Origin of the sequence: Thermococcus sp., assembly GCF_027011145.1 — an archaeon.
GTDB lineage: Archaea > Methanobacteriota_B > Thermococci > Thermococcales > Thermococcaceae > Thermococcus.
This window is the reverse complement of record NZ_JALVAO010000068.1, coordinates 56,037-109,110: the sequence shown is the minus strand read 5'-3', so window position 1 is coordinate 109,110 and position 53,074 is coordinate 56,037. Positions and strand designations below refer to the sequence as shown.

Genomic DNA, 53,074 nt, shown 5'->3' with positions numbered 1-53,074 from the left:
GCTCAGAAAGTTCGCTATTTCATTCTCCCTGTATTCGTCGGCCTCTTTGATGGCCCTGTTGACCGTGTGAATGCTCAGCCTGTCGCTTAAAGCCGAAATCGCCTGGTCGGGCAGGTTGTGGGCTTCATCAAAGACGATTATCAAGTCGGAATAATCAACGCCGAGCGAGCTTATTAGGCTCTCCCTTATGCTCGGACTTATCGCGTAGAGGTAGCTCGCAACTATGACGTCCGCTTTCTCGGCTATCCTCTTGGTCAAATCGTAGGGGCAGAGCTCGAGCGTTTCGGCGTAGCTTAAAATCTCCGATGGATGGGATGGACTCTCGAGGAAGAAGTTGACGAGCTCGTTGAACTCGGCTTTTTTCCTCTTCTCGTTTTCGTAGAACTCGCACTTGCCGAGCTTTTTCAGATTCTTACAGACTATCATGGCGGTGTATGCGTCGTTCGTGAACCTGGTTAGGTAGTTGTGAAGGCAGAGCTCTTTCCTGCTCCTCAGCTCGATGCCAGAGACCTTTGCCTTCCGGTTTATCGCCTTGAGCTCCTCTATAACCCTGTCCATCTGCCTGTGGGTCCTCGCCAGATAGAGAACTTTCAACCCGAGCTCCTTGGCAACGGGGAGAACTCCTGCCAGAACACTTACGGTCTTCCCAAAACCCGTTGGAGCCTCGATTATCGCATTCTCTCCCCTCTCGGCGGTCTCGCGGACGAGCTCTATGAATTCAGCCTGATTCGGTCTGAGTGATTCGTAGGGAAAATAACTGAGGTCAGGTTCCTGCATGGGAAGGGTTTTTAACGGCTCGTTTTTAACCTTTCCCGTGGTGAAGATGGGAGATAAAGAGAAGAAGTTGATTGAATACGGCGTCGAGGCCCTCATAATAGCGTGGCTCGGCTACCTGTTCCTTTACCAGAACTATCTCCTCCACAAGTGGCACCGCGGACTTCCACTGCCGAGCAGGGTTCCGTTCGTTCTCGGGGGAGTGGCGATGGGCTTGGCGTTTTTCATCTACGAGGCATGGAAGTTTGAGAAGAAAGTTTCAAAGAACAACCCTGAGGAGGTACTCCCCCCCGAGCTCGAGGCCTGAGAAATCTTCCTCGCTAACATCGAGCAACGGCTTGTTAACTTCGATAATGGCACTTCCCCCTGAGCTCTCATGTTCAATACTCTTAACGAGGTCACCTCCAACAGTTATCTTGAACTCTTCACTCTCTCCTCTCCCATGAAGAGAAAATGTTCCGCTTGTGATAAAGCGAAGATACCTTAGCAAATGCGGAATGTCCTCAGATGACATGTCCCTTATGTAAAATTCTCCTTTTCCAGTTGGCAGGATTTTTCCGACGATTCTCCGATAGCTTTCAGAGAAACGACAGACGGAAAGACCAAATCCCTTTGCAAGTATCTCTAATTTTCGACTGAGAAAGCGCTCGACCAAATCAGCAGAGGCCCGAGAAATGAGCTTGTCTCCGCTAACAGAAAAAGATAGTATCAAAAGACCCTTGGGGCCTTTCATGATGTATGTGGCCGTTGAATCTGCAAAGGCTATGTTCATTTTCCCTAGAAACTCAAATTTAAGCAGTTTTCTCTTGAGACGTATTTCAACATCAAACGGTTCCACCCCTGAGACCTCGGCTTCAAAGGGCAGAGACCTGAAGAGCTCCTTTGGTTTAGAGGTTACCCACTTCACGGCTTCCCAGTCTCCTGAAAAGGGCATTTCTGAAATTCTTGATTCCATCGCTGGACACCCTTGTCCTATACTGAAAAAAAGTTTGGGAGGAGCTTTATAAATTTAAGGGGATTAAAGCTTGAGCTCCGGAATCTCCTCGATGACCTTGGTCGTCAGCTTGACTGCCGCATCAACGTCGCGCTCGTCCACAACTTCGGTGTTGGAGTGTATGTAACGCGCCGGAATGCTTATGCCACCGCTCGGGACGCCGGTCTTGTTGAGGTGTATTGCCCCAGCGTCGGTTCCTCCTCCAGTGAGGATGTCCCACTGGTAGGGTATCTCGTATTTTTTGGCCAGCTCCTCCATCCAGCGAACTATCGTCGGGTGGCAGATGACGGAGCGGTCCATTATCTTGATTGCAACTCCCTTTCCGAGCTGGGTTATCTGCTTGTGTTCTGGCGTTCCCGGAACGTCGGCCGCGATGGTCACATCCAGGGCAAAGCCGTAGTCAGGGTCTATGCCGAAGGCCGAAACCTTGGCACCGCGAAGGCCAACCTCCTCCTGAACCGTTGCCACGAAGTAAACGTCCGCATCGGTCTCGCTCAACTGTCTTGCACTCTCAACCAAGGTGTAAACCGCTATCCTGTCGTCGAAGGCTATGCTAACCAGGCGGTGCTTGCCGAGCCTCTCCAGCCTTCCGTCCCAGGTAATTACCGTGCCTATCTTGACGCCCATCTCCTCAGCTTCCTCCTTGCTCTCGGCACCGATGTCAATGAACACTTGGTCCCACGTTGGGGCCTTGTTCCTCTGCTCCGGCTTCTGGATGTGTGGTGGAACTGAACCGCCAACGCCGTAGATGAACTCGTTCGGGCCAACCCAGACCTTGAAGCGCTGGGCTATTAGAGTTCTTGGGTCAACACCGCCGACAGGAGCTACCCGGAGGAATCCGTTCTTCTCGATGTGCGTCACCATGAGGCCTATCTGGTCCATATGACCGGCGAGCATTACCTTTGGCCTCTTGCCCTCCTTGTGGGCTATAACGTTCCCGAGCTTGTCAACCCTAATCTCGTCGACGTAGGGTTTGAAGGCCTCGATTACAACGTCCCTGACACCGAGGAATTCAAACCCAGAAACTCCCGGAGCTTCAACAATCTTCTTCAGCAGTTCAAAGTCCACCATGAACACCACCGTTTAGATAGTCATCGTAATGTGCTTTTAAGGGTTTAGGTGTGAGAGGAGTTCCTCAACGGTTATGCAGTCATCACACTTCCGCCGAAAGCCCCTAGCTATTATGAGAAACCTTTTCTCCCCTCTCCAGGGGACAAGGTTAGCCTTGGCGATTAGTTTGCCAATCTCCCTCGGACCGTCCACTGAAGTTCCCCACTTTGTCTCTATGAAAATTGCCTCCTCCTTTTTATTAACCGCAACGAGGTCAATCTCGTATCCCCTACCCCACTGGGGTCCAAGTTCATCAAAGGTGAATATTTTTCCGTTCAGGTCCCATAGAACGTCAGCAACAACCCTCTCGAATGCCCTTCCGAGAAAAGTATTGAGGTTTTCCCCAAGAAAGCGTCTAAAGGAATCAACGTCGCCTGCTTCAATGTTCCTAAGTTGGGGTTCAATCATGCTGAACCAGAAGTTTAGGAAGTTGTCTCTTATCACATACCTCGAGCGCCTGCCACCAAGCACCGGAACTTCCCTGGCAACGATGCCGTAATAATCTATAAGGGAATCAAGGTACTTAGATAGGCTTCCTGGCTTCATTCCAAGGAGGTTTGCAATCTCCACGAGCCTGTTCTTTCCGCTCGCTATTGCTCTGAGGATTGAGTAGTAGGTCTTGTAAGCCCGTCCAAACTCGTCGATTAGGAGACCTTCCCCCTCCGAGACCAGGAACGTGGAATACCTGACAGCCTCGACAAGAAGCTCACGAAGAGTTTTCTTTTCGAGGAGTTCAACGAGTTCGTAGTATTTGGGAACTCCTCCAAAAACCGCGTAAAAGGCCATTTTTTCCCCGGAATCTCTGATGCCTAAGTCGTTTAGCATCTCAAAGACATGGCGTGGTCGAAGTGGTTTAAGCTCCATAAAAACAGTACTCCTGCCGTAGAGGGGCGCTTTCCTCGATGCGAAGAGGCGCTTCATCATACCGATGTAGGAACCGGAGATTACGAGCAACAAGGGCTTGGACTCGTTGCGGTCTATGAACCTCTGAAGCTCGAAGGCCATGGAGGGATTCACCCGCAGGACGTTTTGAAACTCGTCGAAGAAGACTGCTCTCACGTCGAGGCGCTCAAGGTATCTCAGGAACTCACCAAAGTTATCAAACTTTGGGGAGTAGCCCATTAAGCGCTCAACTTCCCTTGCAAAGTCCTCCATGAGGAGCTTCTCACCCTTAACGCCTACAAACAGGTCCAGAAAACCAATGCCCTCCCTCCTGAAGAATTCCCTGACGAGTCTCGTCTTACCTACCCTTCTCCGTCCAGTAATAACGACAACAACAAGCCTGGAATCCGAGAGTTTAAGGGCTCTCTTCAATGTCTCCATCTCGTCCTTCCTGTCGTAGAACTTCATTATTATCCACCATCTGGATTATCCAGTTTCTGGATAAAAATGTGATGGTTAAAGTTTATATCTCTAGCCTCCTAAGGGGCATCATGAGAGATGTTTTGCTAAAACTAAACGTCATCCCCTGCACTTTCATTGAGAGGCTCAACCGCTTTGTGGCCCTTGTTGAAGTGCAAGGAGAACTCAAGAAAGCCCTCGTCACAAACACCGGTCGCCTGGAGGAGTTCATGGTTCCGGGAAGAAGGGCATTCTGCCTGCCAAAGAGCGGTGGAAAGACGGACTTCGTTCTGCTGGCCTTTGAAGACTTAGGGGGAAAGGGAGCGGTAATAGACACGAAGACGCAAGCTAAGGCCTTCGAGAAGGCCGTGGAACTGAACCTGATTCCATGGTTAAGGGACTGCGTGATAAAGAGGAAAGAAGTTCGAGTCGGCAACTCAAGGCTCGACTACCTCTTTGCCTGTCCCGGCGGAGAGCTCTACGGTGAAATGAAGAGCGCCGTGTTGAGGGGAGGTGAAAGGGGAGAATACGCCATGTATCCTGACTGTCCCTCCCTGAGGGGGCAGAGGCACATACGTGAGCTCATGGAACTTGCCCGCTCCGGCAAAAAGGCCATAATATTCTTCATCGGAGCAATGCCAGGTGTCGAGAAGTTCAGGCCCTACGAGAAAGGGGACCCCATTATAGCAAAACTCCTGAGAGAGGCCGTTAGGGAGGGAGTTAGGATTGAGGGCCTCTCCATCTCGCTGTCTCCATCCGGAGAGGTTATCCTCGAGAGACCCTCCCTGAAGGTTGAACTATGAGAACGGTTTTAAACCGGGGAGAGAATTATTGACGGTGGTGAGCATGGCAATAGTGGACGTTAGGATTCTCGTTGAAGGAGCGAGCGACGTTGAAGTCGTCAGCAAGGCACTTCAGGGGCTCGCTCTGGGGAGTGAATACAACATAACGATTTCAGCCATAATCCCTACTACCAACGTGGAGATAGCAAAAAGCGCCGCGGCAGGTGCCGATTTGCTCATAATAGCCACCGACGCGGACAGGGTTGGAAGAGAACTTGCCGAGAGGCTCTTCAACGAGCTCGGCGAAATGGTCGGCCACATCGAGAGAATGAAACTCCCCCTGGGGCACGACTTAGAGCACGTTGACGTTGAACTCGTTAGGAAGGAGCTCAAGAACACCCTCGTAAGGGCGGGGCTGAAGAGCCTTCAGGTTCTTCCCGAGTACATGGAGCTGAGGAAACAGCTTCTTGATATCAAGGGCAAGTACGACCAGCTGGCAAGCGACTACGAGAGTCTCTACAAGGAGCACGAAGAGCTCCAGAAGAAGTACGAGGAGTTGCATGCTGAGTACGTAAGGCTTAGGAACGAGAACGAAGGCCTTAGAGAGCTCCTCGACAAGAAGAGCAGGCCCGTTAAGATTGAAGAGGCCTGGACGAACCTGTTCCCGGCAGAACCCGTCCCGGACGAGAAGATTTTTGCTATAGCCGTCGAGAAACTTGGGCTGGCTGGAAAGGTCATAGTCGGACAGGGCTACGTCTTTGCAGAGGACAGAGAGCTCGTCGAGGAGCTGATGAAAACCGTCTATCTGAGCCTTGCCATAAAGGAGGGCCTTGAAGGAAAAGCTAATGAAGCGGAAACTGGGGAAGAGCAGGAAGACAAAAAGATCGAGCCCACGGAGAAACCCGGGGAAGAACTCGAAATCATTGAGGCCGAGCTCAAGCCGCACGAACTGCTTTAAGGTCTGAGCTATGGACGAAGTCATAGAGGAGTTCGAGACATACCTCGACCTCGAGGGAAAGAGTCCCAACACAATCAGGATGTATTCCTACTACGTTAGACGATACCTTGAGTGGGGCGGGACAATAAACGCTCGCTCCGCCCTGCGTTTTTTGGCCAGACTCAGGAGGGAAGGCTACTCCAACAGAAGCCTTAACCTCGTTGTTCAGGCCTTGCGCGCCTACTTCCGCTTTGAGGGTTACGACGAGGAAGCCGAGAAGCTGAGGCCACCGAAGGTTCCAAGGAGTCTGCCGAAGGCTTTAACCCGGGAGGAGGTCAAGAGGCTCCTCTCGGTAATTCCACCGACAAGGAAGAGGGACAGGCTGATAGTTCTCCTGCTCTACGGGGCCGGTTTGCGCGTCAGCGAGCTCTGCAACCTGAAGAAGGGCGATGTGGACATAGAGAGGAACCTCTTGGTTGTCCGCGGTGGTAAGGGGGCCAAAGACAGGGTCGTCCCGATTCCGGCTTTTCTGAGCGATGCCATAAGGGAATACCTTGAAAGCAGGGAAGACGAAAGCGAGTACCTCCTCGTTGAGGAGAGGAGACGGAAGAAGGACAGGCTCTCACCCAAGACCGTCTGGTACCTCCTGAAGAAATACGGGAATCGGGCAGGGGTTGAGGTTACCCCCCACAGGCTCCGCCACAGCTTTGCAACCCACATGCTCGAAAGGGGCGTTGATATCAGGGCCATTCAGGAGTTTTTAGGTCATTCAAACCTCTCAACGACGCAAATTTACACGAAGGTCACCGTTGAGCACCTGAAAAAAGCCCAGGAAAAGGCAAAGCTGATTGAGGGACTCCTTGAGTGATATTAACTGCCCGATGGTTGACTAGAGTGCCCCCTTTCTCCTCAAGAGGGCAAGATAGCTTGTGAAGGCTCCGGTTGAGATTGTATCGCCGAGCCCGACGGTTGAAACCGGGTTCTTCACGAGCCTCGTCGGGATTATCACTATCTTGTACTCCTTCGTTCTTAGCCGTCTTTTGGCCTCTTCAAACCTGAGCTTAACGTATTCCCCGCGCTCGTTGTAGGGAACGCCTAGTCCCCTTTCAAAGTTCTCTGGCGATTTTATGTCGCCGAGCGAAGCCCTTGCCGCAGCCAAAGTCGTTGCCAGCTCAAGGCTCTTCCTAAGCTCCTCCTCACTCAAGGGATTGTCGGCGTGGGTTATGTACATCAGGTAGTAAATCGTGTGGATTTGCAGGACTTCGAGGTTCATCTCGTCTATGAGGATTTTCCCGCCCAGAACAGTGTCCTCGATTCGGTTGTAGGTAAATATCCTTTCAGCCAGCTTCGAATAGCCGAGGGCACTCAGGACGTAGGCAATCTCGGCTTCGTCCATCCCGACACTGTCAACGAGGGGAAAGAGGTTGTAAATGACCTTTTTCCTCAGCTCGCGGTTCTGGATTGATGCGAACTCAAGGTGAACCTTCAGGTCCTTTTCTCTCTTAAGGAGGAGTATGTCCTTCTTTGCTTCCCTCAGGTAATAGTTGGCGTCCTTTCCGTCGGAGTAGCGCAGTCTTATCCCCTGATAGCCGGAGAGGATTGCACCGTCCGTCTGGAGTCCGATTTCGGGGAGAAAAGGCTTTAGCTCGGGCCTCGTGTAAATCCTTATGCTCTCAAATCTGGCCGAGACTATGAAGCGACCAGAATAGGGAACGGTTATAGTCTCGTTTCCAAGCCTGAAAGTCGTTCCGGCGCGGAACTCAAAGATACGGTTCACCTTTATCGGGTCGTTCTCCCGGTAGGCTTCCATCGGATGCTTGAGGGCCAGTTTCCCGTTTTCAACGACTGGGTAGAACAGGTTTGGCTTCCTCACGAACATCTCCGCCTGTCTCTTTGCAAGGTGTGGGGTGTAAACGATGACCTTTCTGAAGTCGAGGTTTGCCAAGAGGTTCGCTATTATTCCAGCCTGTCCACCGATTCTCTCGACGTCATAATTAAAGCGGGAGTCAAACCATCCCTGGAGCTCCTCGTTTACGAGGGGAACTTCCATAGGTTTACCTGTCTTGAGGGCATGGACGAGTCTTGCAACGAAGTCTATGGGCTCTTCAATCTGCCTTGGGAATTCCTCCATTTTTCTTTTCACTGCCTCGGCCCCAAACTCATCTATAAGCCTCTGAATCATTTCCCCGTTGAGGTATACTATCGCATCAACGTTCGCATTGTAAGCGGTGAACATCGATAGCTTTCTCGCCTCATTGAGGAGCTCCATCATTTGTATCACCTTCAGTGAGTAATCAATAGGAATTTTCAGTATGCTTCTTAAAAGGATTTCGTTTTGAAATATAAGGCAGAAAAAGCCTTAAAATTCAACAAAAAGCTTCCCGAGGCTTGGAATCCTGTCCATGACGTCCATTTCCCTCAGCGCGAGCCAGAGGGAAGCTTGATTGCTCGTGACAACCGGAACCCCGAGGTCCCTTTCGAGCGTTTCAATTATCTCGAAGGTTCTCCAGTTGGTGCAACTTATGAATATCGCCTCTACTTCATCGGTAAAGCTCGCCTTGGCGAGTCTGTAAGCCGTGTAGGGTTCGAGCTTGCCAATCTCAAGGTTGTCCTCAATGCCGAGCCCTCTGATGTCCAGAACGGTGAACTCGTTCGCCTCAAGGAACTCCTTCTCTCGCTGGTTAATCTCGTCGGTGTAGGGCGTTATCACGAGGATTTCCCTGACGTCGAGCATTTTGAGGGCCTCTATTACGGCCGTGCTCGTGCTCACAACCGGGACGTTCACCTCGTCTTCGATTTCCATCTCAAGCTTTTTCTCGTAGTCCTTTCCTCCGATGAAGGAACCGCTGGTGCATCCGTAGAGAATCAGCTCAACCCCGGCATCTCTAAGGAGCTTGGCGCTCTCAACGGCCAAAGTGTTCATCCTTACGAGCTCCTCTTCGTTGACGTTTCTGAGGGGAATCCTCGCCGTGTGGAGCGAAACGCCCTCCGGGAGGTAATCGTGAAGCTCCATCTCCATAGTGGTGTTCGATGATGGGACTATAAGGCCGAGCCTTCCTCTCCATCCGTACATGCTTTTCACCGAAGGGAAATTCTCGGCTTTTCTATTAAACCTTTGGTTTTGAAAAGGGATTAATAAACGAATCTCCAATGAGGAGAGGTGGGAACATGGAACTGGAGGAGGCTATAAGGAGAAGAACCTCCGTTAGATACTTCTCCGAGAAACCTGTTGCGGAGGAAGATATTAAGGAGCTCATCAAAAGTGCAATTCGGGCCCCAACGGCGAGCGGACTTGAAAACTGGATTTTTGTTGTGTTTAGAAACAAGGAAGCAAGAGAAAAGCTCTATGAGCTCATTGCTGAGGGTATGGAGGTCTACTATCAGGCTGTCAAACTACCCGAGGAAAAGATAGCAAAGCTCAGGAAGAGAATACACGAAGAGGGCATGTTCAGGGCACCGGTTTACATTGCGGTGTTCATAGATAAGCGCGTCCGGTTTCTTCCAGGAAAAGAGTTCGACGAGGTGGAGTTCATCTGGAGTGTTGAGAGTGCTGCTATGGCAATCCAGAACCTCATGCTCAAGGCAGTTGAGCTCGGCCTTGGCACAGTCTACGTCGGAGTTACGAACTTCAGGGGGATAGAGGAGAGGGTAAGGGAACTGGCCGGGTTGGATGAGAACTACTACCTCGTTGGCGTCATTCCCGTTGGCTATCCCAAGAACGAACCGAAGCCGAGGAAAAGAAAGAAGGGTATTGAAGATGTAACAAAGTTCATCTAAACTTTTTTATCTTAATCACCCAAGCAAAGACGATAGCCATGATAGAGTTCGTAATCCTGCTCGGCGTCATCGGTGGATGGCTCGTCATGACCTCGACGCTCTTCCTTATGCTGGCCTTTGGCAAAATGTGGGGGTTAGTGGGCGTTCTGTTCCTTGTCAGTTTCATAGTAATGAACCAGAACTGGAAGGTCCGCTACATGAGAACCATCGTTGACGCCACGCCGAGGGCAAAGGAACTCGCCAGGCACATCTTTGAGATGAACGAGCTCATTTTGCTTTCGTCATACATCATGTCCCTTGTCCTATACACGGTCATCCAGAAGTACGTTGAGATAGTCGTCAAGTTTCCCCATCCACTCGGACCGGTGGGTTGAGCCATGAACGTTGTCATCGTTAGGTACGGTGAGATAGGAACGAAGTCGAGGCAGACGAGGAGATGGTTTGAGAACATCCTCATGAACAACATACGCGAAGCGTTGGTAAGCGAGGGGATTGAATTCAAAAAAGTTGAGGCCAAGCACGGTCGCGTTTTAGTAAGGACGAACAGGGCCAAGGAGGCTGTAGACGTCCTCACGCGCGTTTTCGGAATAGTTTCCCTCTCCCCTGCCATGGAAGTTGAAGCAAACATGGAAAAAATCAACAAGACAGCCCTAAAGCTCTTCAGGAGGAAGAAGCGCGAGCTGAACCTTGAGAGGCCCCGTTTCCGCGTTACCGCGAGGAGAATAACCAAGGAATTTCCGCTGAAAAGTCCGGAGATTCAGGCGAAGGTTGGGGAGTACATTCTTGAAAACGAGGAGAGCGAGGTCAATCTTCATAACTACGACATAGAGGTCGGCGTTGAGCTGATGGAGGGCAAAGCGTACGTCTTCGTTGACAAAATCAGGGCATGGGGCGGTCTGCCTATAGGGACGCAAGGAAAGGTCGTGGCTTTACTCAGCGGTGGCATAGACTCACCGGTCGCGGCTTTCCTCATGATGAAGCGTGGCGTCGAGGTGATTCCAGTCCACATCTACATGGGGGAGAAAACCCTCGAAAAGGTCAGGAAGATATGGAACCAGCTCAAGAAGTACCACTACGGTGGAAAGGCCGAGCTGATAGTCGTAAAGCCACAGGAACGCGAAAAAATCGTTCGGAAGCTTAAGGAGATGAAGAAGGACAAATACACCTGTGTGATGTGCAAGTTCATGATGGTCAAACACGCCGACAGAATAGCCAAGGAATTCGGTGCTAAGGGCATCGTCATGGGCGATTCCCTCGGGCAGGTGGCAAGCCAAACGCTCGAGAACATGTACATCGTCAGTCAGGCGAGCGATTTGCCGATTTACAGGCCCCTTATAGGCATGGACAAGGAGGAGATAGTGAGCATAGCAAAGAAAATCGGCACCTTTGAGCTCTCAACACTGCCGGAAGATGAAATACCCTTCATTCCAAAGCACCCGATAATAAGGGGTTCCTGGGAGGAGTTCCGGAAGATTTATAGGGAAATCTTTGGGGAAGAGCCGAAAAAGAGGGAGTGCTAGACATCTAACAAAAAGCATATTTAGAATTACATTCAATAAGAGAGATAGGTGAGCAAACATGTCAGAGACAAAAGTCGTTCAGACAGAGGTTGAGATGGATGTCTACAAAACCCTAAAGGCAGTGGCTAGCATTGAAAAAAAGTCCCTTAAAGAAGTCCTCAGAGAAATACTCCGGGACTATGCAGAAAAAAAGAAGAAAAAACTTCTTGAAGAAGTTGAAAACGACCCTATATGGGAGGCAGTTGGGCTCCTCGACATAGCTGATGAAAATGCCAGTGAGAGGGACGACTGGGGTGTCCCAGAATGGCAAAGCGAGTGAGCGAAAAAATATACATGGACACAAGTGCTTTGATTGCATTTTTTAATCCCAAGGACAAGAATCATAAGGTCGCCAAATCTTTCTTCAAGGAAATGGCCCTCGAAGGGAACTGGTTCATCATTGGGAGACCGGTGCTTTTGGAATTCCTCAGCGGTGCTTCAAAGAGAGTTGGAAAAAGAAAAGCTATCGTGATGAAAGAGAAACTCTTAACGAGCAAATTTGTAGAGATAGTGAAGGAAAGCGACGATGACTGGAACACCGCATGGGAATGTTTTGAAAAGTATCAAGACAAAAACGGTATTGATATGTTCGACTGTTTGAGTTTCTCAATTATGAAGCGGCTTGGAATCAAAAAAGTCTTTACCTTCGACAGGGACTTTGCAATTGCAGGGTTTATAATGCTACCCCCAGCTGAGGGATTAAAATGACCCTTACACGCCTCGCATCATACATAGCGCTATCGATGCCCGTTATTTTCCTTATTGGCCTAGTTCTGGTTATCCACTTCAATCCCTGGTTCTCCTTCACTGACAACGCGCTGAGCGACATGGGCTCCCTCAAAAACCCGAACCGCTGGTTCTTCAACGGTTTCCTCATGTTCTTTGCGACGATAGCCATGATACCATCTCTGGTTGCCTTCAGGAACGGGCTTTCCTACCTCATGCCCCTTGCGATGGTCTTTCTATTCCTCGTTGGCGTCTTTCCCAAGGAGCTTCCTTATCACGCTCCATCGGCGGTCCTCTTTTACGTTCTGGCTCTAACGGACATAGCGATAATCGGAATAAAGCTCGGAAGAACCAGTCCACTCAACTACCTCTGGACGGCCGGTTCGGTCGTTGTGTTCACAACGATGCTCTACCTGATTAAGGCCAGAGTGTTCAAGGGGCTGGCAATCCCTGAGCTTATAGGAGCGTTTTTTATCCTTGCCTGGTTCGTCTATCTTGGTCTTCTCCTTAAAGGTTTGAAACCCTGAGTTGAAGAAAACCTCATAAAAACCATTTCCAATTTTTTCGCATGAAAGCCGTTGCATTACTCAGCTCGGGCATAGATTCACCTGTCGCGGTTTATCTTATGCTCAGGAAGGGAATTGATGTTATCCCGGTTCATTTCAGGCAGGACTCCGCCAAGGAGGAGAAGGTCCTTGAGCTGTGGGAGATTCTCAGGAAGTATGGAAACCTCGGCGAACCAATCATAGTGGATTTCGCGGAGGAGCACGTTCCGGCCTTTAAGAGGCTGAAAGAGCTGGGAAAAGAGCGGTGGACGTGCGTGCTCTGCAAATGGCTGATGATTAGAAGAGCCTGCAGGATTGGACATGGGGTCGGTGCCAGGGCTATAATCACCGGCGATTCCCTCGGGCAGGTTGCATCTCAAACCCTTGACAACCTCCTGATAATTAGCTCCGCAAGCGATTTACCCCTCCTAAGGCCCCTTATAGGCATGGATAAGGAGGAGATAGTGAGCATAGCAAAGAAAATCGGCACCTTCGAGGTAAGCTCCCGCAAAGAGCCTCCCTGTCCCTTCACCCCGAAATACCCGATAGTCAGGGGCTCCCCCAAAGAGTTCATGAAAATCCTTCGGCAGGTTATTTAGAAAGACCGGCATTTGAGTACACATTTTTGCCCATAACCGAACGTTTTAGGAATGTTTTTAAGGCCTTCACCAAAAGCACGACCGGTGAAGGCAATGAACGTGTTCGAGAACAGCCTTGAGATGTTTGAGAAGTACAAGCCGACGCCCCTCCTCAGGCTGAAAACGAGGGGGGAATGTCTTTTGCCAAGCTGGAGTTCTTTAACCCCTTCAGCAGGAGCATAAAGGACAGAACCGCCTATAGACTACTTTTCTCGGCCCTTGAAAGTGAAAGCTTTGAGAGCGTTTTTGAAGCGAGTTCGGGCAACACGGCAATTGCACTGGCCTCACTGGGCAACGTTCTCGGGATAAGGTTCAGGGCATACCTGCCGAAGCCAACTCCAAAGGCAACCAGGGTCCTCCTCAGCGTTCTCGGAGCCGAGGTCGTTCTAACGGACTTTGAAACGATAAGTCAGGAGATGGTTGAGTTCGTCAAGGAGGAAGCCAGAAAAAGCGGAGCCATCAATCTGAACCAGTACGAGAACGAAAACAACTTCCTGGCCCACAGGGAAACTGGAAAGGAGATAGCGGGACAACTTGAAAGCGTGGGGAAGAGGCCGGAGCTTTTGATAGCAGGAATTGGAACCTCGGGCCACGTGGCAGGGATTGGAAGCTATCTCAAGGAGCGCTATGGAACAGAAGTCATCGGCGTTGTTCCGGCCAGAGGAGAGAAAATCCCCGGGATAAAGAGGCCTGAGACAGGGTAGAAGTGGATAAAATACGTCGATGAAATCGTCGAGGTAACGCTTGAAGAAGCTATAAAAGGCGTCAGGGAGGTGGCGAGGCTCAACGGAATCCTAGTCGGCCTGAGCTCCGGGGCAGTTTACTGGGCAATGAAGGAGTTAACGCCAGAAGAAACCACCGTGCTGATTTTCCCTGACGACGGCTTCAAGTACGTTGAGTTTTTTGAGGGACCAGAAGGCCTTTAAAGTCTCTTCCCAACTTTTTCCATGCTCAACCTCAAACCGCCGAAGCTCGCCACGTATCTGCTCACAATAAACGGGATACTCCTCCTTGGCTACGCCTACTATTGGGGTTCACTCATTTACCTCTTTTTCGGCCTGCTGAACCTCATTCTGGCCTACGGCGTTGGAGTTGAAAACAGAACCGCAATAAAGGTCGCCCTTATCTACATCGCGATTAACCTCTTTATCGCAATCTTCTACCTAATCTCGGGGAACATCTACTCTGCCGTCGACGTAATTATAAGCTTCTTCATAATGCACGACATTCTAAGCTACATCGAGATGGTTTATAAGCAGGAAAAAGAGGCAGAGGAAAGGGAAAAAGCGGAGGGCGATTAGGCGCACCTCTCCCTGTATTCGGAACTTATCTCCGGCTTCTCTTCTTTCGGCTCCTTGAGTATAATTCTTGCGTCAACTATAACAGCACCCTTACCCTTCTCGTAGACAAAGACGGGGTTGAGGTCCATTTCCTTAATGTAGTCCCTGAGCTCGTCAACGAGCTGGCTGACCTTGAGGAGGAGGTCGACTATGGCATCAATGTCAGCTGGTTCTTCACCGCGCGCTCCCGCTAAAATCGGGTAGCTCTTTATCTCGGTTATCATCTTCCTTGCATCGCGCTCCGTTATGGGTATTATCCTGAAGGTAACGTCCTTGAGAACCTCCACGAAGATTCCACCGAGGCCGAACATTATCGCATGACCGAACTGCGGGTCTTCGGTAACGCCGATGATTACCTCCCTGCCCGGTCTCAGCATCGGGGCAACCAGAACGCCGAGGATTTCTGCATCAGGGCGATATCTGCGCGCGTTCTCGTGTATTTCCTCCCATTTCTGCTTGAGCTCCTCGGGGGTTTTTATGTTCAGCATGACAACCTTCGCGTCGCTCTTGTGGAGTATCTGGGGTGACATGAGTTTCAGGGCAACGGGGTAGCCTATCTCCTCCGCGTACTTGAGGGCCTCATCGAGGGTCTTGGCAAGCTTCTCCTCAGGCACGGGGAGGCCGTAAGCTTTTAAAACCTGCTTGGCCTCGTACTCAACCATAGCGGTCCTGCCCTGGGACAGTACGGACTCAATAACTTTGAGCGCCTCCTCCTTCATAATACCACCACCCGCTTCAGTCTCCTTTAACTTTTTTCAGATACTGAGCATACCTGACGAGACCGGCTAGGGCGCGAACGCCCCTTTCGGGGGTCGGATAAACGGGAACGCCCCTCTCCTCAAGCATTCTCGCGTAGCGGTCGGTCTTCCTTCCACCCATGGCAACGGCCACAATCGGCTTGTCGCTCTTCTTCTGGTAGTCGGCTATTATCTCTATGACCTTCTCCTCCTCAAGGAGGGGCACCTGGAAGAGGACAATAACCACTATCGCATCGACGTTCGGGTCCTTTGTGAATGCCTCGAGGGCTATTCTATAGCGCTCGGCGTCGGTGTCTCCTACAACATCCGTCGGGTTGCCGACAACGGCATGTGGCGGGAACCTCTCCCTGAGGAACTTCTTGGTTTCCTCGCTCAGCTCGGCCATCTTGAGACCGAATTTGGCAACGGCATCGCTCGCCATGACTCCAGCGCCACCGCCGTCGGTGATTATGCCTATCCTGTCTCCCTTCGGGAGCTTGTGAACGAGTTCCGCAAAGGCCTTGGCCAGGTCGAACATGTGCTCGAAGTCTTCGGCCCTGATTATTCCGGTCTGCTTGAAGACCGCGTCGTAAATTGCGTCCGCTCCCGCTAATGAGCCGGTGTGGCTTGACGCAGCTTTAGCACCGTATTCAGTTCTTCCGCTCTTCAAAGCGATGACAGGCTTGACTTTTGTTATTCTCTTAGCGCTCTCCATGAACTTCCTTCCGTCCTTAACGCCCTCGATGTAGAAGGTGACGACCTTTATCTCATCGTCGTGGATGAAGTAGTCCATCAAATCGGCATCGTCAACGTCGAGCTTGTTGCCGTAGCTGACCATCTTGCCGATTCCTATGCCCGCTCCAGCGGCCCAGTCGAGCATCGCAGCGGCAAAGGCACCGCTCTGGCTGACGAAGGCAATCGGCCCGCTCTTGGGCCTGTCCATCTTCTCCTCAGGCAGGAAGACGGTGTCAACGCCCGTATCTGGAACGTAAACGCCGACACAGTTGGGGCCAATTATCCTGATGCCGTGGGCCTTCGCTATTTCGTAGATTTCGCGTTCGAGCTTCTTGCCCTCCTCGCCGAGCTCTCCAAAACCACCGGTGATGATTATGACGGCTTTAATGCCCTTCTTGGCTATCTGTCTCATGGTGTCCGGAACGAAGGGAGCGGGAATCGAGATTACAGCCAAATCAGTGTCATCGGGGAGCTCTTCAACACTGTGATAGACCTTGTAGCCATCAATCTCGTCGAGCTTGGGGTTCACGGGATAGATGTTTCCCTTGAAAATCCCGCGCTCCTTGTTGGATTTAAAGTTCTCAAAGATGACGTTTCCCACTTTTCCCTTTTTGTTGGTTGCACCGATGATAGCGACCGCCTTCGGATCGAAGAAGGGCCTGAGCTCCTCAACTATCTTCTCCGCCATGCGCTTCCCCCCAGAAGTTCTCCGGGAGTTTTTTCGGTGGGCATGTATAAAAGGGTTGCGTTTTGTAAAAGTGAACCTCAATGAACTTCAAAGCTCATCAATGGCCCTTAAAAAGCCCAGACTCACCCGGGCGTCCTCAATGCCTGTAACCTCGAGGGCCCACGTGAAATCCCTCAGCCAGGGCAAAACTTTCTTCCACGGAATCGTTCCATTTCCAAGAGGCAGGTGCTCGTCGCTCTCACCGGAGTTGTCGTGGAGATGTACGTGGACAATTCTTTTCCCGAGCAGTTCCAAGAACCTCTCAAAGGGAAAACCGACGGTGTTGAGATGTCCTATGTCAAAAGTAACGCCCAAGTCAGTTTCCTCCAAAAGCTCTGCCAGTCTCTCCGGCATCTGAGCATCGAGGATTGGAAAGCTCGGCATGTTCTCAACCCCTACTGGAACCCCGAACTCGCTTGAATACCTCTCAAGCTCGCGGAGGGAGCTTTTATGAACCCTGTTGTAGTCTCCGTGGAACCTTCTGCTCGCGGGAGAGCAGTGGCCGGGGTGAACCGTAACCACGAGGGCATTTAGGTTGGAGGCAACGTCGAGGGTTTCCCTGAGGACTTCGAGGGAAGCTCGCCTTATTTTTTCGTTGAGAGAGCCCACGTTAACGTCGCTGAAGGGCGCGTGGACGGTAACTCCTATGTCAAAGCTCCCGAGAACGTCGGCGTAGGTCTTCCACGTTTCCCTTGTGAGGAAGTTGGGCCACTCACTCACCAGCTCAACGAAGTCGAAGCCGAGTTCCTCCACCCGTTCCAGCCAGTCCTCGAACTCCCTAAGAGTTCTACCCCTGTAAGACGTCATCGAAAGCCCAATCATGCTCCCACCATCATCTTAGCTATCAACACGACGTATATCGTGCCGAAAATGTCGCTGTTGTTCGCTATCAGCGGAATCGCGACGCTGTCGGGGTCAATGTTGTGCTGGAAGAGAACGTAGGAGATTGAGTAGGCGTAGAGCATTATAAAGAGTGCCATGAACGGATACGTTAAGGCGAGTTCAAAAGCGAACCTTGGCTCTTCCCTCAGGAGGAGGTAGGCGATTGCAAGGCTAAAGAGGTTTATGAAGAGCCCGATTATTGGGGTTGTGAGGAGCAGTGCAAAAATTTCCTCAAACGGTTCCCTCGAAAGGTATCCTCTAATTTCTCCAAGGTTGAGCTTCGTCGAGGTCTTCGCGGCTATGATTGAGCCGTAGTTTCCAAAGGAGCTGAGTATGGAGGGATAAGCGAAGCCAAGGATTACGCTCGAAGCTATCAGTCCGCTGAAGCGCTCTAAGGTGAAGCCGGAAACCAGGCTCAACATCGCTAAGGCCGTTACCGTCGTGAAGAGTTGCTTATACTCCTTGAACTTCGAGGGACCGACGCGTGAAAATGCCAAAAGGAAAAACAGCATGAGAACGGAAAAGCCGTTCAAAGCCCAGAACTCCATCGAGTTTCTCTCAAGGAGGAGAATGAACCCTACGAGGGTTGGAATAGTGAGGAGGTCACCCATCGAAGCGACCAACGGCGCTGCAAGGCTGTCCGGGTCAACGTCGCGCCTGAAAGCGAGTATCGTTATTCCAGCGGTGAAGTAGCCGAGGATTAGCGAAACAAGTATCGTCGAGCCTATTACTATGAAGAGAATCTCGATGGCGTGATAACGAACGCCCCTGATTACACCAATCGCCCATAGGAGCGTTACCGGAATAAGGGAGAGGAGCATCGCTATGACGACGTTTTCGAGAACCTTCCTGTCTTTAACGGAGGGCTTCAGCTCACCGAGGTAAAGCATCGTGGAAAAGCGCGAAGCCATCGAGCTGAAGACGTTACCCCTAAGGCCCATCATTCCCGGCAGGATAACGAGCAGTCCCGGGTAATCGCGCCTTATTCTGTCGAGGTACTTTCCGAGGAATGTCCCACCGAAGAAACCTATGACTAACGAGACTATCAGCGAAGGCAGGGACACCTTGAAAGCGCTTTGAACTTTGTCACCAAACGACATCTAAGAGAGCTTGAGGGGAAGAATTTAAACGTTTGGCCGAAAAGTTAAATAGGCGTTCACCCAAGTTAAGCCCGGTGACGAGGGAGTGGAAGAATGGGACGAGGTTGAAGTTCCAAAGAACGTCAAGGATATTTTTGTTGAGATGAAGAATACCGCTGAGCTCATGATTGATTTGGCCTACTCGGCGGTTCTCTTCAGGGAAAAGGAGATGGCCGAGGAAGTCTTGGAGCTTGAGGAATACTTGGACATACTCAACTACAACCTCACAGTCAGGGCAGTTTTGGCAGCGAGGAACATGAAGGAGGCGGAACAGATAACTTCAATCCTCCAGATGGCAAGGTCGATAGACGACATCTCCAACGCCGCTGGTGATTTGGCAAAGATGGTTCTTGAGGAAAAGCTTCACCCCCTGATTACGGAGGTAATCCTTGAGAGCGAGGAAACGATAGGCAAAATCGTCGTCTCCCCGGAGTCAATCCTCGTGGGCAAGACCCTTGAGGAGCTCGACCTGGCAACGAACACAGGAGTCAGAATAATAGCAATAAGGCGCGGAAAGCGCTGGATTTTCGACCCGGACGAGGACACGAAGATATTCCCCAACGACATCCTCATCGGCAGGGGAACGAGAACGGCCCTTGATTACCTGAAGGAGATAGCGAGGGGGAACATCAAGGTGATGCCCAATGAGTGAAGTTGAGGAGATTAGGAACTGCCTCGTCGAGATGAAGGATTTGTCGGCGTTGATGATTGACCTGGCCTTCTCATCGGTCATGTACAACAGCGAGGACATAGCGGAGGAAGTATATCTACTTGAGGAGAAGATGGACGACCTGACTTTGAAGGTCAAGAAGCTAACCCTCCGCCTCGCAAAGAAGGAGGAAGACCCCGAAAGCTTGTTGAGCATCATAGATTTGGCGGACATCAACGAGCGCATAAGTGACGCAGCCTACGGCATAGCCGACATAATACTCCGCGACATCGAGCCCCACCCAATAATCCAGAAGATAATGGAGGACACAGAAGAGGAGCTCGGCAGGGTCACCGTTAGGCCCGGCTCGGTTCTCATCGGGAAGACACTGGAACAGCTTAAACTACCAAGCAAGATTGGAACGAGGATTCTGGCCATAAAGCGCGGTGAGAGGTACATATACAACCCCGGAAGGAAGGACACCATCGAAGAAGGCGACGTTCTAATAGCGGTGAGCTCCGACATGGACAAGCTCAGGAAGCTGGCAGGGGAAGAAGTGGAGGAAGAGGAGTAACTACTTTAGATGCAAAACCTTTTTATTCTTTGAAGTTGTTTTAATTACATGCCCACGGAGGGGAGAAAAGCATTTATCATTGTTATTGCGGTTGTAACTATAACAGCCTACTCTCTCTCGCTGATTCATGAAAACCCATTTGTTACGAGTTCTTTCACTCAAAATGTGACTTTAAAGCCCGTTCTCTTTGAAATTAATGGAAATGTTCTTTCCTCCGTCCTTGGAAACTGGACCCTCATTGGAACAATGCAGAGGGAATACAGCGGAAGATACATTGAAGTGTCCACCACTCTTGAGTCAAAGGCTATTAAAACGGTCGATGGCAGGGAGGTTCTTGTTGATGGCCTCCTCGGAGTCAAAGTCCGTTCAAAATCCAGGTCAGTGGAAGTAACGAGGGTCACCGTCGACATGCTGGCCGGAAAAAACATCTGGCTTGGCGATTTTCTTCCCGATGAGTATACCGGCTTTGTATATTTCAAAGCTACTGAGGGTCCCTATGCAGTGAAACCTTCCTGCCCCGGCACTGACCCCAACAAAGAGGCCTGCATGGAGGCAATTCTTCAAAGGTACAACTGGGGCGGAAAACTTGTCTTCTACACCTGGCCCGACTTCAACGTTGATGGTAACCCTCCCCACTACTCAGGTAATGTGACGTTCCGCGTGATAATCGAGTACCTCGTCAGAAAAGGCACCTTCACGGCCGAAAAAATGAAAACAACAGTTAAGGTTCCAGTCGAGCTGAGATTCCGCGGAATGAACTCCGACCGGTAGCTACTTTATATCTTCATCTTTTACCAGCCCCTTAGCGTAGGGACAGAGTTCCCTGAGGGGACATTCATTGCACTTCGGTTTTATCGGCTTGCACACAGTTCTACCGTGGTCAACCATCGCGTGGTTCACGTAAATCCACTTGTCCTTTGGAACCAGCTCCTTTAGATACTCCTCAACCTTCTCCGGCGGAACCCTCGGCGGGGCCAGGCCAAGGCGCTTGCTTATCCTGTTGACGTGGGTGTCAACAGGTATGGCCTGCTTCCCAAAGCCATACGCCAGAACGATGTTGGCGCACTTCCTCCCTATGCCCGGCAACTTCATGAGCTCGTGTATGTCGTCGGGCACCTTTCCCTTGTACTTCTCGAGGATTATCCGGGAAGCTTTGACAATCCACTCACCCTTGGTCTTCCATAGGCCAACGCCCTGTTTTCTCAGGAATTCCTGCATCTCCTCTACCGGCGTTGAGGCTATCGTCTCGATGTCACGGTATTTTTTGAAGAGTTCCTCCCAGACCCGGTAGGTAACCTCATCCCTCATCCGCTGGGAAATTATGCAGTGGATTAAAGTCCTGTAAGGGTCTCCTATGAGAAGTTTCTCCCTCGGATAGGTTTTCATGAGGAGTTCAACTATTTTCCCGGCGCGTTTCTTTTTCTCCTCCCAGCTTTCGTCGAAGGTAAAGGCGCTAAGGTCTAATGATTTTGATTCCCGAGCCATGGATTACCACCACCGAATCTTCGGTTACCCTAATTCCTTTAAGGGGCTTGAATTCCTCGCTATAAACCTTTTGTCCGTCCTTTGAGAGGACAACAACCTCGTTTCCGAGGACCACAACAAAACCCTTCCCGAAGGTTATAACGTCTTCAACTTCCTTCTCGAACTCCACGTTAACCACATCAAGGTCCCTCGTCGAGAATTCTATCCTCGTGGAATTCGTAACCCTGAGTGGGGACGGCTCGGCAAGTAAAACCTTGAACCTTAGGGGCTCCCCAATAATCTCAACAACGACTTCCTCACCGGTTTTCACTTCTTTCCCAAGGAGCTTGCTCTTTATTACCTCGGTGAAGTCGGGTGTTAGCTCTGCCTCAAAGAGTGGCTTGAGAACGAGCCTCATGATATCACCCGGTAAACACTTATCCGTTCAGAAGAAAAAGCTTAGTGCCAAAAATCTTTTAAACGATATGTCGTTCGATATATAAGGTGATCCTATGGAGAAGCCCTACGTCAAGGGAGCCCTCAAACTCATAATCCTCGACCTGCTGAAGAATCCAAACCACGGCTACGGCATAATGGCGGAAGTCGAGAGACTGTACGGGGTCAAGCTGAGCGCCGGAACTGTTTACCCAATTCTCTCATCACTGAAGAGAAGCGGTCTCATTAAGGTGGTGGAAACCGGCGAGAGGGACAGAAAGACATACCAAATAACCGAGAGGGGTATCGAGTATCTGAAGAAAAACGAGAAGGAACTTGAGGACATAAAAAGGAAGCTCCTCGCGTACAAGGCATTTCTGGAACTCGGGGGAGAAGAACTCAAGGAGGCTTTCAAGGAGCTGTTCAAGAACATCAACAGCCTGAACGAAGCCCAGAGGAAAGAGCTGGAAAGCACGTTCCGTGAGTGTGCCCGCAAAATAAAACTCCTTCTTCTCGGTGAGAGGGTATGAGCGTCCCCGACTGGAAGGAGTACTACGAGAAGATGAAAGAAACGGCCCCTCTGGTGATACACTACCCGATATGCGGCGGCGGTGATGAGTGCATCTACGTTTGTCCATTCAGCGACAAAATCTGGGAAGTAGTGCCGATGAAGGTGAGCCTCTTTGGGGTCAGGTACAAAGTTCGCCTCAGGCCCTTCATGGCGCACCCCGAAAACTGCAGAAAGTGCTACATCTGCGTCCAGGCATGTCCCACCGGGGCCCTTAGACCCGTTGAGAACCCCGTTAAGCACCCGGCCATAACCCTAATCTACAACACGCTAAAACTTCCCTTCAAGAAGAGGTACGGCCTGAAGTTCGTGTTCAGAAAGGAGCACGGCGAGAGGTTCAAGCGCAACAACTGGCCCGAGAAATACGGGGTGGTCTGATGGACGCAATAATAGTTGAGAATCTCGTCAAGCGCTACGGGGACTTTGAAGCCGTTCGGGGAGTGAGCTTCCGGGTCAAGAAGGGAGAAGTCTTCGCGTTCCTCGGGCCGAACGGTGCCGGAAAAACAACGACGGTTCACGTCCTGACAACCCTATTAAGGCCTACCTCCGGGAAAGCGGTCGTTGCCGGCCACGACGTTGTTGAAGAACCTGAGGAAGTCAGAAAGAGAATAGGAATCGTGTTCCAGGAGCCAAGCGTTGACAGGGAACTAACGGCGTGGGAGAACCTTCTCATTCACGGCATGATATACGGTCTAAGCAGGGAGGAGATAAGGGACAGGGGCAGGGAACTCCTCCAGTTTGTTGAGCTCTGGGAGTTCAGAGATAGACCCCTTAAGTTCTTTTCTGGGGGAATGCAGAGGCGCTTTGAGATAGCGCGCTCCCTTCTCCACGAGCCGGAGGTTCTTTTCCTCGACGAGCCGACGATAGGCCTCGACCCCCAGACGAGAGCGCACATCTGGGACTATATACGGACCATGAAGCGGGAAAAGGGGGTCACGATATTTCTGACGACGCATTACATGGACGAGGCGGAACTGCTTGCAGACAGAATAGCGATAATAGACAGGGGAAGGATAATTGCGGAGGGCACTGCCGAGGAGCTGAAGCGCCTCGTGGGAAACGATGTGATTTATCTGAGGTTCGAGGAAAGGGCCAAATGCATTGAGGCCGAATTCGTGAAGGGTTGCAGGGTTCTCCCGGACGGAAGGGTCCGTCTCGATGTGGACAACGCCGCAGAGGCTTTACCCAAGCTCTTCGAGGTATCTAAGGAGATGAACCTCAAGATAACCGAGGTAACCTACCACAGGCCCACACTCAATGACGTTTTCCTGCACCTGACCGGGAGGGAAATCAGGGATGGGGAGGAAAATCCCCTCAAAGGTATCATGAGGAGATGGGGGCGTCTGAGGTGAGGAGGGTCTTTCTCACAATGGTATACCGCGAGCTGAAGAGGTTCTCCCGCTCCCGGGCAAGGGTCATTGGGAGTGTAATCAACCCTCTAATCTGGCTGATTTTCTTCGGCAAGGGCTGGTCTGGGGTCTTCAACAACCCCCTGGCAACTCAGCTCTTCGGTGGCGTTGACTACATGACCTACCTCGTGCCGGGGATTATAGCGATGACGGTCTTCAACATGAGCTTTATGCAGGGGATAACCTTAATCTGGGATAAGCAGTTCGGTTTCCTCAAGGAGATTCTCGTCGCTCCAGCGAGCAGGACGGAGGCAATAGCGGGGAGGATAACTGGAGGGGCGATTGTCGCAATGCTCCAAGGGGTCATAATCCTTACCCTGAGCTTCGCCCTTGCAAAGCTAAAGCTCACCGGGATTTTACCCTCGCTGGGACTGGGCTTTCTCCTGGGTATTGCCACCGCAGGCATGGGAGTGGCCATAGCCCTCAGGATGAACAGTATGGAGGGCTTCCAGATGGTCATAATGATGCTCATGCTCCCAATGACGTTCCTCAGCGGTGCCTTCTATCCGGTTAGCACAATGCCCAATTGGATGCAGTGGCTGGCGAAGTTCAACCCCCTGACGTATGCGGTGGACGGAACGCGATATTATCTGGCCGGTGTTGAGCCAACATTCGGCATGGCAACCGACTGGCTGGTTTTGGGAGCTCTCGCGCTGGTCTTCTCAGGAATGGCAGCACTCGGATTCAGGAGGGCCACCCTCGACTGAGGAAACGTTTATTTCTTTTTGAAAATCTCGTAGCTTACTCTAAAGGCTTCAAGCACAGGAAGCTTTTCTCCAGCGAAGAAACTCAGCATTGCCCCTCCCCCGGTGGAGATATGGCTTATGCCCGTTATGTTGTACCGGTAAATGCTCGCTATCGAGTGACCACCACCAACTACGCTGAAGGCTTCGCTCTCGCTTATGGCCCTGAAGACGCCAACCGTTCCCACTGCAAACTCCTCCCTTTCAAAGACACCCATCGGGCCGTTGGCGACGATTATCTTCGCTTTCATGAGAATTTCGCGGTATTTCTCAACGGTTCGGGAGCCTATGTCGAGGATTGGATAATGATCAAAGAGCCACTTCTCGTCACTGAGGAGGTCAACCTCAACGCGCTCTCCATTTCTATCGATTGCAAAATCCACGGGTGTTCTCACGTAGGGGTAGAACTCATCAAGGATTCTCTCTGCCCAGTCAACAAGCTCCAGAAGGCCTCTCTTTTCCATGAACTCAAGGTTTGCATCGCCGAGGTTGAAGCCCTTTGCAAGCGTAAAGACGTGACCAACGAGACCGCCGGTGAGAATCATGTCGGCCTTTTCATTTCTCAGGACGTTCTCGGCAACGCGAAGGGAATCATCGACCTTGGCACCGCCGAGCACGTAAACCCTTGGCTTTTCATCGCTCTCGTATGCCCTGCTGAGTGCGTTAATTTCCTTCTCCATGAGATGGCCCATAACCATTGGTTTTAGCCTCGCGAAGCCAACGAGCGATGGCTGGCTCCTGTGAGCCGTTGCAAAGGCGTCGTTGACGACGTAGTCTATGAGCGGGGCGAGCTTCCTAACAAAAAACGTTTTCTCGCAATCCTCAATGGGCTTGTAAAAAACTTCCTCTGCTGAGAAGCGAAGGTTTTCAAGCATCAGAACCTCGCCGGGCTTCAACGACCTTATTCTATCCCTTGCGAGCTTTCCGAAGATGTCCTCGACGTACTCAATCTCCTGGCCGAGGAGCTCCGACAGTATTTCCGCGTGTTGCTCCGTCGTTATGTAGTCGCCCTTGTAGGGCCTGCTCTGGTGGGTTCCGATTACGACCTTAGCACCGTCTTCAACGAGGTGCTTTACCGTCGGTAGAACAGCCCTAAAGCGCGCGTCGCTCGTAATCTTACCGTTCTCAACTGGAGAGTTCAAATCAACCCTGAGAAACACGGTCTTGTTGTGAAAGTTGAAGTCCGTGAGCCTGAACATTGTATCACCGGGAAAGTGTTAAATATTAGCATTAATAAAGCTTGTTTGGACACTATCGGTGGATCCTAGGGCGAAGTACCTTATTATAGGGATTCGTATTTCCCCGGAAGGTGAAGAACATGAACTGGACGGCCCAACTCGTGAGAAAGCTCCCACGTGAGAAGCTCATTGAATATATCATTGAAGTTCTAAGCAGAATGGGCTTCAAAAACTACGAGCGGGTCAGCGATAGAAATAGATGGGGCATTGATATAGTTGCAATAAGAGAGGACCCCATCGCTGGAATGGAGAAGCTGATAATAAAAGTCCACTCAGATTCTCTTGCTTCATCAAAGGACATAAACGTCTTCGGCGATCTCCTCGACAAATATAAGGCCGACAGGGGAATAATAATCGCGCCAATAGGCTTCACAAAGGACGCGAGAAGTACCGTTGCCAAGGAATACCGCGGAAGGATAGTGATGTGGGACGCCGACAAGCTTGCCGTTACCTTCTCCAACTACGGCATAGAGGCCCCTAAGATTGAGGAGGCTGAAAAGAAGGAAGAAGAAAAGAGCCCCCTCGAGGAGTTTGAACTGGATGCACCCCTTCTCTACGAGTTCTCTCCTGATGAAATAACCAACCTCATAGCGAAGAAGGCCAGTGCTGAATATCCAGTCAAGCCCTCTGAAATCCGGATAAAATCAATGAAGGTCATTCTCACGAGTGCGTACATCCTCTCGTGGAGCGTTGATGAGAGGAACGAGCGCGACAAGGCCGTTGTGTTCTCAAAGGAGAAGGTTATCCCCAAGGCCCTCTCGAGTGGGCTGGCAACCCCGGTTAAAAAGGCCCTTCTCAACGACACATCAAAAATAAAGGCCACGGAGAGGGAGATAATAAACCCCATAAGCCCCAGCGAATCCGTGGTAATCCTGAAGGAAAGGCTGGCGAAAGAACTCGGCGTTACGGAAGGCCAGGTCAGGATACAGGACAGAAAAAAGGTCTACGTTCCGGAAAGCGTTGAGGTCGAGCTCCAAATCGGCGAAAACGAGGGGAAAGCCAGGGTCAATCCCGTAACTGGCGAAGTTGAATTCGAAATGGAGCCCCTCCCTGAGGAGCACTTTGAGGAAACCGTCAGGGAACTCGTGAAAAAACGCACGGGGGAAGAACCTGTCGAAATAGAGCTCACCAAGGAAGGCTGGAAGGTAAAAGTGACCGGCAAAACGGAACGTTTTGTCTTTGAGTTCAAGTTCAACGCCTACACTGGAAAACCCCTAGTAGCTGAGACCCTTCTAACCGACGAGGCCCTGAAGGAGCTCCTGTCGAAAGAATACCCCGATGGCGAAATCCTGAGTCTTGAAAAGGGCAAGAAGATTGCAGTGGCTGACATAAAACTGAGGGACGGCATAGTGGTCGTTGAGGTGAACCTTGAGAATGGAACCCTGAAGGAAGTCAGGAAACTCCCCTCACCGGAAGAAGCCCTGGAGAACGCAAGAAAAATCATAGAGGAGAACTTCCCGCTGAGGAACCTCTGGCTAACCGAATGCCGGGTGATTGAACACAAGTTTCTCGAGCTCGAGCTTGAAGGCGAAGGTGGAAGGGCCGTTGTCAAGGTGGACGGGGCAACGAGGGATGTCCTGGACTACGTCGTCGAGATAAGCCCTGAAAAGGCCAGGGAAATCGTGAAGGAAAAATATCCCGATTTTGAAGTGAAAGAATTGGAGGAGGAAGAGGCCTCCTACGTCGTTACCGCCGAGAACGAGAGGCACCTCGTGAAGGTCAGGGTCAGCAAGGACGGAAAGCTCGTTGAGGAAATCGACAGAGCACTGCGTGAGAACGTTGCCAGGGACATAGCCCTTGAGAAAATAAAGGAAATAGACGAGACGGCCGAGTTAAAGTCCCTGAGACTTGAGAAGGACTGGATTGCCGAGTTCCAGGGTGGAACGAAGGTGGGGACGCTGGTTCTTGACAGGAAGACAGGAGAAGTTAAGGAAACGGACGTTCGTTTCACCGAGGTTGCCCTTGAGAACAGATTCCACGAGCACGTAAGGAAGATTTACGGCGAAACCGAGCTGAGAACTGAGAGGCTAACCCACTACAAGGAGCAGAACTATGTTCACATAAAGGTCGCAGGGAGGGAGCACTTCTACTATGCCAGAATCGACACGAGAACAGGGAAGATAATAAGCGAGGACAGAGCCCCAATGAAGGGCCTGACTGCGAAACTCAAACAGCTCCAGCTGGAGAGCAAGTACAAGTGACTACGTCATTAGCATGTTCTCTATCATCTTTATTGCTTCCACTATCTTCTTCTCGGGTTTGTCCTCGTTGCGCGGTATCTCGAGGTTTATTACCAGCCTCTCCTCCTTTCCGTCGTCGAAGTCGTAAATTTCGAGCTCTTCAACCTCCACGTCCTCAAAGATGCTCTCGAGTTCCGGGCTGAGGATTTTGCCCTCATTACCGTAGACCTCTACGCGGACCACTTCATCGGTGGTTGAAGCGACGACGACTATCTCGTAGGGGCCGACCTTCTTGACGAAGCGGAGGACGCTTCCGTAGCCTTCAACGGCCTCCTTGAAGCCGAGCTGGAGCATGGTCGAGCGTATCGCCTCGGTTTTGCTCCTAATCCTGTTCAGAATCCTCTCGCGGAGCTTGTAACTCTCTTCGAGGGCCTTCTTTATACCCTCTCCGGCTTTCTCAACGGGCCCCTCCCATATACCGATGACCTTTATACCAGATGAGGTCGGCTTGAGCTCTATCTTAAGGGAATCAACGTCAAAGTCTCTCAAATCCTCAATCTTAAGCTCGCCGAGGGTGAGTATGTCGAACTCAATCCTCACGACGTTGCCAAAGGCTTTACCCTTGAACTTCACCCTCCCATCACCAAAGGACGCTCAGGCCAACGGTTTAAAAACCCTTCTATTCTTCTGGATATCCAGCTAATGTTTCGAATATCCTTCAAAAAATCTCGGAAAAAACTTTACTAAAAGGAAGTAAATGTAAATAGAACCAAAAAATATTTGGAGCTAAAAAGCCCAATCAGAATATCAGCGGTGCTCTATACTCGCCCCAGACCTCTCTCAGGACGTCTGTAACTTCGCCGAGCGTCGCCAAATGCCTGTGGGCCCCGATGATGTAGGGCATAAGGTTTTCATCCTCGGTCTCGGCCGCGTTCCTAAGTTTATCAAGTGATTCTTCTACCTTTTTGCTATCTCTTACTGAGCGGAGTTTCTTGAGCCTCTCAATCTGCTTGTCCCTGATGCTCGGGTCGACCTTGAGTATCTCAACCTCAATCGGCTCGTCGGTCTGGAACTTGTTGACGCCGACGATTATCCTCTTACCCTCCTCGATTTCCTTCTGGTACTTATAGGCTGCATCGGCTATCTCCTTCTGAATGTAACCGCGCTCGATTGCCCTCATCATTCCGCCCATCTTCTGAATCTTCTCGATATACTTTAGCGCCTCCTCGTAGATGTGGTCGGTGAGCCACTCGATGTAATAGGCACCGCCGAGCGGGTCAACGGTGTCAACAACGCCACTCTCATAGGCTATAATCTGCTGGGTCCTTAGGGCTATCCTCACGCTCTTCTCCGTTGGAAGACTCAGCGCTTCATCGTAACTGTTGGTGTGCAAACTCTGCGTTCCTCCGAGGACAGCGGCGAGGGCCTGAATCGCAACCCTAACAATGTTGTTCTCGGGCTGCTGGGCGGTGAGCGTTGAGCCCGCTGTTTGGGTATGGAAGCGGAGCATCATCGAGCGCGGGTTCTTGGCATTGAACCACTCCTTCATGATGTAGGCCCAGAGCCTTCTGGCCGCTCTAAACTTTGCAATCTCCTCAAGGAAGTTGTTGTGGGCGTTGAAGAAGAAGCTCAGCCTTCCTGCAAACTTGTCAACGTCCATACCGCGGTCAATAACGGCCTTAACGTACTCGATACCGTCAGCGAGGGTGAAGGCAACCTCCTGGACGGCGTTTGCTCCCGCTTCGCGGATGTGGTAACCGCTTATGCTTATCGAGTTCCACTTCGGAATGTTCTCGGCACAGTACATTATGATATCAGTTGTAAGCCTCATGCTGGGCTGGGGCGGGAATATGTAGGTGCCACGTGCGATGTACTCCTTCAGAATGTCGTTTTGAACGGTTCCGCGGAGCTTGTCCTGAGTAACACCCTGCTTTTCGGCAACGAGAATGTACATCGCAAGAAGGTTTGCAGCTGTTGAGTTTATCGTCATGCTCGTGGAAACCTTGTCGAGAGGAATTCCGTCGAAGAGTATCTCCATGTCCCAGAGGGAATCAATCGCAACTCCCACCTTACCGACCTCGCCTTCCGCCATCGGGTGGTCGCTGTCGTAGCCGAGCTGGGTCGGTAAATCAAAGGCAACGCTCAGTCCTGTTTGGCCCTGACTGAGGAGGTATTTGTAGCGCTTGTTGCTCTCTTCCGCGGTCGCGTAACCGGCGTACTGCCTCATGGTCCAGAACCTGCCACGGTACATCGTGGCGTAAACGCCTCTCGTGAACGGATACTCGCCGGGAAAGCCGAGTTTTTCGAGATAATCCCAGTCCTCGCCGAGGTCAGCGGGAGTGTAGAGCCTCTTAATCTCGAAGCCGTCATCCGTCATGAACTTCTCCTTTCTCTCGGGCCTCTTCTCGATGAACTTTCTGACGGTGGTTTCCTCCCAGCGCTTCTCCTCCTCGCGAATCTTGGCGAGCTTTTCCTTATCGAATGTCATAATCAACCACCGCTTAGGGTAGGGTGGAGAACTATAAAAACCTTTTACATAGCTCAAGGTTCATTTTGGCATTGGATAAAAAGTCCAGTTTAAGGCAGAGGGCACTAGAAATGCATAAGAGTAGCCAATAAAATTTGATTAAGTTTTTGTTTCAAACTAATTCATAAAATATTTAAATTTAAAGTTTAAAATAGCAAACTCAAAAATATCACAATACTTACCGCCGGGGATGAGCTATGAAAAGAGAATTGAGTTTGCTTATTGCTATCTTTACTGTTCCCATGATAATAGCCCCAACGTTAGCAATGGGGTTTCCATATTGGGCCAAGACCTATAGCATAGCAGGAACAGCAATAATCAAAGACATAGCAATATCCCCGGGAGGATATATAATCGCAGTTGGTTACAGTAACTCAAGCGGAAGCAAAGATGCCTTCGTTATGAAACTTAACCAAACGGGTGACGTTATCTGGGCAAGAAGCTATGGAGGACCCTCAGACGACGGTGCAACGGCAGTAGGAATAACCCCAGATGGAGAGATTGTAGTGGCAGGATACACCAAAAGCTTCGGGAGCAACGGGGATGCTTGGGTTCTCAAGTTAAGCAACGACGATGGGAGGATAATATGGCAAAGAACATATGGAGGCAACAATTTAGACGGTATTACCGATTTGACGATAACACCTCAAGGTCGGATTATAGCTGTAGGGTACACGTGGAGTTTTGGCAGTGGTAGCTCAGACGTATGGGTGCTATTCTTAGATGAAGATGGTAACGTTCTGTGGCAGAAAACATACGGCGGTGGGGGCATAGATGTAGCAACGACTGTGGGGATAACCGAAAGCAACGATATAATTGTCGGTGGTTATACTGGCAGTTTTGGAAACGGAGACATGGACGCATGGATTCTAAGATTAACAGGAGATGGAAACATAGTGTGGCAAAAAACGTACGGAGGGAATAGATGGGATGACATTTCGACAGTTCTTCCCCTGGATTCAGGGGACGTTCTCATAGCAGGACGAACATACAGTTTTGGCAGTGGGAATGAAGATGGGTGGGTTGTTGAAATCAATGAAAATGGAGAGGTCATAGACTCTTGGGTATATGGGACCAAAAAATGGGACAGAATTCTTGGATTGGGTGTTCTAAATGAAAAAATTATCCTAGCAGGATATACCAGCAACTTCGGAGAAAACGGAAACTCCTGGATAGTCTTGCTTTCAAACTGGAGCGTAGATAGAGGCCTCATTCTCAGGAATGCCTACGTTTCTGCATTAATAATAGATAAAGATAAAGCATTCGGAGGGGGTCACATCGAGGAAGAGGGCGTAATCTTGTACGTTTCCCCGCAGGGCCTCATACTTAACTCCACCGGCATTGGTCTTGTTGGAAAACCCATTGAAATCCAAGCCAAGGATTCTAAGGCCAAGATAGACACACCTTCTGTCCAGGTGAAAAATTCCTTGGCCAACCCAGCAACATTGCATGTGAAAACCAAACTCATATACGCACCCTCTATCCTCAACATAGTCTCAAACCCTCCAAAGGCTCAAGTATATATAAACGGAAAGTACATTGGGGTTACACCCCTTAATATATCGCTACCATCAGGAACGTATGAAATTGGGATAACAAAAGAAAAATATGAGAGACTTAATACCACTGTTGTTTTATATCCCGGAGAGCAAAGAAGTCTCGTAGTGAACCTAACCCCTAACTACGGTTTCATTTCTGTATATTCAACACCATCAGGCGCCAAAGTTTACATTGATGACACCTACATCGGTAAAACACCCATCGAACACAAAGAAGTACAAACAGGACGTCACGAGATTGCCATTGAAAAAGAAGGGTATCAAAATTACACCAAGACAATCGAAATACTCCCGAATAAAACAATATTAGTTAATGCTACACTAAAAGCCATTGAAGGTGGATTGTATATCACATCAAACCCGTCTGAAGCAGATGTCTATATAAATGGCAGTTACCGCGGAAAGACGCCACTTTACTTAGTGATACCTGTTGGAAAGTACGGGGTGAAAGTGACAAAGGAGGGCTACGCTAACTACACAACTGAAGTCGAAGTAAAAGCATGGATAACAACAAGTATCAAAGTTAATCTTGAACCTCAGTATGCATATTTGTGGATAGAATCTCATCCAAGGGGAGCAAAAGTTTACATAGATGGCAAGCCGGTTGGAAAAACCCCATTAAAGAACTACAAACTTCTTTCAGGTAAGCATGTATTAAAACTCGCATTGGAAGGATACGTGCCATATGAAAAGGAAATACTCCTGAGGCCAAACGAGACTCTGAACATTACCCTAGATCTCAAACCAGAATTCACAGAAACTGGAACTCCAATCGAAAGTCCTTCAAGTACTGAAAAACCGACCACTCAGGTCTCAAACATTAACGCCAAGAATGGCAGTGCATATCTCTATCCAATTGGCGGTGGAGCCCTCTTACTGGTCTTGCTCGTTTTAAGGAAACTTAGGTAGTTTTCATAATCTTTTCTGTTTTTTCCAAACTCTCGAGAAGGACTGTTTAGTAGAATGACAATACTCTACCATCAATATTAAGCAATTTTGGTATTTTAGACAATTTTCCAATCAAAAATTTAATAAGATTCGATTTGTAAACAATATTCTCGAAAAATTTGCGGAGGTGATGCAATGCAAGTTCTCACACGAAAAGCTAGTTCAAAGTGGGTTACTGGATTAAGACCCAAGCTTGAGGAAGTATTTTCAAGGGGTATATCCCGGGGAACGCTTGTGGGGAAAGCCCTGCTCAAGGGAGTTGACATGCTTGAAGTTGTTGAGGTTAAATTCGTCCCGGGAAAGGCTGAGGGCCCGGAGTTCGACGTTTCTGGCAGGGAAGTTCTCTTCAAGTATCCAGTTGATGGAAAGGAGTCCTTAGATGATGTGTACTACCCGCTGATGGGTATGCTGAACAGGGTCTAAGGCTTTAAACCCGTTTCCCCAAAGTTTTTCCGATGATTGTTGAAGAAATAGGTCTCGACAGCTCCTCAAGGATAGCATTCCAGAGCCACGCCCACAGCGACCACTTCGTGAGTGGGAAGGTAATCTTCGCAACTAGGGCAACTAAGTTTCTAAGCCACCTAAGAAAGGGCGGATTCTACAGGGAGGTTGGATTTAGAAAGAAGTTTTACATCGGTGACATCAAGGCAAAGCTCTATCCCGCCGGTCATATGCTCGGCTCTGCGGGGATAAAGCTCTGGCTCGAAAACGGGACGCTCTTCTACACCGGTGATACAAAGTGGTTTAAGCTGAGAACAGCAGAAAAGAGCAGGTTTCCAAGGGCGGATTTTCTGATAATCGAAGCAACGTTCGGCGTTCCAAGCTTTACCTTCCCAGCGCCGAGAGAGGCAGAGAAAAAGCTCGTAGCCTTTGTGGAAGAAGCCCTCGACAGGGGGAGAAGGCCCACGTTGTACGTAAATCAGATGGGAAAGGCGCAGGAAGTAATGAAGATACTCGACGTTCACGGGATAACGGTAAAGCCCTCTAGGGAAATCCTGAAGATTGCCAAGGTCTACTCGAAGTTCGGAATAAAATTTGGAAACATTGATAACGAAGGTGAAGTTGTTCTGCGCTCCTACCGTTCACCAAGGGTCGAGAATTCACTATCGCCATGGGAACTGATTGTTTCGGGCTTTGGAGGACTTAAACTGAGCAACCACGCAGACTTCTGGGAGCTAATGAGGATAGTCGAGAAGGTTAAGCCAGAGCGGATTTTCACGGTCTACGGCTTTGCCCGGGAGTTTGCTAGAATTCTTAACGGTCTCGGCCACAACGCAATTGACATTTCTCCGAAACAGAAAATTAATTTATGAATTATAGCCAAATTTCGTATGATAAAACTGACGAGTTTTGAGCATGGGACAAACATCAAACCGAAACCTTAATATATTCGAAATTCCTAGCTAATTACAGGAAGATATTCACATAGAATTGAATTACGTAGAAAAAGTTGCGGGCTCGTGGCAGTGCTCCCGTGGCCTGAGAACATGGGCTCAAATCAGCAGAAGACTCAAAGGGGGTGATGCCCCGGAGCCGGGCACCCTTTTCTATCCTCCCTGCTTGAGCTTGCTCTTCTGTTATGTGTCTCAATTTTAATCACTTCTCGTATCTTAAATCGAAAAGTTTATAAAGGGTTCTCTTTTTAGTAACTATCGGTAACCAAAAGGAAGACCGTCGGGAGGTGATGCCCGATGGTCTGGAGGAGGGACCGCTACTGGGACCCCTTCGACATAATGAGGGAAATACAGGAGGAGATTGACGCCATCTTCAGGGACTTCATGAGGGGGCCAAGAATCTGGAGCTACCGCGAGCCAAGGGGAATTGGGATCAGCGAGACCTGGAGAGAGCCCTTCGTGGACATCTTTGACCGCGGTGACAGGTTCATCATAACGGTCGAACTCCCGGGAGTCAGGAAGGAAGACATTAAGCTCCGCGTTACTGAAGACACCGTTTACATTGAAGCCCAGATAAAGCGCGAGAAGGAGCTTGAAGAAGAAGGCGCGATAAGAATCGAGCGCTACTACAGTGGCTACCGCAGAGTCATCAGGCTCCCGGAGGAGGTCATTCCTGAGAAGGCCAAAGCGAGGTACAACAACGGCGTCCTTGAAATCGAACTGCCCAAGAAGGCCCCCAAGAAGGAGAGCGAAGAGGGATTTGAGGTCAAAATTGAGTGAAGAGGAAAGACAAGGGGGACACCCCCTTATCTTCCTCTACCATCAAACCCCCGATGTGGGGCTTCGCCCCACGACCCCCACTTTGATTTAAACTCCGAGGGGGCTTTTGCCCCCTACACCCCCGACGGGAGTCGGGAAATAAAATCAGAAGATGAATCAAAATCATCGGTCACAGAACTGGAGGTGATGTAAAATGGCCGAGAGAAAGGAAATCAAGCTTAAGGTCGCGTCAGCTTATCAGAGAGACGTCGGTAGGGGAATCGTGAGAATTGACAGAAAAGCTATGCGCGAACTCGGCGTCCAGCCGGGTGACATAGTCGAGATTATTGGTACCAAGAACACGGCCGCTGTAGTCTGGCCAGCTTACCCAGAGGACGAGGGACTGAACATAATCAGAATGGACGGAACCATAAGGAAGAACGCCGGCGTTGGCCTTGGTGACGAGGTTACGGTTAGGAAGGCCGACGTTAAGGAGGCCAAAAAGGTCATCGTCGCCCCAACCGAGCCGATTCGCTTCGGCAGGGACTTCGTGGAGTGGCTTCACAGCAGGCTCGTGGGGAGGCCCGTCGTTAGGGGAGACTACATAAAAATAGGAATCCTTGGTCAGGAGCTGACCTTCGTCGTTACCGCAACTACTCCAGCCGGAATCGTTCAGATAACCGAGTTCACAGACTTCCAGGTCAGTGAGAAGCCCGTCAAGGAAGTCAGCAAGACTGCAACACTCGGAGTCACATACGAGGACATCGGTGGTCTCAAGGACGTCATCCAGAAGGTCAGGGAGATGATAGAGCTCCCACTCAAGCACCCGGAGATATTCGAGAAGCTCGGCATCGAGCCACCTAAGGGAGTTCTCCTCTACGGCCCGCCGGGAACTGGTAAGACTCTCCTCGCTAAGGCCGTGGCAAACGAAGCTAATGCACACTTCATAGCCATCAACGGTCCGGAGATAATGAGCAAGTACTACGGTGAGAGCGAGGAGCGCCTCAGGGAAGTCTTCAAGGAGGCCGAAGAGAACGCACCGGCGATAATCTTCATAGACGAGATTGACAGCATCGCTCCAAAGAGGGAAGAGACCCACGGTGAGGTTGAGAAGAGGGTTGTGAGCCAGCTGCTCACGCTAATGGACGGCCTCAAGAGTCGCGGAAAGGTCATAGTCATAGGTGCTACCAACAGGCCTGATGCCATTGACCCGGCTTTGAGGAGGCCGGGAAGGTTTGACAGGGAAATCGAGGTCGGCGTTCCCGACAAACAGGGCAGAAAAGAGATACTCCAGATACACACCAGAGGAATGCCAATCGAGCCCGACTTCAGGAGGGACAAGGTGATAGAGATACTCGAGAAGCTCCGCGGTGACGAGAGGTTCAGGGATGTTATAGACAGGGCCATAGAGAAGGTCGAGAAGGCCAAGGACGAGGAGGAGATAAAGAGGGCACTCCGCGATGTTGACGAGAGACTCTACGACGAGGTCAAGGCGAGGCTCATAGACGCTCTCCTCGAGGAGCTGGCAGAGATAACCCACGGATTCGTCGGTGCTGACCTTGCCGCTCTAGCGAGAGAGGCCGCGATGGCAGCTCTAAGAAGGCTCATCAAGGAGGGCAAGATTGACTTCGAGGCCGAGCACATACCGAGGGAAGTCCTTGAGGAGCTCAAGGTCACCAGGAAGGACTTCTATGAGGCCCTCAAGATGGTCGAGCCTTCAGCGTTGAGAGAAGTCCTCCTCGAGGTTCCAAACGTCCGCTGGGACGACATAGGAGGCCTCGAAGATGTTAAACAAGAACTCAGAGAAGCAGTCGAATGGCCACTCAAATACCCAGAGGCCTTCCAGGGACTCGGAATCACTCCACCGAAGGGAATCCTCCTCTACGGCCCGCCCGGAACGGGTAAGACTTTGCTCGCTAAGGCCGTAGCAAACGAGAGCCAGGCCAACTTCATAGCCATCAAGGGTCCAGAAGTGCTGAGCAAGTGGGTTGGTGAGAGCGAGAAGAACATCCGCGAGATATTCAGGAAGGCTCGCCAGGCCGCTCCGACGGTGATATTCATCGACGAGATTGACGCCATAGCACCGCGCAGGGGAACCGACGTCAACCGCGTTACGGACAGGCTCATCAACCAGCTCCTCACCGAGATGGACGGAATTCAGGAGAACAGTGGCGTAGTGGTTATAGGTGCCACCAACAGGCCGGATATCATTGATCCGGCACTGCTGAGGCCAGGAAGGTTTGACAGGCTGATACTCGTCCCAGCGCCTGACGAGAAAGCCAGGCTGGAGATATTCAAGGTGCACACCAGGAAGGTTCCGCTGGCTGAGGATGTAAGCCTCGAGGAGCTGGCGAAGAGAACCGAGGGCTACACCGGTGCCGACATAGCGGCCGTGGTGAGAGAGGCGGCAATGCTCGCAATGAGAAGGGCACTTCAGGAGGGCATCATCAAGCCCGGCATGAGGGCCGACGAAATCAGGAAAAAGGTCAAGGTAACTATGAAGGACTTCGAGGAGGCCCTCAAGAAGATTGGCCCGAGCGTCAGCAAAGAGACGATGGAATACTACAGGAAGATACAGGAGCAGTTCAAACAGTCACGCGGAGCGTGACCCAGCGAACGAAAGTTCGCGCGGGGCCAGGGGCTGATGCCCTTAGGTTTTTAACATCCTTTTCCTATTCTCTGAGGTGGTCCGATGAGGAGAAAGGGAATTCTCGTTTTTCTCGCGGTCGTTCTGATGATGTATTTATATCCCCTCTCGATAATTCCCCTCCTACTTCTAGCGAGGGAGTGGGAGGAATTCCGCGAGGAATGGAAGAAGTCAGCAATCCTGATTGGAATTTCAATACCCCTCTACGGCGCAAAGATACTTCTCGGGATTTCCGGCTGGGCAAAGACCCTTGGAATAACACCAATCAAGGTTTCACCCGTCCTCTGGTGGTCGGTTTACCTCACATTCACGGCTCTTCAGACGCTGGCCGTCTATTATGTCTACCGCGTCTCAAAGAACTTTGGAGAATACGGAAAAACCGGCGGACTTGCCATGCTGGTCGCGGTTCCCCTCCACCTGCTCAGCCTCAAGCTGTACTTCATCCTCACATGGACCGGATTAATCCTCTTCCTGCTCGGTCTTGAAAAAGAGAAGGAGGTGATGGCATGATTTATGGAGTCCTGCTTAGCATACCCGCGAAGTTCGTGACGAAGTATGAAGACGAGGTCAGAAAGACCATAGGCTACGGAATAGCAAGGGGTGATATAATAAGCTTTACCGAGGCGAGGTACAAGGGCGACGTCGCCTTCGTTATGCTCGCCCGCTCAAACAGGGCCGCAGAGAGAGTTGTTAACGAGCTCAAGGAACTGCCTGTAAACGTGAAGGTCATAGAGATTGAGGGGGAGAGCTAAGCCACCCATTCAAGCTCGTAGTCCCTCGCACGGAGTCTTTCCATTTCTTCCCTTGCTATCCTTTCGGCTTTCTTTATGTCGTTGGTCACGACTATCTTCTCCTTTGGCAGGGTGTTGTTCATATAATAGACAATTCTCACAAGCATTTTTCCACCTCCATATATCACCATTGGTGAAGAACATGATAGGGGTTTTAAAAACATTATTGAACATTGTAATTCATTAAAGACCAGAATCGATCGAACAAAAGTATACATCAATGAACAGATAGATTGAACAAGAAGAAAAGCACTCATTTGAGAGAGATAAAAGGATTCACTCAAGCTTCTCAAGTTCGTAAACCATAGCGTCCTTCCGCCTGAGCTCCTCAACGGCAATACGTCTAGCCTCGTCGGCCGTTTCGGCCTCAAACACTATGGTCTTCCCACTCTCCTCTCCTCCGTGGAGGGTGAGTGCCCACCTCATGTTATCACCATCAGGTTGTCAGACTGTCAAACTTTATAAGTTTATTGGGATCAAATTTGTCACATGAGACTCATTATCGGACATGAAATTATCAGAATGCTCATTGTGATGGCCAAAAACTCGGGGATTGAAGTTTGTGGCTTCCTGCTCGGGAGAAGAGAGAAAAACGACTTCATCGTCCTTGAGGCAAGAGAGATAACGAACAGACTGGAGTCCCAAGATGCTTTCGAGATGGAGCCACTGGAGATGATTCAGACCATTAATGAGGCAGAAAAGAGGGGACTTGAAATAGTCGGGATTTTTCACTCCCACATAAACTGTCCTCCACTGCCGAGTGAACGGGATTTGGAGGGAATGAAAAACTGGAAAGTTCCCTGGCTCATCGTTACGCCCAGAGGGGAAGCAAAGGCGTGGATTCTTGATAACATGGAAGTCAAAGAAGTAAGAGTTTGTGAAATGTAGAATCCATCACTCGTCCCTAATCACTATCTCTATTCTCCTCCCCTCGCGGTAGCCCTTCATGGCTGAAAGCATACCTTTTATCGTTTTCTCAACGAGCTCCTGAACCCAGTCCTTCATTGGTAGAACCTGCCCGTCTATCTTAATCGTCACCTTCGGCTTCGAGCTGAGCACAACACAGTCCTTGAGCGTTTTTTCACCCTTTACTATCATTCTAGCCATCTCAGCACAGCTAAAACCGCAGAGGCCACAGTCTATGTTAGGGAGCATGAAAGCGCGCTTCTCAACGAGGTCAGCTAACTTCTCAGGCTCTTTGGTTGCATCTATCACTGGGAGGCCCTCTATCTCCTCAACGCCGGTGGAGGCTATAATTCCACTCACCGCCACGGCCAGTCCGTCGTTGAGCTCTCCCACATCTTCCTCATTCCTCGCGCATATCACCTTTGGCACGTGCTGGACTGACTTAAAGCCCTCAAGGAGAAGGAAATCTGCCGAGACCATTGAAAAGAGCGCGTTGATGTCCTTGGCCTTAAAGAGAACAGCATCGGTGTCGTGCGCCCTAACCAGAACAGCATCGGCCACCTGTGAGAACCTCCACGTGTCGCTCCCTTCCCTGTCAAAATTAGAGTGCATGCTCTTGGCTATTGCAACGCGGTAACCACGCTCCTTTAGAACCCTCGCGACCGCTTCAACCGTCGTGGTTTTTCCGCTCTTCTTGAAGCCGACAAACGCCATCGCCCTCATAATCTCACCTCAGAGCAGGGTTATCCAGTTGAGGTCGTCTATCTTGACTATCAGCTCCTTTGCCCTGTTCCCAGCGTAGTCAGTGACGTCCTTCAGAAGGATTACCTCTTCATCAAAGTCAACCAGAATCCCGGAAAAACTCGTCTCACTGCCGACACCGACTGCAACCCTCTTCCCCTTCCAGCGTTCCAGTGTTTTATCGAGGAGGTACTGCTTTTCGCTCATGCTCATCCCCGGCATTGCTATGTTTGGAACTTTTAATATTTTCCCGCCCACGGCGGAAAGTCTATAAGAGTGCCAACGTTCACCAATTGGGTGGTTCCATGAGGCTTGTAACAAAGAACGAGGCCGTTAAGAGGGCACTCATAGAGGAACTCCGAAAGGAAGGGATAAAGTTCGAGGTGCACTCCAGAGAGGGTTATGAAGCCTTTGTCGGCTATCTAATCGAGGGAACCCTCAGAGAAATAGAGGAAAAGATTGAGAACCTCGAGGGAGCTGACATCGAGGCAATCAAGGAAGGCTTCCTGTCGTTTAAGGAGAGCCTTAACCACATCCTGGAGCACCTTAAGGCGGGGGAGAAGGCGGACGAGTTACTCAAGGAGGGCCTATGGGTGGCCGAGCTTCTCGACCAGCTCTACCGCAACGGGGCGATAGAATACGACGGGACCAACGTCAGGCTCAAGGAAGGCGTCAACGTTGAAGAACTTAAATTCGAGTTTAAGTTCCCGTTTAACCTCGTCCACAGTCCGGAAGCAGTTGAGAAGCATGTTAAACAGTTCGCCTTCGTGGACTTGGTCATAGAGCACGAGTTTGAAATACTTGAGCTGAGAATAGCGAAGATAAACGCCCTCGGAAAGATAGCGAGCAAGTACTTCCCCGAAGACTACCTGCTGAAGGTTTATTTCGCGCTCATAGGCAGGGCGATATTGGCGGAGGAAATTCTCAAGGCCTTGAGTGACAAGAAAATCCCCGAGGAAGAGCTTGTCAGGGGCTTCCTGAGGGCCTCACCGATAGCGGTGCCAACGCCGAAGGGAACCCTTGTGATAAACTACTCCCGGGACTCCTTCGAGGAGACGCTCAAGCTCCTCAAGAGGCTCGGCTTCGTCGAGATAAAGGGCGGAAAGGTAAAGAAACTCAGGGATTTGGAGTGAGGTATTTAATTTTTGCCTTTCCGTTTTTTTCCAGCCATTCAAGGAGCATCCTAGCGAACTCGAACTTCTTCCGTTTGCTCTCCCAGACAGGCGAGTGATTCCTTAGATAAGGCTTGCTCCACTTCCCCACGACATCGCCGAAGTCAAAGCCCACTAAGATTATTTCCCTGGCTCCAAGTTCCTCGGCAAGAAAAACGGCCCTGTCGCCGTCGGTGAAGCCACCGAAGTTATAAACTATGTCGAGGGGCTCGGTCTGGCAGGTCCCCAGAATCCTTGAAAAGAGCGGAAGGTAGGCCGTCAGCTTGTCCATATTGTCACCGTGGGCATGGACAACGAGAAAGGAGCCCCTGTCGTTCGCTATCTTGATGTCGGGAATCCTGCCGTCGAGGTCAGTGACTATTACATCGGGGAAAAGGCCGGCATCTAGCAAGGCTGAAGTTGCCCCATCGGCAGAAATCAGCGTCCCATCTGAAAAGTCGAACTCCTTTAGGGCCTTTTCGAGGCTCGGACCGGCGCCGAAGACGTAGGCTTTCCTTTCTAGTACTGCCTCAAGCTCCTCGCGGAGGATGTATTCATCGCTCTCGATTAAAAGGGCCCGCAAAAGCTCCGCCGATTTTCTGTCCTCCTCAATTGAATACCCCATTTCCCTAACGATTCGGAGGTAGAAAGGCCTCCAACGTTCCCATTTCATGCTTCTCCCCTCAGCTTTTTATCAATTTTCAGCATCTCCCTCCACTGTTTTCCCGGCCAGTAGATTTGACCGCATTTCTGACAGACGTAGAACTCGTCATAGCTCTCGTAAACCTTGTGAGGGACTCGTTCTTTAACATCACTTTTGGAGACGGGCTTTATCGGGCCGTTGCACTTGGGACAGCGAGCTTTAGAAGGAAAGAGCTCCCCAAACTCAACTCCAAGCTCCTTGAGCTCTCTAACCTGCCCTTCGAGGGAATTTGAGCGAAGGAGAAAAACCCTGGCACCGAGTCTCTCGGCTCTCCGGGCGAGGGCCACGTCTTTTGTCAGGATTATCCTTCCCTCCCGCAGGGCAACGCGGATTATCTCATCGTCGTCTTTGATTCCGTAGAGGGTATCGTGGCCGTAAAGCCTGAGCCATCTCGCCAGCCTTCCAAGCATCATGTCTGCTATGAACTTCATCGACCAGATTTCGGGGAGAACCCTTATAAAGACAGCCACTATTTCATGGCCATAAAACAGGTGGTTGAGATGCTCGTCTACTTCATCGGCACCGGCGGAAGCGAGGGGATTCCGGCTCACCTCTGCACCTGTCCGACCTGCAACGAGGCCAGAAGGTTCGGCTTTGCCCAAAGGAAACCCTCAACTCTAGCAATAATTACCAAAAACAAGAAAGCGGTCCTCTTTGACGTTGGAACCGACATAAGGGACCTCCTCAACGTCCCGCTGGAGGCGATTTTCCTGACGCACTGGCACCACGACCACATCTACGGCCTCTACAAGCTCCGCTGGATGGCGAGGGAAACCGAGCTCTACGCGCCGGAGGGACAGGCCGACGCGCTAATCCTCAACGACCCCAAGAACCTGAGGCCAAAAATCCTGAAGCCCTTTGAAAGCGTTGAACTCGATACCCTCAGGATTACAGCGTTAAGGCTCAACCACGGGGTTGAGACCCTCGGCTACCTCATCGAGGAGGACGGTAAAAGCGTCGCGTTGCTCTACGACACAAAGGGCCTTCCAGGAGAAACGCGGGAGTTTCTGGAAGAGAGGACACCGCTGAGGCTCGCGATAGTGGACGCAACTTACCCCCCGGGTTTCAGCGACCCATACCACAACAACGTTGATGAAGCCGCCGAGATGGGACTTTCCCTGGCCGAGAGGACAGTTTTAAGTCACATCTCCCACAAAAACCTGCCGTTCCTCGAGCTAGTCGAGTACGTGAGAAAGAGGTGGGAAAACAGGGTTCTGGTTGCCTACGATGGCATGGTGTTTTATGTGTGAAGTCATTCCATGGTTGATTTTTCTCCAATGACGGTCTAACTTAGTATAATAATAAAAACCGGCAAGGATTAAAAGTTCGAAAACTAAAATATTATAGGCAAAATAGAAAAACCAAAAGGTTTTTAAACAAAGCTGAATATGTAATAATAAGATTACATATGGAGAGGTGAACGAACATGAAGAGAATCTTGAGCCTGCTCCTTATCGGGGCTCTCTTTTTGAGCGTCCTCGGCGCGGGGTGTATAGGCACGACCACCACAACGAATACAGGAACAACGACGGGCGCCCAGGGAGCGGGAGCAACACAGGGAAAGAGCAACGCCGACCAGATGCCCCTGGCGGTCAACCAGAACGGGACAATAAACACGGCGGACCTCAAGAGTTACATCGATTCAATTCCAGCTGGCCAGTTAACGCAGGAGGAAATAGACGGCCTCCTCTACATGGTCGAGGAGGAAAAGCTCGCACATGACGTCTACATCAAGCTCTATGAAAAATGGGGACTTCAGATATTCAAGAACATAGCGGACAGTGAGACAACCCACGTCAATGCCGTCAGGCTTCTCCTTGAGAAGTACAACATCACGGACCCGACGAAAGACGAGCCAGTTGGTGTCTTCACTAATCCGGACATTCAGGCCCTTTACAACCAGCTGGTTGAGCAGGGGAGCAAGAGCGTTATCGATGCCCTCAAGGTGGGAGCGCTCATCGAAGAGACCGACATCATAGACCTGCAGGAAAGGATAGACCAGACGGATAAGCTCGACATCATCGCTGTTTACGAGAACCTGATGATGGGTAGCAGGAACCACCTCAGGGCCTTTGTAAAGACCCTGTCAAACTACGGGGTGACGTACGAGCCACAGCTCCTCAGCATGGAAGAATATGAGGCAATAATAAACTCGCCCATGGAAACCGGCGGTAACGGTCAGGGACACGGGAACGGAAGGTGACCCTACGTTTTTCACCTTTTCTGTTTTAGATTCTCAATTCTTTGAGATGATGTGTGATATTTTCAAATTACAGAAACCCATGAAGGGCCCTTCATAGATTTCTCTAATAATGTTACACAATATCCGGAACAGGAGGATAAAAGACCCATCATGACATATTGAAAAATTTTCGTAGGATATTGTGACATAAAGTCCAAAAAATTTGCCATATATAGGCAGTTGAACCAAAAGTTGTATAACATAAAGTTTCGAAGAATTTTCGACAGAAAATTCGGAAACAACCGAAGGGAGGCATCAACAATGTTTAGCCCGGGTAGCGACGGTTTTATGCTGATAGCGGCCGCACTGGTGTTTATAATGACCCCCGGTTTGGCTTTGTTCTACGGGGGAATGGTCAACAGGAAGAACGCCGTGACAATGATGATGCAAAACTTCTTTTCAGCGGGATGGACAACCATCATATGGGTGCTCTTCGGATTCAGCCTTGCATTCGGACCAGACGTTAAGGGAATCATAGGCAACGCCCACTACTTTTTCCTGAACAACATAACACCCAAAACCCTCTACCCCGGAAACCACGTAATAAGCCTGTACACCTTCATGGTTTACCAGCTAATGTTCGCCATAATAACGCCCGTTCTCATGACCGGAGCATTCGCCGACAGAATGCGTTTTAAAGCATTCATTCTGTTCACAACCCTGTGGCTGTTCTTCGTTTACTTCCCCTTTGCCCACTGGCTCTGGGGAGGAGGCTTTCTCCAGAAGTGGGGCGTTGAGGACTTTGCCGGCGGAATAGTTGTCCACACGAGTGCCGGCTTCGGTGCCCTGGCCGTCGTTGCCTACCTGGGAGCAAGGAAGTACGTCAAGGAGGGCAACCACAGCCTGCCACTGATTCTCATTGGAACGGCACTGCTGTGGTTCGGGTGGTTTGGCTTCAACGCAGGTTCGGCATTGAGGGTGGACGTTGACACCAACGTTGCCTTTGTGAACACCATGGAGGCCGCGGCATTTGCCGCCGTTACATGGATGTTCATCGATTACTGGAAGAACAGAAAATGGAGCGCCATCGGCTTTATGACGGGCTCAATAGCTGGCCTTGCAACGGTTACGCCTACAGCAGGATTCATAAGCCCACAGGCGGCGATGATTGTAGGAGTGGTCTCGGCGATAATCTGCCACCTCGCGGTGGACTTTAAAAACAGAAGGGGCTGGGACGATGCCCTCGATGTGTGGGGCGTTCACGGTATCGGCGGTTTCTCGGGCATAATCCTCCTCGGTATCTTCGGGAACGCCGCGATATTCGGAAGCAACGGGCTCATACACGGCAACGCAACGTTCTTCATCAAGCAGGTCGTCGCGGCGGTTGGCTGTGCGGTCTACGCATTCGTTATAACTTACATACTGATTTGGATTACCGACAGGATAACCCCCGTTCGCGTCCCGGAGGAGGCCGAAAAGAGTGGCCTCGACGCCTACGAGTGGGCTGAGAGCACCTACGTCGATGCCTGAGGTTTTTTATTTTTAATTTATCTCAACGACAAGCATCTCTTCTTTTCCCGAGGAGGCCACCGTGTCTCCTCTCGAAAACCTGGCATTACCGGACGGTGAGCTGTTGACGATAAAGGTCTTAACGCCAAGAAGTCTAATCCTCCCGGCCATCGCCTTAACATCCTTCTCGTTCGGTTCTCCATATTCCAGTGAGTAATCCATTGGGACGAAGAGGTAGTCTGGCCTTTTCCGCATTACCCACTTCGCTATTCTCTTGTTGTAGAGGCCGCCGCAGATGATTACCGCGACCTTCCCGAACTCAGTTTTAGCCGTTCTAACCGTGTTGCCTGTGCAGAACTTGTACGGTTCCTGAAACTTGCGATGCTTGAGGAGAACCCCCTTTCTGCCTATTAAAAGCGCGGAGTTGTAAACTCAGTTTTTATATGGTTCCAGAAGGCCGAAGACGACGTAAACGCTGCTTTCCTTGGCGAGTTTGCTCACTCGCTTCACTATCTCATCGTAAAGCCCCGCCCCGGAGAAATCCCACTCCTCGAAGCCGGTGAGACAGTACTCTGAGAAGACGAGGAAGTCCGGCTATAGGCTAAAGCCTCCTTAAAGCGTTTCTCAAACTCCCTCCAGTTTGTCTCGAAGTTTCCGACTTCAACGCGCATCGGAATTAACGCGACTCTCATTACTGCACCTCCAGCTCCTCAGAGGCCTGAAAAATCCTCTTGACGAGTTTCGGGGGCAAATCGTCCGGATTCTGATATTTTGTCACCTCCTCCATGAGGTTATCGAGTTCCTTGAGCGTTTCAAGGTTCTTTTCTATGAGGGTTTTTCTCCTCGTTGAGTTAGCAATGCTAACTTCGTGAAGAAACAGGTTATAGTTCGACATGGCCGAAAACATAAGCTGAAATCTCTCATCATTCTTGTACGCTTGGAGAAGACCAAAGGTGTCCTGGAAGTGCTCGGCCCTGATAGAATATGCACGGGCATAGAAAACTACGAGGTCATCCGAAGCGTTCTCGTGGAGGAGATACTCAAAGGTTCCGCCGACATAGGAGAGTCCTCTGGCGTCCTTCAAGCCATAGATGTAAACAGAAGTTAGCAGGCTCTTCTCTTTTTTCTGACAGCCCCATAGGGCGTATGAAGAGATGAATAGAACAAGAATGAGCAAAATCACCAAGACCTCGACATAGTTTTTTCTTCTCGTTTGTATCACCTGTTTACCACTACTCGCAAAAATCTTAAAAAAATCTTTGCCGTATTCCTCAAAGAATCAGTTGTCAGAGGAGACTTCAAATGAGAACTTACTCCTTCGGCATTGAGACCGTTCCAACTGCACTCGACGGCGACCTGCTCGCTGGAAGCGTCCACGACGGGAGGAACTACAAAATCATGCTCGCGAGGCTTGACAAAGAAGAGATAAAAGAGCTGATGTTCCTCTCAGGCGAAAACGACTGGGAAGGTCACAGCGTGGCGAAGCTCGATGGCGACTACCTAATCGGCGGTGCTGTGGAAGGTGTCGCAACGCCCAACGGCGGAAACGGCTGGAAGGCCTACGTCGCGAGACTCGATAAAAGTCTGAACGTAATCTGGGAGAGAAAGCTGGAAATCCTCGGCAACGAGGCCCTTTACTCGATTCTGCCTGATAGAGAGGGTGCTTTCATAGCGGGCGAGACCTCCAACGGAAGGGAAAGGAGTTTCTTCGTGGGGAAAATCTCCGGGGATGGCGAAGTCCTCTGGCTCAGGAAGCTCGGACTTTGGAGCGATGCCGTGATTTCGGGCCTCGTTGAGCTCGACGGAAGGATTTTCCTCGTTGGGAGCGTGAAGGAAGGGAAGTGGGAGGTTAAGGCCTTCGAGTTCACCGGAAACGGGGAGCTGGTGGCGGAAAGGGAGCTCGCCGATGGGACGGCCCTAACGGCCGCCGAAATTGGTGGAAAAATAGTCGTGGGTGGTTACAAAGGGAGCGACCTCTGGGTCTGGAGCGAGAGCTGGGAGGCAACGCTCCCGAACGGCGCTGTAACGTCTATCCTGCCAGTTGAGAACGGCCTTTTAGTTGGGGGTGAAGTCGAGGGAAAAGCTGTAGTGATAAAGCTCAACCCGAAAGGAGAAATCCTCTGGGGGAGGGAACTCTGGAAACACGGCTGGGTCGAGGTTTTGAGTAAGAGCTTTGCGCTTGGGGTTAGGGAAGAGGAGGGAAAGACTGTTATGGTCGTTGAGGACACTAGTCAATAGACATAAGCTCAGTTACTCCGGAGGTAGAGGTAGGCTAGCTTTCACAATCGAAAGAAGTTTCAAAATCTAAGAGGGGGTGTGTTAGAATGGACATTCGAATAGTGCGTGGCATACCCGATGGGAAAAGGCGCGATATTTCAGCTTTGATTTATTCCGTGGATCCGGTTATTTTTAGGAGAGGATATTTGGAAAAGATGCTCTCAATATCTTGGAAGCGAGTCTCAACGATAAAATGATATTCGTGGCAATGATTGAAGACAAGGTTGCCGGTGTCGTGGGAATTGCATCAAAGGAGGAGAGATCCCTAAACGTAACCCCCGCGGTTGTTTTAAAATACAGGGGGATAAAGTTCCTGAAGTCCCTCTTGCTGTGGCAACTAATAAAGAGCATGCCTGGGAAAGGAGATCTTTTTATCGAGTTCATAGCGGTTGAGTCCAGATATCGCGGTAGGGGCATTGGAACAAAACTACTCAACAGAGCTATAGCTTTTGCATGTGAAAATGGTCTCGAAAAGGTAAGGCTGTTTGTTAGAGAGAATAACACAAACGCCAGAAAACTCTACAAAAAAACTCGGGTTTACAGTTGAGAAGTCAGTGAGAGTTCCGTTTCCACTAAACAGACTTCTGTCTATCGAAAGAGGATATAAAATGGTTCTTCTAGTGAGGAAAGGTGGGAGTTGATTAGGCTCTTGGAAAGGATAGCCTCTTCGACCTACTTCATAGATCCTATGAACCGTCGCTACTGCTTTATCTATACTCTTAATGTAATATAGAGAGCATTCCCAAAATCTAAGTGATGATCCTTGTTCTCCTAATGTTCCGGGCCGTTAGGAAAGGATAATCCTCAAGGTTCCGATATCTATTTGGCTGGTGACTATAATATCATGAGGTCCCAGATTTTAAGGAAACCCCGGAGGCGTAAATCACCATTGAGAGAATGGCTCCCACGAGGGGGAAGAGGATTATAAGCCCTCACGAACCCGGAAACCGGGGCTCCAGTGCTATGAAGACAGCATCCCACAGCGCGTGAACCGCTATCAGGGGTTCTATCCTCCTGAAGGCGAGCCGGTAGGAGGACAGCACCAACGCCGCGATAAGCTGGGATACGTTGAGACCAGCGGCGAAGTGAGCGAACCAGAATATCACAGAGTTTCCAATGAGGGCAAGCCATCCGCCGAACCTTTCCTCAAGGGAGGCGAAGAGCAGACCCCTGAAAAGCAGTTCTTCGACGAGACCCGCTATGATAAGAAAGTTCAGGAAATAGAGGGCAAACTTCCAGAGCGGCATGGAGTTGTGGGGGAGAAACAACACAACGATAAGCGGGAGCATGAAGAAAACAAAGGGGAACAAGATGTGTTTGACGAAATTAAAGTCACCACCAAGGCCAAGCTCCTCCCTGGTGTAGCCCGAGAGCCTTAAAACGGCAAAGATTAGGAAGATTAATTCTCCGAGATCCAAGAGTCTCTGAACTTGGCCCAGGTTGATGAACTTGTTCGATACTATCATCGCGGTTAAAGCCAGCGTCAGGAATACTCCCCTGAGCCACCGCTCCATTCTACATCACTGGCGTGGCTTTGTTGAAAAATCTTTAAAATATTTCTGCCCTACAACCTCCGTGATGCCAATGAAGCCAATCGTCCTCAAAGGCGAGAAAATCTCGCTTGGTGTTCTCCTGAAGGAAGATTTAAGCAAAAGCTGAGAGTGGTTCAACGACAGGAGCACCGTTAAACATCTCTTCAACTCGGCTTACTTCACACTTCCGGAGGAAGAAGCGGGGTTCTATGAGGAGCTGAAGAAGAACAGGGACAAGATGCCGACGTTTGCCGTGGTTGAGAATGAAACTGGGAAGCTCGTCGGCATAGGGGGCTTCAGCTGGATTAAGTGAGAGACAAAATGGGGTAGATTTCACAGAAAGCACGTGTGGAGTGATGGATAACACCGGGCCGATTTACGAGCGTTTCAAGGATTGAGCTGGCTAACTATTACCCCTGCCCTTCAAAAGTCTCAAACCGAGATAGACAACACCGAGCATTGCGATGGCCACCCCGGTACCCAAGAGGAGGCCTTCGCTGGAGTAAATCCACTCTAAGTACCTACCGATTGAGATGAGCCCGTCCTGAAGGAGAACCAGCGGTAAAACCGCTAAGAGGATGGTCGCTCCGGCTATGATTTCCCTGGCTTTCTCGTACTCTATGTAGGCCCAGGGAATCATGTCACAAAGCCAGTGTATTGCCATAACGACGAGAAGGCTTTTCGTGTATAGATACGCAAGCCCAAGAACGAAACCTACCAACGTGTTTGACATCAGCACGTTCCAGTTCCTGTTGGGATGGGAAAACTTATGGGAGAGTCCAAAGAAAATGGAGATGGCCATTAATCCCGCAAATGGGTTCCAGAGCGAGAGAAGACCCAAAAAGACGTAGCGGAAGACGAGCTCTTCTGGAAGGGCGGCGCTTATTATCTGGAGGAGTGCCACATCTTTGAAGCCCATGCTTTTGACCGATTTAACTTCCTCATCACTAATTTCAGGGCTTGATGACTTCTTAACTTCAAAAAGTGCAGGAACAAACGTAAGAATGCTCAGAGACAGGAAGAGCAGGAAGTAATCAACTGGAAAGCTCCAGCGGACGAAGTAGAGTTCCGGGCACAGGAGGGTTATGAGCACTGCGAAAACGACGGTGAATATTGACATCGCCACCCAGTAGCCTTTAACACTTCCAAAACGCCTCTGAAATGGTCTTATAAAGCCGCCGAGGTAGAGCCCGTGCGTTATGTAGAGCAGGAACGCTAGGATAAAGACAGTTAGGGGACTCATAGGCACCCCATTGGGTATCCTCGGCTTCCTTTAAAAATTCTTCATCCTTCAACAATCGTTCCGAGTCGGATCCGGTTGAGGATTAAAAAAGGTCAGCGGTTCCGTTCAGATCCCAACTCTCCCATTAAAATCCCCGCAAGGTTCGCCGATGAATGGAAGGCGAAGGCCGTGAGGAGAGAACCGCTGACCGCGAAAAGGTAGCCAACGATTAGCCCCATGACGAAAGCCCCAGCTGTTACGTAGGCCTTCTCCCCCGCGGAGGCTCTTTCAAAGGCCATCACGTGAGGAATTGCAAAGAGAAGAGCCGAGAACAGGATCGCGCCCCAGAACTGGCCGTGGCTTAAAAGATAACCCTCAACCAGACCTCTGTTGAGGCTTTCCTCTGCGAGGGGAGCTAAAATGAGGAGGAGTAAGGCCTTCCAGAGGGAGCCATCGGGAAGAAACTCCAGCGTTTCCGCTTTCTCTCCGTTCTTTTTCTCCGAGAGGAGCTTTTCCCCGAAGTTTAGGGCTAGAGAAACGGAAAACCCAGTTGCCACTGCCTGAGGAATGTAAGCTAATCCAAAGCCGAACGGAATTCCAAGGAGCGAGATTAAGACAAACGACAGGGCTAGGAAAGCCCCCTGAATTCCAGCACCGGCCAAGACCTTCCCCCTCTTCGCCAGGAGCGAGCCGAGACCTGAGGAGGGCAGGAAGACGGCAAGCCAGAGGAGGAGGGCATGGAGGTACTCAATCACCTCTTATCACCTCGCGGAGGATCCTCATGGCCCTCTCCAGCTCTTCTGTACCTTTTTCGCTCAGCTCAACGAACTTCCTCGGCCTTTTGCCGAAGCCGTAGTAGGTTTTTACCATTCCGGCCTTTTCGAGGGCCTTGAGGTGGAAGTCGAGGTTTCCCGGGGTGAGCTTCAAGGCCTTGGCAAGCTCGATAAAGGTAGTCCTCTCGCGGGAGAGGAGGTAGAGGGCTATCGCCAACCTCGTGGGGTTTCCAAGCGGTGAATCTGCAAGCTCCCTGAGCCTCTCAGCCTTCATTTCACTCCCTCATGGCCCTTCTTATGTAGAGAAAGGCAGTAAAGGTAAAGGACGCCGAGACCACCATGACAGAGAAGGTCTGAGGATTCATGGTGCCGTTTAGATGGTTCAAGAGGTACAGTGCAGAGAGGTCAATCAGCGAGGCAAGCACCTGCGGCCACTCGATCCGTCTAAGGAAGAACAAAGTAGACAGTACTATGAAGCCGACGCCGAGGCCCACGAAAAGGAGCATGAATTCTGCCGTCTTGAACTCATACTGAGTAGGCGTAGAGAGCGAAAATACGAAGGCGAGCATTCCGGCGAGGAACCAACTGGCAATCTGAGAGAGCATGTACCTTCGGCTTTTTCTCGAAGGAACACCCAGTATCCTCTCAAGGGCCTCGATTTTTTTGAATATGCGTTTTTCCTCTGTAAAGAACCAGATTATTGCAAGGGTAGAGAGTATCATTCCCCCATTGCCGCCGAATGAACCTTGGAACCATTCTGAAGTCCATGAAAGGACATTGCTCAGAAGGTAGAGCATCGGCAACACGGCCCCCCAGAAGATGAAGGGAAAAGCCAGGTAAACCCTCTTGGCTAGGTTCAGCTCGTCCTCAACGGCTTTAAGAGCCTCAGCAAGCTCCTCAACCTTCTCCATTCCCACCACCGTTACAACTTCGCGCTCCACCTATTTATAATCGGTTGAAAGTTTGGAGAACAAAGTTAGACTTTTTAATCCCCCGCCCAACTTTTCGCCATGAACCGCCGCCTCTACAACGTTTATACCCTCACCTCTGCATTCAGGATCGCTGGCGATTCCATCGAGAGCGTTGCCCTGCCATGGAGCCTCCTTCAGAGTACAGGCTCGCTTGTGAGCATAGGCGGTTTTGCGCTCTTCACGCACCTTCCGTGGGTTATTCTGCCTCCCCTCCTCGGGAGAACGCTCGACAGGACGGCCAAGAAGGTCAGACTGGCTTTTGTTGCGCTCCTCCTCCAGTCGCTGCTGGCAGTCTTAATAGTTCCTCTGTCATCAAACGTCTGGGCATTCTACCTCCTCGTTTCGGGCATCTCGGCCCTCGACATACTCCACCGCTACTACGGCCTCTCTCTGATAGCGACCATGACCTTTGAGGAAAGTGAGCTTCAAAGGCTGAACGCGACGCTGGCAACCGTCGGAAACGCGGTCTCGTTGGTGGC

Annotated in this window: 64 protein-coding genes and 2 pseudogenes (2 of these 66 only partly in view); 38 read left to right on the top strand and 28 right to left on the bottom strand. The window is 50.5% G+C overall.

Annotated elements, in window-relative coordinates:
• A protein-coding gene (locus MVG27_RS09735) for a helicase C-terminal domain-containing protein (RefSeq protein WP_297548114.1) crosses the window boundary here: on the bottom strand, positions 1-777 show its 5' portion. 1,149 nt of this gene lie to the left of the window's left edge; only the first 777 of its 1,926 coding nucleotides appear in the window; it begins with the start codon at positions 775-777; its stop codon lies beyond the left edge, outside the window.
• 46 nt (positions 778-823) lie between these two features.
• Here MVG27_RS09735 and MVG27_RS09730 point away from each other — a divergent pair, with 46 nt between their 5' ends.
• Positions 824-1,081 (top strand): hypothetical protein, encoded by a 258-nt coding sequence (locus MVG27_RS09730; RefSeq protein ID WP_297548133.1) that lies wholly within the window; start codon positions 824-826, stop codon positions 1,079-1,081.
• Here MVG27_RS09730 and MVG27_RS09725 read toward each other — a convergent pair.
• The 3 genes from MVG27_RS09725 to MVG27_RS09715 form a co-directional block, all read right to left on the bottom strand.
• A complete protein-coding gene (locus MVG27_RS09725) occupies positions 1,034-1,729 on the bottom strand; it encodes a hypothetical protein (protein ID WP_297548116.1) in 696 nt (231 codons plus the stop codon). The two genes, MVG27_RS09730 and MVG27_RS09725, sit on opposite strands and share 48 nt — an antisense overlap.
• 63 nt (positions 1,730-1,792) lie before the next feature.
• Positions 1,793-2,839: a M42 family metallopeptidase gene (locus MVG27_RS09720; RefSeq protein ID WP_297556579.1), complete on the bottom strand. Its 1,047-nt coding sequence runs from the start codon at positions 2,837-2,839 to the stop codon at positions 1,793-1,795.
• Positions 2,840-2,875: 36 nt separating this feature from the next.
• Complete coding sequence (locus MVG27_RS09715) at positions 2,876-4,228, bottom strand: ATP-binding protein (RefSeq protein WP_297548118.1); 1,353 nt, start codon at positions 4,226-4,228, stop codon at positions 2,876-2,878.
• Between the two features lie 83 nt (positions 4,229-4,311).
• On the opposite strand from MVG27_RS09715, the gene sfsA reads away from it, so the two are divergent.
• Genes sfsA through xerA form a run of 3 tightly spaced genes read left to right on the top strand, consistent with a single transcriptional unit; the run spans position 4,312 to position 6,806 of the window.
• Positions 4,312-5,022, top strand: a complete 711-nt coding sequence (gene sfsA / locus MVG27_RS09710) for a DNA/RNA nuclease SfsA (protein WP_297548120.1) — start codon at positions 4,312-4,314, stop codon at positions 5,020-5,022.
• Between the two features lie 43 nt (positions 5,023-5,065).
• A complete protein-coding gene (locus MVG27_RS09705) occupies positions 5,066-5,959 on the top strand; it encodes a toprim domain-containing protein (RefSeq protein WP_297548135.1) in 894 nt (297 codons plus the stop codon).
• Positions 5,960-5,969: 10 nt separating this feature from the next.
• Positions 5,970-6,806, top strand: coding sequence for a site-specific tyrosine recombinase/integron integrase (gene xerA / locus MVG27_RS09700; protein ID WP_297548122.1), 837 nt, complete (start codon positions 5,970-5,972; stop codon positions 6,804-6,806).
• A 21-nt stretch (positions 6,807-6,827) separates the two neighbouring features.
• On the opposite strand, the gene pfkC is transcribed toward xerA, so the two are convergent.
• On the bottom strand, positions 6,828-8,210 hold the full coding sequence (pfkC, locus tag MVG27_RS09695) for an ADP-specific phosphofructokinase (RefSeq protein ID WP_297548124.1): 1,383 nt from the start codon (positions 8,208-8,210) through the stop codon (positions 6,828-6,830).
• A gap of 87 nt (positions 8,211-8,297) precedes the next feature.
• Positions 8,298-9,011: an aspartate/glutamate racemase family protein gene (locus MVG27_RS09690; protein ID WP_297548136.1), complete on the bottom strand. Its 714-nt coding sequence runs from the start codon at positions 9,009-9,011 to the stop codon at positions 8,298-8,300.
• Positions 9,012-9,106: 95 nt separating this feature from the next.
• Here MVG27_RS09690 and MVG27_RS09685 point away from each other — a divergent pair, with 95 nt between their 5' ends.
• The 10 genes and pseudogenes from MVG27_RS09685 (at position 9,107) to MVG27_RS09640 (ending at position 14,484) form a co-directional block, all read left to right on the top strand.
• The gene (locus MVG27_RS09685; protein WP_297548126.1) at positions 9,107-9,715 is read left to right on the top strand and encodes a nitroreductase family protein; all 609 of its coding nucleotides are present in this window, start codon (positions 9,107-9,109) and stop codon (positions 9,713-9,715) included.
• Positions 9,716-9,753: 38 nt separating this feature from the next.
• A complete protein-coding gene (locus MVG27_RS09680; protein WP_297548128.1) occupies positions 9,754-10,089 on the top strand; it encodes a hypothetical protein in 336 nt (111 codons plus the stop codon).
• Between the two features lie 3 nt (positions 10,090-10,092).
• Positions 10,093-11,235, top strand: coding sequence for a tRNA uracil 4-sulfurtransferase ThiI (thiI, locus tag MVG27_RS09675; RefSeq protein WP_297548129.1), 1,143 nt, complete (start codon positions 10,093-10,095; stop codon positions 11,233-11,235).
• Between the two features lie 58 nt (positions 11,236-11,293).
• Positions 11,294-11,554, top strand: coding sequence for a hypothetical protein (locus MVG27_RS09670; protein WP_297548130.1), 261 nt, complete (start codon positions 11,294-11,296; stop codon positions 11,552-11,554).
• Complete coding sequence (locus MVG27_RS09665; RefSeq protein WP_297548131.1) at positions 11,539-11,982, top strand: type II toxin-antitoxin system VapC family toxin; 444 nt, start codon at positions 11,539-11,541, stop codon at positions 11,980-11,982. The genes MVG27_RS09670 and MVG27_RS09665 overlap by 16 nt, the downstream gene beginning before the upstream one ends.
• Positions 11,979-12,527, top strand: coding sequence for a DUF998 domain-containing protein (locus tag MVG27_RS09660; protein ID WP_297548132.1), 549 nt, complete (start codon positions 11,979-11,981; stop codon positions 12,525-12,527). The genes MVG27_RS09665 and MVG27_RS09660 overlap by 4 nt, the downstream gene beginning before the upstream one ends.
• Positions 12,528-12,568: 41 nt before the next feature.
• Complete coding sequence (locus MVG27_RS09655) at positions 12,569-13,144, top strand: hypothetical protein (protein WP_297550279.1); 576 nt, start codon at positions 12,569-12,571, stop codon at positions 13,142-13,144.
• 84 nt (positions 13,145-13,228) lie between these two features.
• A complete protein-coding gene (locus MVG27_RS09650) occupies positions 13,229-13,366 on the top strand; it encodes a hypothetical protein (RefSeq protein WP_297550277.1) in 138 nt (45 codons plus the stop codon).
• Positions 13,318-14,109: pseudogene (locus MVG27_RS09645) on the top strand (pyridoxal-phosphate dependent enzyme). Before MVG27_RS09650 ends, MVG27_RS09645 begins: the two are co-directional and overlap by 49 nt.
• 21 nt (positions 14,110-14,130) lie before the next feature.
• Positions 14,131-14,484, top strand: coding sequence for a hypothetical protein (locus tag MVG27_RS09640; protein WP_297550275.1), 354 nt, complete (start codon positions 14,131-14,133; stop codon positions 14,482-14,484).
• Here the strand turns inward: MVG27_RS09640 and MVG27_RS09635 are convergent.
• The 4 genes from MVG27_RS09635 to MVG27_RS09620 all read right to left on the bottom strand — a co-directional run bounded on the left by MVG27_RS09635 (position 14,481) and on the right by MVG27_RS09620 (position 18,704).
• Positions 14,481-15,242: an acetate--CoA ligase family protein gene (locus MVG27_RS09635; RefSeq protein ID WP_297550273.1), complete on the bottom strand. Its 762-nt coding sequence runs from the start codon at positions 15,240-15,242 to the stop codon at positions 14,481-14,483. The genes MVG27_RS09640 and MVG27_RS09635 overlap by 4 nt on opposite strands.
• 16 nt (positions 15,243-15,258) lie before the next feature.
• Positions 15,259-16,683, bottom strand: a complete 1,425-nt coding sequence (locus MVG27_RS09630; protein ID WP_297468306.1) for an acetate--CoA ligase family protein — start codon at positions 16,681-16,683, stop codon at positions 15,259-15,261.
• 87 nt (positions 16,684-16,770) lie between these two features.
• Positions 16,771-17,544, bottom strand: coding sequence for a sugar phosphate isomerase/epimerase family protein (locus MVG27_RS09625; RefSeq protein ID WP_297550271.1), 774 nt, complete (start codon positions 17,542-17,544; stop codon positions 16,771-16,773).
• The gene (locus MVG27_RS09620) at positions 17,541-18,704 is read right to left on the bottom strand and encodes a magnesium transporter (RefSeq protein ID WP_297550268.1); all 1,164 of its coding nucleotides are present in this window, start codon (positions 18,702-18,704) and stop codon (positions 17,541-17,543) included. The genes MVG27_RS09625 and MVG27_RS09620 overlap by 4 nt, the downstream gene beginning before the upstream one ends.
• A gap of 85 nt (positions 18,705-18,789) precedes the next feature.
• Here MVG27_RS09620 and MVG27_RS09615 point away from each other — a divergent pair, with 85 nt between their 5' ends.
• Genes MVG27_RS09615 through MVG27_RS09605 form a run of 3 tightly spaced genes read left to right on the top strand, consistent with a single transcriptional unit; the run spans position 18,790 to position 20,737 of the window.
• On the top strand, positions 18,790-19,395 hold the full coding sequence (locus tag MVG27_RS09615; protein ID WP_297468313.1) for a potassium channel family protein: 606 nt from the start codon (positions 18,790-18,792) through the stop codon (positions 19,393-19,395).
• Entirely contained in the window at positions 19,388-19,966 is a 579-nt protein-coding gene (locus tag MVG27_RS09610; RefSeq protein ID WP_297550266.1) for a TrkA C-terminal domain-containing protein, read from the top strand. Before MVG27_RS09615 ends, MVG27_RS09610 begins: the two co-directional genes overlap by 8 nt.
• Before the next feature lie 48 nt (positions 19,967-20,014).
• A complete protein-coding gene (locus tag MVG27_RS09605) occupies positions 20,015-20,737 on the top strand; it encodes a hypothetical protein (protein ID WP_297550263.1) in 723 nt (240 codons plus the stop codon).
• Here the strand turns inward: MVG27_RS09605 and nth are convergent, their stop codons facing one another.
• Together nth and MVG27_RS09595 are read right to left on the bottom strand one after the other, a co-directional pair.
• Positions 20,738-21,451, bottom strand: a complete 714-nt coding sequence (gene nth, locus MVG27_RS09600; RefSeq protein ID WP_297550261.1) for an endonuclease III — start codon at positions 21,449-21,451, stop codon at positions 20,738-20,740.
• Positions 21,420-21,848: an ATPase gene (locus tag MVG27_RS09595; RefSeq protein WP_297556571.1), complete on the bottom strand. Its 429-nt coding sequence runs from the start codon at positions 21,846-21,848 to the stop codon at positions 21,420-21,422. The genes nth and MVG27_RS09595 overlap by 32 nt, the downstream gene beginning before the upstream one ends.
• Positions 21,849-21,942: 94 nt before the next feature.
• Between MVG27_RS09595 and MVG27_RS09590 the strand changes: the two genes are divergently transcribed.
• The 4 genes from MVG27_RS09590 to MVG27_RS09575 are packed head-to-tail and all read left to right on the top strand — an operon-like array spanning position 21,943 to position 24,549.
• Complete coding sequence (locus MVG27_RS09590; protein ID WP_297548071.1) at positions 21,943-22,395, top strand: PadR family transcriptional regulator; 453 nt, start codon at positions 21,943-21,945, stop codon at positions 22,393-22,395.
• Complete coding sequence (locus tag MVG27_RS09585; RefSeq protein ID WP_297548073.1) at positions 22,392-22,811, top strand: ferredoxin family protein; 420 nt, start codon at positions 22,392-22,394, stop codon at positions 22,809-22,811. The genes MVG27_RS09590 and MVG27_RS09585 overlap by 4 nt, the downstream gene beginning before the upstream one ends.
• Positions 22,811-23,785: an ATP-binding cassette domain-containing protein gene (locus MVG27_RS09580; RefSeq protein ID WP_297548075.1), complete on the top strand. Its 975-nt coding sequence runs from the start codon at positions 22,811-22,813 to the stop codon at positions 23,783-23,785. Before MVG27_RS09585 ends, MVG27_RS09580 begins: the two co-directional genes overlap by 1 nt.
• Positions 23,767-24,549: an ABC transporter permease gene (locus MVG27_RS09575; protein WP_297548078.1), complete on the top strand. Its 783-nt coding sequence runs from the start codon at positions 23,767-23,769 to the stop codon at positions 24,547-24,549. The genes MVG27_RS09580 and MVG27_RS09575 overlap by 19 nt, the downstream gene beginning before the upstream one ends.
• An 8-nt stretch (positions 24,550-24,557) precedes the next feature.
• On the opposite strand, the gene MVG27_RS09570 is transcribed toward MVG27_RS09575, so the two are convergent.
• Positions 24,558-25,784 (bottom strand): phosphoglycerate kinase, encoded by a 1,227-nt coding sequence (locus MVG27_RS09570; RefSeq protein WP_297548080.1) that lies wholly within the window; start codon positions 25,782-25,784, stop codon positions 24,558-24,560.
• A gap of 119 nt (positions 25,785-25,903) precedes the next feature.
• On the opposite strand from MVG27_RS09570, the gene MVG27_RS09565 reads away from it, so the two are divergent.
• On the top strand, positions 25,904-28,024 hold the full coding sequence (locus MVG27_RS09565) for a restriction endonuclease (protein ID WP_297548082.1): 2,121 nt from the start codon (positions 25,904-25,906) through the stop codon (positions 28,022-28,024).
• Here MVG27_RS09565 and MVG27_RS09560 read toward each other — a convergent pair whose 3' ends face one another.
• Together MVG27_RS09560 and MVG27_RS09555 are read right to left on the bottom strand one after the other, a co-directional pair.
• A complete protein-coding gene (locus MVG27_RS09560) occupies positions 28,025-28,636 on the bottom strand; it encodes a hypothetical protein (RefSeq protein WP_297065380.1) in 612 nt (203 codons plus the stop codon).
• A gap of 166 nt (positions 28,637-28,802) precedes the next feature.
• Complete coding sequence (locus tag MVG27_RS09555; protein ID WP_297548084.1) at positions 28,803-30,491, bottom strand: methylmalonyl-CoA mutase family protein; 1,689 nt, start codon at positions 30,489-30,491, stop codon at positions 28,803-28,805.
• A 236-nt stretch (positions 30,492-30,727) separates the two neighbouring features.
• On the opposite strand from MVG27_RS09555, the gene MVG27_RS09550 reads away from it, so the two are divergent.
• The 7 genes from MVG27_RS09550 to MVG27_RS09520 all read left to right on the top strand — a co-directional run bounded on the left by MVG27_RS09550 (position 30,728) and on the right by MVG27_RS09520 (position 38,589).
• A complete protein-coding gene (locus MVG27_RS09550) occupies positions 30,728-32,998 on the top strand; it encodes a PEGA domain-containing protein (RefSeq protein ID WP_297548086.1) in 2,271 nt (756 codons plus the stop codon).
• Between the two features lie 174 nt (positions 32,999-33,172).
• Complete coding sequence (locus MVG27_RS09545; RefSeq protein ID WP_297548088.1) at positions 33,173-33,460, top strand: hypothetical protein; 288 nt, start codon at positions 33,173-33,175, stop codon at positions 33,458-33,460.
• 32 nt (positions 33,461-33,492) lie between these two features.
• A complete protein-coding gene (locus tag MVG27_RS09540) occupies positions 33,493-34,350 on the top strand; it encodes an MBL fold metallo-hydrolase (protein WP_297548090.1) in 858 nt (285 codons plus the stop codon).
• Between the two features lie 378 nt (positions 34,351-34,728).
• A complete protein-coding gene (locus MVG27_RS09535) occupies positions 34,729-35,211 on the top strand; it encodes an Hsp20/alpha crystallin family protein (protein WP_297548092.1) in 483 nt (160 codons plus the stop codon).
• Between the two features lie 193 nt (positions 35,212-35,404).
• Positions 35,405-37,798 (top strand): CDC48 family AAA ATPase, encoded by a 2,394-nt coding sequence (locus MVG27_RS09530; RefSeq protein ID WP_297548094.1) that lies wholly within the window; start codon positions 35,405-35,407, stop codon positions 37,796-37,798.
• A gap of 84 nt (positions 37,799-37,882) precedes the next feature.
• Positions 37,883-38,347 carry a transposase gene (locus MVG27_RS09525; protein WP_297548096.1) on the top strand — a complete coding sequence of 155 codons (465 nt, stop codon included), beginning with the start codon at positions 37,883-37,885 and terminating at the stop codon, positions 38,345-38,347.
• Positions 38,344-38,589: a hypothetical protein gene (locus MVG27_RS09520; RefSeq protein ID WP_297066292.1), complete on the top strand. Its 246-nt coding sequence runs from the start codon at positions 38,344-38,346 to the stop codon at positions 38,587-38,589. The genes MVG27_RS09525 and MVG27_RS09520 overlap by 4 nt, the downstream gene beginning before the upstream one ends.
• Here the strand turns inward: MVG27_RS09520 and MVG27_RS09515 are convergent.
• Both MVG27_RS09515 and MVG27_RS09510 read right to left on the bottom strand, forming a co-directional pair.
• Positions 38,586-38,735 carry a hypothetical protein gene (locus MVG27_RS09515; RefSeq protein WP_297556569.1) on the bottom strand — a complete coding sequence of 50 codons (150 nt, stop codon included), beginning with the start codon at positions 38,733-38,735 and terminating at the stop codon, positions 38,586-38,588. The two genes, MVG27_RS09520 and MVG27_RS09515, sit on opposite strands and share 4 nt — an antisense overlap.
• A gap of 169 nt (positions 38,736-38,904) precedes the next feature.
• On the bottom strand, positions 38,905-39,054 hold the full coding sequence (locus MVG27_RS09510) for a hypothetical protein (protein ID WP_297548100.1): 150 nt from the start codon (positions 39,052-39,054) through the stop codon (positions 38,905-38,907).
• Between the two features lie 63 nt (positions 39,055-39,117).
• On the opposite strand from MVG27_RS09510, the gene MVG27_RS09505 reads away from it, so the two are divergent.
• Entirely contained in the window at positions 39,118-39,516 is a 399-nt protein-coding gene (locus MVG27_RS09505) for a M67 family metallopeptidase (protein WP_297548102.1), read from the top strand.
• Positions 39,517-39,522: 6 nt separating this feature from the next.
• Here the strand turns inward: MVG27_RS09505 and mobB are convergent, their stop codons facing one another.
• Positions 39,523-40,257 (bottom strand): molybdopterin-guanine dinucleotide biosynthesis protein B, encoded by a 735-nt coding sequence (mobB, locus tag MVG27_RS09500; RefSeq protein WP_297556566.1) that lies wholly within the window; start codon positions 40,255-40,257, stop codon positions 39,523-39,525.
• A 9-nt stretch (positions 40,258-40,266) separates the two neighbouring features.
• Positions 40,267-40,482 carry an LSm family protein gene (locus MVG27_RS09495; RefSeq protein ID WP_297470589.1) on the bottom strand — a complete coding sequence of 72 codons (216 nt, stop codon included), beginning with the start codon at positions 40,480-40,482 and terminating at the stop codon, positions 40,267-40,269.
• A 98-nt stretch (positions 40,483-40,580) separates the two neighbouring features.
• Between MVG27_RS09495 and MVG27_RS09490 the strand changes: the two genes are divergently transcribed.
• Positions 40,581-41,408 carry a hypothetical protein gene (locus MVG27_RS09490; RefSeq protein ID WP_297548804.1) on the top strand — a complete coding sequence of 276 codons (828 nt, stop codon included), beginning with the start codon at positions 40,581-40,583 and terminating at the stop codon, positions 41,406-41,408.
• Here MVG27_RS09490 and MVG27_RS09485 read toward each other — a convergent pair.
• Both MVG27_RS09485 and MVG27_RS09480 read right to left on the bottom strand, forming a co-directional pair.
• Complete coding sequence (locus tag MVG27_RS09485; RefSeq protein WP_297556564.1) at positions 41,392-42,099, bottom strand: 6-hydroxymethylpterin diphosphokinase MptE-like protein; 708 nt, start codon at positions 42,097-42,099, stop codon at positions 41,392-41,394. The two genes, MVG27_RS09490 and MVG27_RS09485, sit on opposite strands and share 17 nt — an antisense overlap.
• Entirely contained in the window at positions 42,096-42,560 is a 465-nt protein-coding gene (locus MVG27_RS09480; RefSeq protein ID WP_297548808.1) for a Mut7-C RNAse domain-containing protein, read from the bottom strand. The genes MVG27_RS09485 and MVG27_RS09480 overlap by 4 nt, the downstream gene beginning before the upstream one ends.
• A 69-nt stretch (positions 42,561-42,629) precedes the next feature.
• On the opposite strand from MVG27_RS09480, the gene MVG27_RS09475 reads away from it, so the two are divergent.
• The 3 genes from MVG27_RS09475 to MVG27_RS09465 all read left to right on the top strand — a co-directional run bounded on the left by MVG27_RS09475 (position 42,630) and on the right by MVG27_RS09465 (position 45,841).
• The gene (locus MVG27_RS09475; RefSeq protein WP_297548828.1) at positions 42,630-43,379 is read left to right on the top strand and encodes an MBL fold metallo-hydrolase; all 750 of its coding nucleotides are present in this window, start codon (positions 42,630-42,632) and stop codon (positions 43,377-43,379) included.
• Positions 43,380-43,555: 176 nt separating this feature from the next.
• Positions 43,556-44,332 carry a DUF2202 domain-containing protein gene (locus tag MVG27_RS09470; protein WP_297548811.1) on the top strand — a complete coding sequence of 259 codons (777 nt, stop codon included), beginning with the start codon at positions 43,556-43,558 and terminating at the stop codon, positions 44,330-44,332.
• 300 nt (positions 44,333-44,632) lie between these two features.
• Positions 44,633-45,841, top strand: a complete 1,209-nt coding sequence (locus tag MVG27_RS09465; protein WP_297556563.1) for an ammonium transporter — start codon at positions 44,633-44,635, stop codon at positions 45,839-45,841.
• Positions 45,842-45,853: 12 nt separating this feature from the next.
• Here MVG27_RS09465 and MVG27_RS09460 read toward each other — a convergent pair.
• Positions 45,854-46,512, bottom strand: a pseudogene (locus tag MVG27_RS09460) (carbon-nitrogen hydrolase family protein).
• Positions 46,512-47,042, bottom strand: coding sequence for a hypothetical protein (locus tag MVG27_RS09455; RefSeq protein ID WP_297548815.1), 531 nt, complete (start codon positions 47,040-47,042; stop codon positions 46,512-46,514). Before MVG27_RS09455 ends, MVG27_RS09460 begins: the two are co-directional and overlap by 1 nt.
• A gap of 80 nt (positions 47,043-47,122) precedes the next feature.
• Between MVG27_RS09455 and MVG27_RS09450 the strand changes: the two genes are divergently transcribed.
• The 3 genes from MVG27_RS09450 (at position 47,123) to MVG27_RS09440 (ending at position 48,644) form a co-directional block, all read left to right on the top strand.
• On the top strand, positions 47,123-48,058 hold the full coding sequence (locus tag MVG27_RS09450; RefSeq protein WP_297548817.1) for a hypothetical protein: 936 nt from the start codon (positions 47,123-47,125) through the stop codon (positions 48,056-48,058).
• Between the two features lie 86 nt (positions 48,059-48,144).
• A complete protein-coding gene (locus MVG27_RS09445; RefSeq protein WP_297548819.1) occupies positions 48,145-48,294 on the top strand; it encodes a hypothetical protein in 150 nt (49 codons plus the stop codon).
• 11 nt (positions 48,295-48,305) lie between these two features.
• Positions 48,306-48,644 (top strand): N-acetyltransferase, encoded by a 339-nt coding sequence (locus MVG27_RS09440; protein WP_297548830.1) that lies wholly within the window; start codon positions 48,306-48,308, stop codon positions 48,642-48,644.
• Between the two features lie 385 nt (positions 48,645-49,029).
• Here MVG27_RS09440 and MVG27_RS09435 read toward each other — a convergent pair whose 3' ends face one another.
• The 5 genes from MVG27_RS09435 to MVG27_RS09415 all read right to left on the bottom strand — a co-directional run bounded on the left by MVG27_RS09435 (position 49,030) and on the right by MVG27_RS09415 (position 52,535).
• Complete coding sequence (locus tag MVG27_RS09435; RefSeq protein ID WP_297548820.1) at positions 49,030-49,611, bottom strand: CPBP family intramembrane glutamic endopeptidase; 582 nt, start codon at positions 49,609-49,611, stop codon at positions 49,030-49,032.
• Between the two features lie 421 nt (positions 49,612-50,032).
• On the bottom strand, positions 50,033-50,872 hold the full coding sequence (locus MVG27_RS09430) for a type II CAAX endopeptidase family protein (RefSeq protein ID WP_297548832.1): 840 nt from the start codon (positions 50,870-50,872) through the stop codon (positions 50,033-50,035).
• A 92-nt stretch (positions 50,873-50,964) separates the two neighbouring features.
• Positions 50,965-51,606 carry a CPBP family intramembrane glutamic endopeptidase gene (locus MVG27_RS09425; protein WP_297548822.1) on the bottom strand — a complete coding sequence of 214 codons (642 nt, stop codon included), beginning with the start codon at positions 51,604-51,606 and terminating at the stop codon, positions 50,965-50,967.
• Positions 51,599-51,898 (bottom strand): transcriptional regulator, encoded by a 300-nt coding sequence (locus tag MVG27_RS09420; RefSeq protein ID WP_297548824.1) that lies wholly within the window; start codon positions 51,896-51,898, stop codon positions 51,599-51,601. Before MVG27_RS09420 ends, MVG27_RS09425 begins: the two co-directional genes overlap by 8 nt.
• 1 nt (position 51,899) lies before the next feature.
• Positions 51,900-52,535, bottom strand: coding sequence for a hypothetical protein (locus tag MVG27_RS09415; protein WP_297548826.1), 636 nt, complete (start codon positions 52,533-52,535; stop codon positions 51,900-51,902).
• A 99-nt stretch (positions 52,536-52,634) separates the two neighbouring features.
• On the opposite strand from MVG27_RS09415, the gene MVG27_RS09410 reads away from it, so the two are divergent.
• On the top strand, positions 52,635-53,074 hold the beginning of the coding sequence (locus MVG27_RS09410; RefSeq protein WP_297556561.1) for an MFS transporter. The gene runs 724 nt beyond the window's last position; 440 of the gene's 1,164 nt are visible here — the first part of the coding sequence; its start codon is at positions 52,635-52,637; the stop codon falls past the right edge of the window.

What these genes read in the sequence shown, in the direction of transcription:
- MVG27_RS09730 (WP_297548133.1), top strand. Translation starts at nt 824, where the DNA reads ATGGGAGATAAAGAGAAGAAGTTGATTGAATACGGCGTCGAGGCCCTC.
- MVG27_RS09725 (WP_297548116.1), bottom strand. Translation starts at nt 1,729, where the DNA reads ATGGAATCAAGAATTTCAGAAATGCCCTTTTCAGGAGACTGGGAAGCC.
- MVG27_RS09720 (WP_297556579.1), bottom strand. Translation starts at nt 2,839, where the DNA reads ATGGTGGACTTTGAACTGCTGAAGAAGATTGTTGAAGCTCCGGGAGTT.
- MVG27_RS09715 (WP_297548118.1), bottom strand. Translation starts at nt 4,228, where the DNA reads ATGAAGTTCTACGACAGGAAGGACGAGATGGAGACATTGAAGAGAGCC.
- sfsA (WP_297548120.1), top strand. Translation starts at nt 4,312, where the DNA reads ATGAGAGATGTTTTGCTAAAACTAAACGTCATCCCCTGCACTTTCATT.
- MVG27_RS09705 (WP_297548135.1), top strand. Translation starts at nt 5,066, where the DNA reads ATGGCAATAGTGGACGTTAGGATTCTCGTTGAAGGAGCGAGCGACGTT.
- xerA (WP_297548122.1), top strand. Translation starts at nt 5,970, where the DNA reads ATGGACGAAGTCATAGAGGAGTTCGAGACATACCTCGACCTCGAGGGA.
- pfkC (WP_297548124.1), bottom strand. Translation starts at nt 8,210, where the DNA reads ATGATGGAGCTCCTCAATGAGGCGAGAAAGCTATCGATGTTCACCGCT.
- MVG27_RS09690 (WP_297548136.1), bottom strand. Translation starts at nt 9,011, where the DNA reads ATGTACGGATGGAGAGGAAGGCTCGGCCTTATAGTCCCATCATCGAAC.
- MVG27_RS09685 (WP_297548126.1), top strand. Translation starts at nt 9,107, where the DNA reads ATGGAACTGGAGGAGGCTATAAGGAGAAGAACCTCCGTTAGATACTTC.
- MVG27_RS09680 (WP_297548128.1), top strand. Translation starts at nt 9,754, where the DNA reads ATGATAGAGTTCGTAATCCTGCTCGGCGTCATCGGTGGATGGCTCGTC.
- thiI (WP_297548129.1), top strand. Translation starts at nt 10,093, where the DNA reads ATGAACGTTGTCATCGTTAGGTACGGTGAGATAGGAACGAAGTCGAGG.
- MVG27_RS09670 (WP_297548130.1), top strand. Translation starts at nt 11,294, where the DNA reads ATGTCAGAGACAAAAGTCGTTCAGACAGAGGTTGAGATGGATGTCTAC.
- MVG27_RS09665 (WP_297548131.1), top strand. Translation starts at nt 11,539, where the DNA reads ATGGCAAAGCGAGTGAGCGAAAAAATATACATGGACACAAGTGCTTTG.
- MVG27_RS09660 (WP_297548132.1), top strand. Translation starts at nt 11,979, where the DNA reads ATGACCCTTACACGCCTCGCATCATACATAGCGCTATCGATGCCCGTT.
- MVG27_RS09655 (WP_297550279.1), top strand. Translation starts at nt 12,569, where the DNA reads ATGAAAGCCGTTGCATTACTCAGCTCGGGCATAGATTCACCTGTCGCG.
- MVG27_RS09640 (WP_297550275.1), top strand. Translation starts at nt 14,131, where the DNA reads ATGCTCAACCTCAAACCGCCGAAGCTCGCCACGTATCTGCTCACAATA.
- MVG27_RS09635 (WP_297550273.1), bottom strand. Translation starts at nt 15,242, where the DNA reads ATGAAGGAGGAGGCGCTCAAAGTTATTGAGTCCGTACTGTCCCAGGGC.
- MVG27_RS09630 (WP_297468306.1), bottom strand. Translation starts at nt 16,683, where the DNA reads ATGGCGGAGAAGATAGTTGAGGAGCTCAGGCCCTTCTTCGATCCGAAG.
- MVG27_RS09625 (WP_297550271.1), bottom strand. Translation starts at nt 17,544, where the DNA reads ATGATTGGGCTTTCGATGACGTCTTACAGGGGTAGAACTCTTAGGGAG.
- MVG27_RS09620 (WP_297550268.1), bottom strand. Translation starts at nt 18,704, where the DNA reads ATGTCGTTTGGTGACAAAGTTCAAAGCGCTTTCAAGGTGTCCCTGCCT.
- MVG27_RS09610 (WP_297550266.1), top strand. Translation starts at nt 19,388, where the DNA reads ATGAGTGAAGTTGAGGAGATTAGGAACTGCCTCGTCGAGATGAAGGAT.
- MVG27_RS09605 (WP_297550263.1), top strand. Translation starts at nt 20,015, where the DNA reads ATGCCCACGGAGGGGAGAAAAGCATTTATCATTGTTATTGCGGTTGTA.
- nth (WP_297550261.1), bottom strand. Translation starts at nt 21,451, where the DNA reads ATGGCTCGGGAATCAAAATCATTAGACCTTAGCGCCTTTACCTTCGAC.
- MVG27_RS09595 (WP_297556571.1), bottom strand. Translation starts at nt 21,848, where the DNA reads ATGAGGCTCGTTCTCAAGCCACTCTTTGAGGCAGAGCTAACACCCGAC.
- MVG27_RS09590 (WP_297548071.1), top strand. Translation starts at nt 21,943, where the DNA reads ATGGAGAAGCCCTACGTCAAGGGAGCCCTCAAACTCATAATCCTCGAC.
- MVG27_RS09585 (WP_297548073.1), top strand. Translation starts at nt 22,392, where the DNA reads ATGAGCGTCCCCGACTGGAAGGAGTACTACGAGAAGATGAAAGAAACG.
- MVG27_RS09580 (WP_297548075.1), top strand. Translation starts at nt 22,811, where the DNA reads ATGGACGCAATAATAGTTGAGAATCTCGTCAAGCGCTACGGGGACTTT.
- MVG27_RS09575 (WP_297548078.1), top strand. Translation starts at nt 23,767, where the DNA reads ATGGGGGCGTCTGAGGTGAGGAGGGTCTTTCTCACAATGGTATACCGC.
- MVG27_RS09570 (WP_297548080.1), bottom strand. Translation starts at nt 25,784, where the DNA reads ATGTTCAGGCTCACGGACTTCAACTTTCACAACAAGACCGTGTTTCTC.
- MVG27_RS09565 (WP_297548082.1), top strand. Translation starts at nt 25,904, where the DNA reads ATGAACTGGACGGCCCAACTCGTGAGAAAGCTCCCACGTGAGAAGCTC.
- MVG27_RS09555 (WP_297548084.1), bottom strand. Translation starts at nt 30,491, where the DNA reads ATGACATTCGATAAGGAAAAGCTCGCCAAGATTCGCGAGGAGGAGAAG.
- MVG27_RS09550 (WP_297548086.1), top strand. Translation starts at nt 30,728, where the DNA reads ATGAAAAGAGAATTGAGTTTGCTTATTGCTATCTTTACTGTTCCCATG.
- MVG27_RS09545 (WP_297548088.1), top strand. Translation starts at nt 33,173, where the DNA reads ATGCAAGTTCTCACACGAAAAGCTAGTTCAAAGTGGGTTACTGGATTA.
- MVG27_RS09540 (WP_297548090.1), top strand. Translation starts at nt 33,493, where the DNA reads ATGATTGTTGAAGAAATAGGTCTCGACAGCTCCTCAAGGATAGCATTC.
- MVG27_RS09535 (WP_297548092.1), top strand. Translation starts at nt 34,729, where the DNA reads ATGGTCTGGAGGAGGGACCGCTACTGGGACCCCTTCGACATAATGAGG.
- MVG27_RS09530 (WP_297548094.1), top strand. Translation starts at nt 35,405, where the DNA reads ATGGCCGAGAGAAAGGAAATCAAGCTTAAGGTCGCGTCAGCTTATCAG.
- MVG27_RS09525 (WP_297548096.1), top strand. Translation starts at nt 37,883, where the DNA reads ATGAGGAGAAAGGGAATTCTCGTTTTTCTCGCGGTCGTTCTGATGATG.
- MVG27_RS09520 (WP_297066292.1), top strand. Translation starts at nt 38,344, where the DNA reads ATGATTTATGGAGTCCTGCTTAGCATACCCGCGAAGTTCGTGACGAAG.
- MVG27_RS09515 (WP_297556569.1), bottom strand. Translation starts at nt 38,735, where the DNA reads ATGCTTGTGAGAATTGTCTATTATATGAACAACACCCTGCCAAAGGAG.
- MVG27_RS09510 (WP_297548100.1), bottom strand. Translation starts at nt 39,054, where the DNA reads ATGAGGTGGGCACTCACCCTCCACGGAGGAGAGGAGAGTGGGAAGACC.
- MVG27_RS09505 (WP_297548102.1), top strand. Translation starts at nt 39,118, where the DNA reads ATGAGACTCATTATCGGACATGAAATTATCAGAATGCTCATTGTGATG.
- mobB (WP_297556566.1), bottom strand. Translation starts at nt 40,257, where the DNA reads ATGAGGGCGATGGCGTTTGTCGGCTTCAAGAAGAGCGGAAAAACCACG.
- MVG27_RS09495 (WP_297470589.1), bottom strand. Translation starts at nt 40,482, where the DNA reads ATGAGCGAAAAGCAGTACCTCCTCGATAAAACACTGGAACGCTGGAAG.
- MVG27_RS09490 (WP_297548804.1), top strand. Translation starts at nt 40,581, where the DNA reads ATGAGGCTTGTAACAAAGAACGAGGCCGTTAAGAGGGCACTCATAGAG.
- MVG27_RS09485 (WP_297556564.1), bottom strand. Translation starts at nt 42,099, where the DNA reads ATGAAATGGGAACGTTGGAGGCCTTTCTACCTCCGAATCGTTAGGGAA.
- MVG27_RS09480 (WP_297548808.1), bottom strand. Translation starts at nt 42,560, where the DNA reads ATGAAGTTCATAGCAGACATGATGCTTGGAAGGCTGGCGAGATGGCTC.
- MVG27_RS09475 (WP_297548828.1), top strand. Translation starts at nt 42,630, where the DNA reads ATGCTCGTCTACTTCATCGGCACCGGCGGAAGCGAGGGGATTCCGGCT.
- MVG27_RS09470 (WP_297548811.1), top strand. Translation starts at nt 43,556, where the DNA reads ATGAAGAGAATCTTGAGCCTGCTCCTTATCGGGGCTCTCTTTTTGAGC.
- MVG27_RS09465 (WP_297556563.1), top strand. Translation starts at nt 44,633, where the DNA reads ATGTTTAGCCCGGGTAGCGACGGTTTTATGCTGATAGCGGCCGCACTG.
- MVG27_RS09450 (WP_297548817.1), top strand. Translation starts at nt 47,123, where the DNA reads ATGAGAACTTACTCCTTCGGCATTGAGACCGTTCCAACTGCACTCGAC.
- MVG27_RS09445 (WP_297548819.1), top strand. Translation starts at nt 48,145, where the DNA reads ATGGACATTCGAATAGTGCGTGGCATACCCGATGGGAAAAGGCGCGAT.
- MVG27_RS09440 (WP_297548830.1), top strand. Translation starts at nt 48,306, where the DNA reads ATGATTGAAGACAAGGTTGCCGGTGTCGTGGGAATTGCATCAAAGGAG.
- MVG27_RS09435 (WP_297548820.1), bottom strand. Translation starts at nt 49,611, where the DNA reads ATGGAGCGGTGGCTCAGGGGAGTATTCCTGACGCTGGCTTTAACCGCG.
- MVG27_RS09430 (WP_297548832.1), bottom strand. Translation starts at nt 50,872, where the DNA reads ATGAGTCCCCTAACTGTCTTTATCCTAGCGTTCCTGCTCTACATAACG.
- MVG27_RS09420 (WP_297548824.1), bottom strand. Translation starts at nt 51,898, where the DNA reads ATGAAGGCTGAGAGGCTCAGGGAGCTTGCAGATTCACCGCTTGGAAAC.
- MVG27_RS09415 (WP_297548826.1), bottom strand. Translation starts at nt 52,535, where the DNA reads ATGGAGAAGGTTGAGGAGCTTGCTGAGGCTCTTAAAGCCGTTGAGGAC.